The organism is Kitasatospora sp. NPDC023118, assembly GCF_055560875.1.
The window spans coordinates 223,631-279,587 of the sequence record NZ_JBVHHW010000009.1; the positions used below are offsets into that span (position 1 = coordinate 223,631).

At 72.6% G+C, this 55,957-nt stretch carries 51 protein-coding genes, 1 tRNA gene, 1 pseudogene and 1 riboswitch (2 of these 54 cut by a window edge); of the genes and pseudogenes, 30 read left to right on the forward strand and 23 right to left on the reverse strand.

Going from position 1 to position 55,957, the window contains the following annotated elements; genetic code table 11:
* Positions 1–242: the 3' portion of a GNAT family N-acetyltransferase gene (locus ACZ3UD_RS14520; RefSeq protein ID WP_465586222.1), read on the forward strand. It extends 556 nt beyond the left edge of the window; only the last 242 of its 798 coding nucleotides appear in the window; the start codon falls outside the window, past its left edge; the stop codon is at positions 240–242.
* A 128-nt stretch (positions 243–370) separates the two neighbouring features.
* Positions 371–595: a translation initiation factor IF-1 gene (infA, locus tag ACZ3UD_RS14525; protein WP_380615024.1), complete on the forward strand. Its 225-nt coding sequence runs from the start codon at positions 371–373 to the stop codon at positions 593–595.
* A gap of 66 nt (positions 596–661) precedes the next feature.
* On the opposite strand, the gene ACZ3UD_RS14530 is transcribed toward infA, so the two are convergent.
* The 3 genes from ACZ3UD_RS14530 to ACZ3UD_RS14540 all read right to left on the reverse strand — a co-directional run bounded on the left by ACZ3UD_RS14530 (position 662) and on the right by ACZ3UD_RS14540 (position 3,423).
* Positions 662–817 carry a hypothetical protein gene (locus ACZ3UD_RS14530; RefSeq protein ID WP_465586225.1) on the reverse strand — a complete coding sequence of 52 codons (156 nt, stop codon included), beginning with the start codon at positions 815–817 and terminating at the stop codon, positions 662–664.
* A gap of 22 nt (positions 818–839) precedes the next feature.
* Complete coding sequence (locus tag ACZ3UD_RS14535; RefSeq protein WP_465586226.1) at positions 840–2,048, reverse strand: GNAT family N-acetyltransferase; 1,209 nt, start codon at positions 2,046–2,048, stop codon at positions 840–842.
* Positions 2,049–2,412: 364 nt separating this feature from the next.
* Complete coding sequence (locus tag ACZ3UD_RS14540; protein ID WP_465586340.1) at positions 2,413–3,423, reverse strand: AraC-like ligand-binding domain-containing protein; 1,011 nt, start codon at positions 3,421–3,423, stop codon at positions 2,413–2,415.
* A 285-nt stretch (positions 3,424–3,708) separates the two neighbouring features.
* On the opposite strand from ACZ3UD_RS14540, the gene ACZ3UD_RS14545 reads away from it, so the two are divergent.
* The 3 genes from ACZ3UD_RS14545 to ACZ3UD_RS14555 all read left to right on the forward strand — a co-directional run bounded on the left by ACZ3UD_RS14545 (position 3,709) and on the right by ACZ3UD_RS14555 (position 5,188).
* Positions 3,709–3,780 (forward strand) — tRNA-Glu (locus tag ACZ3UD_RS14545).
* A gap of 202 nt (positions 3,781–3,982) precedes the next feature.
* Positions 3,983–4,726 (forward strand): G1 family glutamic endopeptidase, encoded by a 744-nt coding sequence (locus ACZ3UD_RS14550; protein WP_465586228.1) that lies wholly within the window; start codon positions 3,983–3,985, stop codon positions 4,724–4,726.
* Positions 4,727–4,969: 243 nt separating this feature from the next.
* Positions 4,970–5,188, forward strand: a complete 219-nt coding sequence (locus ACZ3UD_RS14555) for a hypothetical protein (RefSeq protein ID WP_465586230.1) — start codon at positions 4,970–4,972, stop codon at positions 5,186–5,188.
* Between the two features lie 224 nt (positions 5,189–5,412).
* Here ACZ3UD_RS14555 and ACZ3UD_RS14560 read toward each other — a convergent pair whose 3' ends face one another.
* Together ACZ3UD_RS14560 and ACZ3UD_RS14565 are read right to left on the reverse strand one after the other, a co-directional pair.
* Positions 5,413–6,156 carry a dienelactone hydrolase family protein gene (locus ACZ3UD_RS14560; RefSeq protein WP_465586231.1) on the reverse strand — a complete coding sequence of 248 codons (744 nt, stop codon included), beginning with the start codon at positions 6,154–6,156 and terminating at the stop codon, positions 5,413–5,415.
* 257 nt (positions 6,157–6,413) lie between these two features.
* On the reverse strand, positions 6,414–7,325 hold the full coding sequence (locus ACZ3UD_RS14565; protein ID WP_465586233.1) for a LysR family transcriptional regulator: 912 nt from the start codon (positions 7,323–7,325) through the stop codon (positions 6,414–6,416).
* A gap of 129 nt (positions 7,326–7,454) precedes the next feature.
* Between ACZ3UD_RS14565 and ACZ3UD_RS14570 the strand changes: the two genes are divergently transcribed.
* The 13 genes from ACZ3UD_RS14570 to ACZ3UD_RS14630 all read left to right on the forward strand — a co-directional run bounded on the left by ACZ3UD_RS14570 (position 7,455) and on the right by ACZ3UD_RS14630 (position 20,472).
* Positions 7,455–8,207: an SDR family NAD(P)-dependent oxidoreductase gene (locus ACZ3UD_RS14570; RefSeq protein WP_465586235.1), complete on the forward strand. Its 753-nt coding sequence runs from the start codon at positions 7,455–7,457 to the stop codon at positions 8,205–8,207.
* 331 nt (positions 8,208–8,538) lie between these two features.
* Positions 8,539–9,387 carry a helix-turn-helix transcriptional regulator gene (locus ACZ3UD_RS14575; protein WP_465586237.1) on the forward strand — a complete coding sequence of 283 codons (849 nt, stop codon included), beginning with the start codon at positions 8,539–8,541 and terminating at the stop codon, positions 9,385–9,387.
* 269 nt (positions 9,388–9,656) lie between these two features.
* Entirely contained in the window at positions 9,657–10,379 is a 723-nt protein-coding gene (locus tag ACZ3UD_RS14580) for an AAA family ATPase (protein WP_465586239.1), read from the forward strand.
* Complete coding sequence (locus tag ACZ3UD_RS14585) at positions 10,376–11,062, forward strand: HAD family hydrolase (protein WP_465586241.1); 687 nt, start codon at positions 10,376–10,378, stop codon at positions 11,060–11,062. The genes ACZ3UD_RS14580 and ACZ3UD_RS14585 overlap by 4 nt, the downstream gene beginning before the upstream one ends.
* Positions 11,063–11,163: 101 nt before the next feature.
* Positions 11,164–11,556, forward strand: a complete 393-nt coding sequence (locus ACZ3UD_RS14590; RefSeq protein ID WP_465586243.1) for a carboxymuconolactone decarboxylase family protein — start codon at positions 11,164–11,166, stop codon at positions 11,554–11,556.
* A 50-nt stretch (positions 11,557–11,606) separates the two neighbouring features.
* Positions 11,607–13,247: an FAD-dependent monooxygenase gene (locus tag ACZ3UD_RS14595; RefSeq protein ID WP_465586244.1), complete on the forward strand. Its 1,641-nt coding sequence runs from the start codon at positions 11,607–11,609 to the stop codon at positions 13,245–13,247.
* A 65-nt stretch (positions 13,248–13,312) separates the two neighbouring features.
* The gene (locus ACZ3UD_RS14600; protein WP_465586246.1) at positions 13,313–14,566 is read left to right on the forward strand and encodes an MFS transporter; all 1,254 of its coding nucleotides are present in this window, start codon (positions 13,313–13,315) and stop codon (positions 14,564–14,566) included.
* A 143-nt stretch (positions 14,567–14,709) separates the two neighbouring features.
* Positions 14,710–16,020 (forward strand): amidohydrolase family protein, encoded by a 1,311-nt coding sequence (locus ACZ3UD_RS14605; protein WP_465586248.1) that lies wholly within the window; start codon positions 14,710–14,712, stop codon positions 16,018–16,020.
* A gap of 87 nt (positions 16,021–16,107) precedes the next feature.
* A complete protein-coding gene (locus tag ACZ3UD_RS14610) occupies positions 16,108–16,872 on the forward strand; it encodes a thioesterase II family protein (RefSeq protein WP_465586249.1) in 765 nt (254 codons plus the stop codon).
* A complete protein-coding gene (locus ACZ3UD_RS14615) occupies positions 16,869–17,909 on the forward strand; it encodes an AvrD family protein (protein ID WP_465586251.1) in 1,041 nt (346 codons plus the stop codon). Before ACZ3UD_RS14610 ends, ACZ3UD_RS14615 begins: the two co-directional genes overlap by 4 nt.
* Entirely contained in the window at positions 17,906–18,922 is a 1,017-nt protein-coding gene (locus ACZ3UD_RS14620) for a beta-ketoacyl-ACP synthase III (protein WP_465586252.1), read from the forward strand. The genes ACZ3UD_RS14615 and ACZ3UD_RS14620 overlap by 4 nt, the downstream gene beginning before the upstream one ends.
* A 107-nt stretch (positions 18,923–19,029) precedes the next feature.
* The gene (locus ACZ3UD_RS14625) at positions 19,030–19,260 is read left to right on the forward strand and encodes an acyl carrier protein (protein ID WP_465586254.1); all 231 of its coding nucleotides are present in this window, start codon (positions 19,030–19,032) and stop codon (positions 19,258–19,260) included.
* Positions 19,261–19,407: 147 nt separating this feature from the next.
* Complete coding sequence (locus ACZ3UD_RS14630) at positions 19,408–20,472, forward strand: DUF6081 family protein (RefSeq protein WP_465586255.1); 1,065 nt, start codon at positions 19,408–19,410, stop codon at positions 20,470–20,472.
* A 347-nt stretch (positions 20,473–20,819) separates the two neighbouring features.
* On the opposite strand, the gene ACZ3UD_RS14635 is transcribed toward ACZ3UD_RS14630, so the two are convergent.
* The 4 genes from ACZ3UD_RS14635 to ACZ3UD_RS14650 form a co-directional block, all read right to left on the reverse strand.
* The gene (locus ACZ3UD_RS14635) at positions 20,820–22,133 is read right to left on the reverse strand and encodes an NRAMP family divalent metal transporter (RefSeq protein WP_465586256.1); all 1,314 of its coding nucleotides are present in this window, start codon (positions 22,131–22,133) and stop codon (positions 20,820–20,822) included.
* Positions 22,130–23,497 carry a magnesium transporter MgtE N-terminal domain-containing protein gene (locus ACZ3UD_RS14640; protein ID WP_465586258.1) on the reverse strand — a complete coding sequence of 456 codons (1,368 nt, stop codon included), beginning with the start codon at positions 23,495–23,497 and terminating at the stop codon, positions 22,130–22,132. Before ACZ3UD_RS14640 ends, ACZ3UD_RS14635 begins: the two co-directional genes overlap by 4 nt.
* A 307-nt stretch (positions 23,498–23,804) precedes the next feature.
* Positions 23,805–23,982, reverse strand: a riboswitch (M-box (ykoK) riboswitch).
* Positions 23,983–24,297: 315 nt separating this feature from the next.
* Complete coding sequence (locus tag ACZ3UD_RS14645) at positions 24,298–24,897, reverse strand: cysteine hydrolase family protein (protein ID WP_465586260.1); 600 nt, start codon at positions 24,895–24,897, stop codon at positions 24,298–24,300.
* Positions 24,898–24,957: 60 nt separating this feature from the next.
* Positions 24,958–26,205 (reverse strand): MFS transporter, encoded by a 1,248-nt coding sequence (locus tag ACZ3UD_RS14650; RefSeq protein WP_465586261.1) that lies wholly within the window; start codon positions 26,203–26,205, stop codon positions 24,958–24,960.
* A 136-nt stretch (positions 26,206–26,341) separates the two neighbouring features.
* Here ACZ3UD_RS14650 and ACZ3UD_RS14655 point away from each other — a divergent pair, with 136 nt between their 5' ends.
* Positions 26,342–27,277, forward strand: a complete 936-nt coding sequence (locus ACZ3UD_RS14655; protein ID WP_465586263.1) for a LysR family transcriptional regulator — start codon at positions 26,342–26,344, stop codon at positions 27,275–27,277.
* 229 nt (positions 27,278–27,506) lie between these two features.
* Here ACZ3UD_RS14655 and ACZ3UD_RS14660 read toward each other — a convergent pair whose 3' ends face one another.
* The 3 genes from ACZ3UD_RS14660 to ACZ3UD_RS14670 form a co-directional block, all read right to left on the reverse strand.
* Positions 27,507–28,001, reverse strand: a complete 495-nt coding sequence (locus tag ACZ3UD_RS14660; protein ID WP_465586265.1) for a universal stress protein — start codon at positions 27,999–28,001, stop codon at positions 27,507–27,509.
* Between the two features lie 178 nt (positions 28,002–28,179).
* Positions 28,180–28,485 (reverse strand): hypothetical protein, encoded by a 306-nt coding sequence (locus ACZ3UD_RS14665; RefSeq protein WP_465586267.1) that lies wholly within the window; start codon positions 28,483–28,485, stop codon positions 28,180–28,182.
* 29 nt (positions 28,486–28,514) lie between these two features.
* Positions 28,515–29,027, reverse strand: a complete 513-nt coding sequence (locus ACZ3UD_RS14670; RefSeq protein ID WP_465586269.1) for a nucleoside-triphosphatase — start codon at positions 29,025–29,027, stop codon at positions 28,515–28,517.
* Positions 29,028–29,201: 174 nt separating this feature from the next.
* Between ACZ3UD_RS14670 and ACZ3UD_RS14675 the strand changes: the two genes are divergently transcribed.
* Positions 29,202–31,937, forward strand: a complete 2,736-nt coding sequence (locus ACZ3UD_RS14675) for a bifunctional acetate--CoA ligase family protein/GNAT family N-acetyltransferase (protein ID WP_465586271.1) — start codon at positions 29,202–29,204, stop codon at positions 31,935–31,937.
* 35 nt (positions 31,938–31,972) lie between these two features.
* Here ACZ3UD_RS14675 and ACZ3UD_RS14680 read toward each other — a convergent pair.
* Positions 31,973–32,234 (reverse strand): annotated as a pseudogene (locus tag ACZ3UD_RS14680) (histidine kinase); the annotation flags it as partial.
* 201 nt (positions 32,235–32,435) lie between these two features.
* On the opposite strand from ACZ3UD_RS14680, the gene ACZ3UD_RS14685 reads away from it, so the two are divergent.
* Positions 32,436–33,089, forward strand: a complete 654-nt coding sequence (locus tag ACZ3UD_RS14685; protein WP_465586273.1) for a helix-turn-helix domain-containing protein — start codon at positions 32,436–32,438, stop codon at positions 33,087–33,089.
* 88 nt (positions 33,090–33,177) lie between these two features.
* On the opposite strand, the gene ACZ3UD_RS14690 is transcribed toward ACZ3UD_RS14685, so the two are convergent.
* Positions 33,178–34,218 (reverse strand): zinc-dependent alcohol dehydrogenase family protein, encoded by a 1,041-nt coding sequence (locus tag ACZ3UD_RS14690; RefSeq protein ID WP_465586275.1) that lies wholly within the window; start codon positions 34,216–34,218, stop codon positions 33,178–33,180.
* A 265-nt stretch (positions 34,219–34,483) separates the two neighbouring features.
* On the opposite strand from ACZ3UD_RS14690, the gene ACZ3UD_RS14695 reads away from it, so the two are divergent.
* The 8 genes from ACZ3UD_RS14695 to ACZ3UD_RS14730 all read left to right on the forward strand — a co-directional run bounded on the left by ACZ3UD_RS14695 (position 34,484) and on the right by ACZ3UD_RS14730 (position 42,980).
* The gene (locus ACZ3UD_RS14695) at positions 34,484–34,717 is read left to right on the forward strand and encodes a DUF1049 domain-containing protein (protein WP_465586277.1); all 234 of its coding nucleotides are present in this window, start codon (positions 34,484–34,486) and stop codon (positions 34,715–34,717) included.
* Positions 34,718–34,921: 204 nt separating this feature from the next.
* A complete protein-coding gene (locus ACZ3UD_RS14700) occupies positions 34,922–35,140 on the forward strand; it encodes a ferredoxin (RefSeq protein WP_465586279.1) in 219 nt (72 codons plus the stop codon).
* A gap of 1 nt (position 35,141) precedes the next feature.
* Entirely contained in the window at positions 35,142–36,542 is a 1,401-nt protein-coding gene (locus tag ACZ3UD_RS14705) for an NAD(P)/FAD-dependent oxidoreductase (protein WP_465586281.1), read from the forward strand.
* 29 nt (positions 36,543–36,571) lie between these two features.
* Complete coding sequence (locus ACZ3UD_RS14710) at positions 36,572–37,804, forward strand: cytochrome P450 (RefSeq protein WP_465586283.1); 1,233 nt, start codon at positions 36,572–36,574, stop codon at positions 37,802–37,804.
* A gap of 184 nt (positions 37,805–37,988) precedes the next feature.
* On the forward strand, positions 37,989–39,887 hold the full coding sequence (locus ACZ3UD_RS14715; protein ID WP_465586285.1) for a glycoside hydrolase family 15 protein: 1,899 nt from the start codon (positions 37,989–37,991) through the stop codon (positions 39,885–39,887).
* A 63-nt stretch (positions 39,888–39,950) separates the two neighbouring features.
* Entirely contained in the window at positions 39,951–40,622 is a 672-nt protein-coding gene (locus tag ACZ3UD_RS14720; protein ID WP_465586287.1) for a hypothetical protein, read from the forward strand.
* Between the two features lie 163 nt (positions 40,623–40,785).
* Positions 40,786–41,310, forward strand: coding sequence for a hypothetical protein (locus ACZ3UD_RS14725; protein ID WP_465586289.1), 525 nt, complete (start codon positions 40,786–40,788; stop codon positions 41,308–41,310).
* Positions 41,311–41,702: 392 nt separating this feature from the next.
* The gene (locus tag ACZ3UD_RS14730; protein WP_465586291.1) at positions 41,703–42,980 is read left to right on the forward strand and encodes an aspartate aminotransferase family protein; all 1,278 of its coding nucleotides are present in this window, start codon (positions 41,703–41,705) and stop codon (positions 42,978–42,980) included.
* Positions 42,981–43,122: 142 nt separating this feature from the next.
* Here the strand turns inward: ACZ3UD_RS14730 and ACZ3UD_RS14735 are convergent, their stop codons facing one another.
* From ACZ3UD_RS14735 to ACZ3UD_RS14760, 6 genes are all read right to left on the reverse strand, one after another.
* On the reverse strand, positions 43,123–44,601 hold the full coding sequence (locus ACZ3UD_RS14735) for a DUF6529 family protein (RefSeq protein WP_465586293.1): 1,479 nt from the start codon (positions 44,599–44,601) through the stop codon (positions 43,123–43,125).
* Complete coding sequence (locus ACZ3UD_RS14740) at positions 44,598–45,551, reverse strand: metallophosphoesterase family protein (protein ID WP_465586295.1); 954 nt, start codon at positions 45,549–45,551, stop codon at positions 44,598–44,600. Before ACZ3UD_RS14740 ends, ACZ3UD_RS14735 begins: the two co-directional genes overlap by 4 nt.
* Entirely contained in the window at positions 45,548–46,072 is a 525-nt protein-coding gene (locus tag ACZ3UD_RS14745; protein ID WP_465586296.1) for a cupredoxin domain-containing protein, read from the reverse strand. The genes ACZ3UD_RS14740 and ACZ3UD_RS14745 overlap by 4 nt, the downstream gene beginning before the upstream one ends.
* A gap of 306 nt (positions 46,073–46,378) precedes the next feature.
* Positions 46,379–48,211 (reverse strand): alpha-keto acid decarboxylase family protein, encoded by a 1,833-nt coding sequence (locus ACZ3UD_RS14750; RefSeq protein WP_465586298.1) that lies wholly within the window; start codon positions 48,209–48,211, stop codon positions 46,379–46,381.
* The gene (locus tag ACZ3UD_RS14755; RefSeq protein ID WP_465586300.1) at positions 48,208–50,316 is read right to left on the reverse strand and encodes a flavin monoamine oxidase family protein; all 2,109 of its coding nucleotides are present in this window, start codon (positions 50,314–50,316) and stop codon (positions 48,208–48,210) included. The genes ACZ3UD_RS14750 and ACZ3UD_RS14755 overlap by 4 nt, the downstream gene beginning before the upstream one ends.
* 27 nt (positions 50,317–50,343) lie before the next feature.
* Positions 50,344–51,834: a Dyp-type peroxidase gene (locus tag ACZ3UD_RS14760; protein ID WP_465586302.1), complete on the reverse strand. Its 1,491-nt coding sequence runs from the start codon at positions 51,832–51,834 to the stop codon at positions 50,344–50,346.
* Positions 51,835–52,097: 263 nt separating this feature from the next.
* On the opposite strand from ACZ3UD_RS14760, the gene ACZ3UD_RS14765 reads away from it, so the two are divergent.
* On the forward strand, positions 52,098–53,141 hold the full coding sequence (locus ACZ3UD_RS14765; RefSeq protein ID WP_465586304.1) for a homoserine dehydrogenase: 1,044 nt from the start codon (positions 52,098–52,100) through the stop codon (positions 53,139–53,141).
* A gap of 350 nt (positions 53,142–53,491) precedes the next feature.
* On the opposite strand, the gene ACZ3UD_RS14770 is transcribed toward ACZ3UD_RS14765, so the two are convergent.
* The 3 genes from ACZ3UD_RS14770 to ACZ3UD_RS14780 all read right to left on the reverse strand — a co-directional run.
* On the reverse strand, positions 53,492–54,691 hold the full coding sequence (locus tag ACZ3UD_RS14770) for an NAD(P)/FAD-dependent oxidoreductase (protein ID WP_465586306.1): 1,200 nt from the start codon (positions 54,689–54,691) through the stop codon (positions 53,492–53,494).
* The gene (locus tag ACZ3UD_RS14775; protein WP_465586308.1) at positions 54,688–54,885 is read right to left on the reverse strand and encodes a ferredoxin; all 198 of its coding nucleotides are present in this window, start codon (positions 54,883–54,885) and stop codon (positions 54,688–54,690) included. The genes ACZ3UD_RS14770 and ACZ3UD_RS14775 overlap by 4 nt, the downstream gene beginning before the upstream one ends.
* A gap of 151 nt (positions 54,886–55,036) precedes the next feature.
* A protein-coding gene (locus ACZ3UD_RS14780; RefSeq protein ID WP_465586310.1) for a cytochrome P450 crosses the window boundary here: on the reverse strand, positions 55,037–55,957 show its 3' portion. 279 nt of this gene lie beyond the right edge of the window; 921 of the gene's 1,200 nt are visible here — the last part of the coding sequence; its start codon lies beyond the right edge, outside the window; the stop codon is at positions 55,037–55,039.

A 55,957-nucleotide genomic window follows, 5' to 3' on the forward strand; every position in this document is an offset into this window, starting at 1 on the left:
GGCTGCTCCGGGTGGCGCCACTGACCCGGCAGCCGCGGATCGGGCTGGTCGCCGTCCGGGCCGCCGCGCAGCGGCGCGGCATCGCGCGGGCGCTGCTGGCCGACACGCTGGACGCGCTGCACCGCTCCGGCACGACCTCGGTCTGGGCCGAGGTCACGGAGTCCAACGCGGCCGCCACCGCCCTCTTCGAGGGCATCGGCGCCCGGCGCGTGAACAGCACCCTGGAGTTCGTGCGTCGTTGACGCCCCACAATGCCCCACGATGCCCTGCGACGTCCTGCGGCGCCTCGTCACGCCCCGCCACACCCCATCACGCTTTTCCGAACCGACCACAGCGTCACACGAACAAAGAGAACAAAGAGGTGAGAGCCATGACCAAGACAGCCAACGGCATAGAGGTTGAGGGCACCGTCGTCGAGTGCCTGCGCAACGCCAACTTCAAGGTGGAACTCCCGAACGGGCACATCGTGCTCGCCCACATCAGTGGGAAGGTCCGGAAGAACCACATCAAGATCCTCCCGCACGACCGGGTGCTCGTGGAGCTCAGCCCCTACGACCTCACCCGCGGCCGGATCCGCTTCCGCTACCGGTCATAGTGGATGCGCCGCCGGCCGTGGCGGGACCACCACCCGGATGGTGGTCCCGCCACGGCCGGCGCGTGCTCAGTGGGTCAAACCGTGCGGCTCGGCGGCGAGTTCGGCGCGGACGAGTTCCAGCAGCCGCCCGGTCCAGTTGCGTCCGGATCGGTCGTGCTGGCTCCAGTGGCGGGGGTCCGCGGCGGGGAGGTGCCCGCCTGCGTAGAGGCCGCCGGTGCGCACCCCGTCACCGGGCGCCGGCCGGTCAGAACCAGTGCAGGCAGTGCGGGGGACGCTCGGCACTGAACAGGGCGTCGGCGAGGGCGGCCGCGCCCGGGCGGTGGGCCCGGATGTGCCCGGCCCGGACGAGGGTGCTCGGGACGGTGCCGCCGAGGTAGACCGCGCCCAGGTCGCGCAGGTCCAGGGACAGGTCGGGCTCCCGGTCCGTCGGGACGCACTCGGCCTTGCCGTCCCGGACGGTCAGCAGGTAGCGGTCGTGCTCGCCGAGGAACGGGTCGTCGACGTCGAGGACGAGCTCGCCGTCGACGAACCAGCCGCGCGTGGTGAGCGCGCGCGGGACGTCCAGCAGCCGCACCCAGAGCCAGTCGGTGTCGTAGCCCACCTCGGCGGCACGGAAGTCCGCGAGCTGCCACCGCAGCGGGTGCCCGGGCGGGAAGTGCTTGAAGACCACCTTGGCGACCAGGTCGTGCTGGAGCAGGAACCGGGCCAGGGCCGTGGTGACGGCGTCGTCGGCGGCGATGGTCTCGTCGACGTTCAGGGTCTCGCCGTCGAGCGAGTAGCTGGCGTACCCGTCCGGGAGGCCGTCGGCGTCCCGGTGGACGGCGACGTAGCGCGGGGCCGGGGCGATCGGGGGCTGTCCCGCGCCCAGGGCCCACCAGCGGTGCGGTCGGGACAGCGCGCCGGGCTGGGTGCGGCGGTACCGGTCGTAGACCTCCTCCAGGATCTCGACGCACTCGGCGCGCCGGAGCACCTCGACCGAACCGGTGTCCGCGCTGCCGGCCCGCGGGGCGGCGAGGGCCGCCTGGTGGCGCGGCACCGTCAGCCGCCCGGTGTACGTCGCCGGGCCGTAACCGAACCTGCCGTATATCGGGGCCTCGGAGGCCAGCAGCACGGAGAGGAAGTCCCCCTGGGCCCGCAGCTCGGTGAGCTGGTGCCGCATCATCGCGGTGAGCACGCCCTGGCGTCGGTGCGAGGGCAGGACGCCGACAGCGGTCACCCCGGGGGCCGGGACGATGATCCCACCGGGCAGGGTGAGTTCGAAGGAGTACGAGCCGGCGGTGCCGACCGGCCGCCCGTCCGCCGTCACGGCGAGCAGGTTGCGGTCCATCTCGGTCGCCGACCACCAGACCCCGCCGCCGCCCTCGGACGGGGTTTCCGGGAAGCGCCCGAACGCGGCATGGAGGGTGTCGACGAAGACGTCGAGGTCCTGCTCGGTCGTGGAACGGATCTCCATTGCTGCCGCTGCCTCCCCTGGGATACCGGCACCGCGTGGTGCCCCGCCACAGTCCAGCGTCGACCCGTGGACGGGTCAAACGAATTAATACGCGCGAGTGGGCACCGCCCCCGACGAGTGGACGCAGCGCCAAGGAACTGTCGACGCAGCGCCAACACGGCCCGGCCGTGGCCTGACATCCTCCCGGAGGAACACAACGGCGCCCACGCCGCCGTCCACCTCCGCCCCGGGTTGGGCCGGTCCGACCCGGGGCGGATGACGGGAACGGGCCGGTGGCCCGGCACGCTACGGGGGTGCGTGCCGGGCCGCCGCGCCGCCCGTACGAGCCGGTCAGGTCCGCCGGACCGGGCGCCCGCCGCCGCTACTACTCGCCCGGGCTGCCGGACAGCGCCCGGCGGCGGTGCTCGCTGGGAGGGATCCCGTAGGCGGCCCGGAAGGAGCGGGTGAAGTCGGAGGCGCGGGGGATGCCCCAGCGGGCGGCCAGGGCGTGGACCGGCATGGCCCGCAGCGCCGGGTCCGCGAGGTCGCGGCGGGCCTTCTCCAGCCGCTGGCCACGGATCCAGGCGGCGACCGTATCGCCCTGCGACTGCTGGGTGAAGAGGCGGTGCAGGTAGCTGACGGAGATGTGGTGCGCGGTGGCGATCACGGACGGGGAGAGTTCGGGGTCGTGCAGGTTGCGCCGGATGAACGTCCGCACGCTCTCCACCAGGGCCCGTTGCCGGGCGTCGTCCGGGACCGCCGCCTCGGCGTCGAGCTCCCGGGCCAGCCAGGCGGCCATCAGGTCGACCACGATCGTCCCCAGCCGGGGTGCCTCGACCGGCCCGAGGGCCGTGGCCTGCCGGTCCAGGCCGACGAGGAACTGCGCGAGCAGCGCGCGGGTGCCCTCCTGCCCGGAGAACGCCCGGCCCATCAACTCGCGCAGGCGGCGAGGCGGCAGCGGCAGCAGGGACACGGGGAAGTCCACGCCCACGGCCTCGATCCGGGGTTCCGCACGGCCGGCGGCGCGGACGCCGAGGCCCCGTACGTCGTACGGCTGTGAGCTGTCGAGCACGTACAGCTCACCCGGATTGAAGGTGGTCGTCGGTGCGCGGTCGTCGCGCGTCAGAGACAGGCCGCCGTCGAGCACCAGCGTCAGGTGGTACACCCCCGGGTCCGACCGCCGCACCATCTTGGCGGTCCGTCGGAACCGCGCGGGCGGGAAGGACGACCTGAGGAGGGTCACCGGCCCCAGCTCCAGGCGCCGCATCTCCGCCTCGAAGTCGTCGGCGTGCGCACTGGTCATCTCGCTGTCCCGGGTCCGCCCGACCAGCTCCCGCCAGCAGTCGAACCGTTCGTTCGCGGGCAGGTCCTCGCCCGTGAACACACTCCCCGTCATTGCGGTCACGTCCACCGCTCCCTCCTGCACGCTTCCCTCCTGCGCACGCTCTCCTCCGGACGGCCGACGTGGCCTTCCCCTCACATCATGGCGAGGCCTTACCCCCACATCATCAGGCCCGGTGACTCGCCCGAGCGTAAGGGGACGGTGACGGTACGACGCCTGCCGGGGTGGCGGCCGTCGGCCCCGGCGGCCGCCGATTTTCCTCTTCCGATCATCTGCTGGTAACTTCTTCCTCGTCGGCAGGACAAGATCACGGAAGTGGTCGAAGACCGGCCGGAGCAGGCGTCGGTGGTGCAGCGGTAGCACGCCCACTTTCAGTGGGAGGGGTTCGTTCGATTCGGGCCCGGCGCTCCAACTCGCAGGGGCGGAAGTCGACTTCGACTTCCGCCCCTGCGGCGCTCCCGCGTTCGTCGGGCGGGCCGACGGGCGGTGCCGGATGCGGCGTCACCACGGGCGGAACTCGGCTTCGTTATCGTCCCGTGACGCCCCGCTTTCGCCCGGCGGGTCTACCTTTGTCGACGCTCGGCCAACTCCACGCCCCCACAAGGGAGTAGTCATGTCCGTAGCCCGTCGGCGCACCCTCGCCGTGTCCGCCGCCCTGCTGACCGTCCTGGGCGCCGCCGCACCGACCGTCGCCGCCACCGCCCCCACCCTCGTCCAGGCCCCGCTCGCCCACCACGGCGGCGGCCTCCTGCACAGCACCAGCGGCAACTGGGCCGGCTACGCCGCCACCGGCAGCCGGTTCACCAGCGTCAGCGCCAGCTGGGTCCAGCCCACCGTCACCTGCTCCGGCGGCAACACCTGGTCCAGCTTCTGGGTCGGCCTCGACGGCGACGGCAGCAACACCGTCGAACAGACCGGCACGGAGGCCGACTGCTCGAACGGCTCCCCGGTGTACTCCTCCTGGTACGAGATGTACCCGGCCTACCCGTCCAACTTCAGCAACACCGTACGGCCGGGCGACCACTTCACCGCGAGCGTCACCACCAACGGCAGCGGCTCCTTCACCCTCACCCTCTCCGACACCACGGCCGGCTGGAGCCGCACCGTCAACAAGTCCCTCAGGAGCGCCTCCCTCGCCTCCGCCGAGGTGATCGCCGAGGCGCCCTCCAGCTCCTCCGGGGTGCTCCCGCTCTCCGACTTCGGCTCGGTCTCGTTCACCGGCGCCACCGCCAACGGCCAGAGCCTGGGCGGCTTCTCCCCGGACGGCATCACCATGGCCTCCGGCGGCGTCACCAGGGCCACCACCTCCGGGCTGAGCGGGGGCAGCTCCTTCTCGGTGACCTGGAAGCACAGCTGACACGACGGACGGGGCCGCGCCGCCGAGCCTTTCGCTCGGCGGCGCGGCCCTGCCGCTTGAGCAACCGGGCCGCGCCGCCGAGTCGCACGATCCGGCCGCCGCCGAGCGTTGCCGGCCCGCGTCCCGCGCGCCGCAGGCGGGGAGTCCGAAGCCGGACATCGGTTACACCGCACTGAACCGGTTGCCCTTCCCCTGCGCGAATGTCCCGCCTGTCGCCCTCGGAGCCGTTCGGTGCGGTATTCCATGACGGTCTTTCCGGCCGTCACCGGATTTCACCACGCCTCCGCCGCCCGAATCCGGACGGCTCCCGGAAGGCGCTTCACGGTCGAGGACGTCCGGGCCTCGGTCGACACCCTCGTCATCAACTACCGCAACGAGCGCGGGTGGGCCGTCGCCGAGGTCCTCACCTTCCGCGACGGCCTGGTCTGCCGCGGCTTCGGCGCCTACGGGCCCGCGGTGTGAGGAGGAGACCGGCTGGATCCGCTGGCCCCTCCCCTGAGCTCGTCTCCTCAGGCCGGCTGGGTGGCCTCCCGGGCCTGGGCGGGGTGGGGCAGGGGCGCGGTGGTGCGGCGGGCGTGGAGGACGGTGGCTCCCAGGGGCCCTCGTGCGGGTTGTAGCCGCCGCCGTCGGGGGCGGCGCCGTGCCGGGCCAGGAGTGCGCGCAGGGCGCGCAGGGCGAGCCGGTCCTCAGCCGTGCGTCAGGGTGCGGCCGAGGAGGGGCAGCAGGCGCTCCCAGTGCAGCCGCAGTCCGGCGGGGCTGAAAGCGTCGGTGTCGGACATGGTGAAGCCGTGGACGGTGCCGGGGTAGATCTCGGAGGTGTAGTCGACGCCCGCGGCGTCCAGGGCGCGGTTCAGCTCGCCGAGGGTCTCGGGCGTCATGTCGGTTTCGGCGTGGCCGAGGTGGACCTGGGCGGTGAGCTTGGAGACGAGGCGGTGCATGTCGGGCCCGTCGGCGCCCACGGGGCCGTGGAATCCGGCGACGGCGGCCACCCGGCCGGGGTGGGCCGCGGCGGTGCGCAGCGCCAGGAGGCCGCCGATGCAGTAGCCGGTCACGGCGACCGGTCCGGCAGCGACCTCGGGCTGGGCGGTGAGGAAGCCGAGGTAGGCGTCGGCGTCGCTGAGGACGCGTTCGGCGGTGTGCGTCGTGATCAAGGGCATCAGCCGGCCGACGACCGCGGGCCGGGCCTCGTCGCCGATGTACTCGGGAAGCTCGACCACCGGTGTCGGGCCGTGCCGGTAGAAGAAGTTGGGGACGAGTACGTAGTACCCGTGCCCGGCCAGTTCGCGGGCCATCTCCCGCAGCACGGGCCGGATGCCGAAGGCGTCCGCGTACATCAGCACCCCGGGGTGCCGCCCGTCGCGGTCGGGGTAGGCGGCGAAGGCGTCGGCGTGGCCGTCCGCGGTGGGAATCGTCAGCGTCTTGGTGGGCAATGGAGGTCTCCTGTCGTCGTTGACGTGTCGAGCGTGTGGTCAACACGACGGAGGCGGAGCCCGCGCGACGGCGCCGGATCCTCGATCGAACTGCGGGCCCACGGTGGCCCGTACGGCGCTCAGCGGAGCGCCGGGTCACCAATTCGTGTGTGGCGCAAGGCCGTCCCGGTAGTCATCGCCGGACACCATAGTCCACCGGACCGGCCGATGCCAGCCTCGATTTTCCCGAACGCCGCCGGGATGAAGGGCGGTGGCGCTCAGCCGTGGGCGGTGGCCGGGCGGGCGCCGACGGGGTTGAGCGGGGCGGCCTGGAGGGTGACGGCGATGCCGGCGAACTCCTCGATCAGCCGGCTGCTGCGGTTGCGGTCCCATGCCAGCGCCACCTGGTTGGGCGGCAGGCCGTGGACGGGCAGGTGGGTGACGTCGGGGCGGGTGTAGAAGGTGGCGACGGAGAGCGGCAGGATGACGATGCCGTGGCCGGCGGCGACGTACTCCAGCTTCTCCTCGACGGTGCGGATGGCCTGGACGGAGGGCCGCGCCCGGCCGTCCCGCAGGGTGGTCGCGTCCTGTGCCGGCAGGACGGCCTCGGGGTTCTGCAGCAGTTGCTCGCCCGCGAGGTCGGCGAGGGTGACGGCGCTCAGGCCGGCCAGCCGGTGGTCGGCGGGGAGCACCACCACGCGGGGTTCGGTGAGCAGGGGGAGGACGGTCAGTCCGCGCTGGTCGACCGGCAGCCGGAGGTAGCCGACGTCCACCCGGCCGTCGTTGATCACCTGGACCTGGTCGTCCCAGCTGGTGCGGAGCACCTCGACGGCCAGCTCGGGGTGGTGCTCCGACATGACCCGCACCGCCGGGGTGACGATCAGGCCGGGCATGAAGCCGACGGTGAAGCCGAGCGGCCCCGAGCCGCCGGCCCGGGCGGCCCGCCGGCGGACCGCCTCGGCGTTCGCCAGCAGCGGTCCGGCGTCGGCCAGCAGCTGTTCGCCGGCCGGGGTCAGCCCGGTGGTGCGCCTGGTCCGGACGAACAGCTGGACGCGCAACTCCCGTTCCAGTGCCATGATCTGACGGGACAGTACGGACTGGGCGATGTGCAGCTCCTCGGCGGCCCGGCCGAAGTGCTGCCGTTGCGCGACGGCCACGAAGTAGCGCAGTTTCCTCAGGTCCAGGTCCATCGGGCATCACTCCTCAGTTGTGATGCCCGCAGGGTATGACAGCTTCGGGAATGAGTCTTGGACACCGGAAGCCCGACGACCGCATGGTGAGGTGCAGTCGTTGATCCGCACCGGTGGGAGGAAGAGCTGATGATGCACCTGGAGGAATCGGGTCTGGCCGGGCGGGTGGTGCTGCTGACCGGGGCGTCCGGCGGGATCGGCGGCGCGCTGGGCCGCCGGCTGATCTCGGCCGGGGCGCGGGTGGCCTTCGTGGCCAACAGCCGTTACGACGAGGCCGAGTTACTGGCCGAGGAGGCCTGGGACATCGGGCTGGACGCGGTGGCCCTGCGCGGCGACCTGGCCGATCCCCGGACCCCGGAACGGCTGGTCCGGGAGGCCACCGACGCGCTCGGCCCGATCGACGTGCTGATTCCCAACGCCGGCTGCGCGCCGCGCCGGATCCGCCTGGCCGTCGACACCAGGACCTGGGACCGCACCCTCGCGGTGAACCTCCGGGCGCCGTTCCTGCTGGCCCAGGAGGTGATCCCGGCGATGATGGCCCGCCGGTACGGCCGGCTGGTGTTCATCTCCTCGACGGCCGCCTTCATCGGCGGCATCGTCGGCCCGCACTACGCGGCCTCCAAGGCGGGGCTGCACGGTCTGGTGCACTCGCTGGCGCCGCAGGTCGCCGGACACGGGGTGACGGTCAACGCGGTGGCGCCGGCGCTGATCGAGAACACCCGGATGCTGCCCTCGCTCACCGAGGGCAGCCTCACGCCCGCCGTCCCGGTCGGCCGCTACGGGCGCCCGGAGGAGGTCGCGGACCTGGTGATGGCGGTGCTGCGCAACGGCTACCTCACCAACCAGGTGATCGGGCTGGACGGCGGCATCCACCCGCGGTGACGGGCGGCCTTCACGGAGCCCCTGGAACCCGCACGGAACCGACACGGAACGCGCGCGGAAACTCCGGAACCCGCCCGGGTCTCCCGCCGTGGCGGCCCGGCATTTCGGCTCGCCGCAGACGCGCTATTCCCGGGTCCGTCGTGGACGGTAAATGTCCGGAATGGGTTCGTTGAGAATTAGAACCTGATGTTCCGCATTCGCCGTGCGGGTCAGTCGATTAACCTATACCGGCAGGTCGGACCGGCTTTTGAGGCCCGGTTGACAGTCGAGTGACGGCTGGCCCGAAGAGTTTGGGGTTAGGCTGGGCGACATGCAGAAATTACCTGAGGGGATGAATCCACTGCAGGCCCGACGGGCGGAACTGCGAGACTTTCTGCGAAGCCGTCGCGCCGCCCTCAAGCCGGAGGACGTCGGTCTGCCCTCGGCCGGATTCCGGCGGACCCCCGGGCTCCGACGGGAGGAGGTGGCCGTCCTTGCCGGGATCGGCGTCTCCTGGTACACCTGGCTCGAACAGGGCCGGGACATCAAGGTCTCGCCCGAGGTCCTGGACGCGGTGAGCCGGGCCCTGCGGCTGGGCGAGCCGGAGCGGGCCCACCTGCACCGGTTGGCCGGCCTCAACTCCCCGCTGCCGCGCGACGCCCACACCGAGGGCATTCCGCCGAGGCTCCAGCGGATCGTCGACCGCTGGATGCCGTTCCCGGCGAAACTGGTCGACCGCTACGGCAACATCCCGGTGTTCAACAGGGCCGCCCGCGAGGTGTTCGGGCTGACCGACGAGAACAACAACCAGGCGGTCCGGTTCTTCCTGGACGCCGACTGGCGCGCGAGGTTCCCGGACGTCGAGGCGGTGGCCGGGGAGGTCATCGGCTTCCTCCGCGCCCAGGCGGCGCGCTACCCGGACGACCACCACTTCATGGACGTCGCCCAGCGGTTGCGCACCGAGAGCCCGCTGTTCCGCACCTTCTGGGACCGGCACGAGATCAGCCTGGCCACCCGGACGACCAAGACCGTCACCCACCCCCGGTGCGGCCCGCTCACCTTCGAGCACACCGCACTGGACCTCAGCGAGGCACCGCACCTGAGGCTGCACCTGTACGCACCGGACGAACAGACCGCCGCCTCGGCCTCCTTCAGGCTGCTGCTGGGACAACTGGCCGGGCCCGACCGCGCGGTGGCCTGAACCGACCGGGCGGTCCGCCAGGAGGCCGTCAGGCCGCCGCTGCGCCCGACGGGGGCGGGTGAGGCGCAACCGCGGCCACCCTCCCCCGCCGCGTTCGTCCGATATCCGGTTCCTGGTGTTCCCACCACCACCATGATCCGACACTGCCACCCGGCAGCGAACCGATCTAGCGTTCTTCAAGGCGAAGGCGAGCGGCCGCGGGGACAGCGGGCCGCTCCCGGGATTCGCCGTCCGACGAACCGGCAGACCGGTAACAACGGGGAGCAGAAGTGAAGTTGGCAGTCTCGGGTACGTATTCGTCCGGCAAGACGTTCACGGTGATGGCGCTGTCACACCTGACCGGCATGCCGCGGACGCTGGCCAAGACCATGCGGGAGATCCTCCCCGACGCCCTGCCGGGCAAGGCGCTCGCGGAGTGCACCCCGCCGGAGTTCCTCCAGCTGGTGATGCGCCGTCACGTCGAGCGCGCGGTGCACGAGAACCTCCTCGGCGACGGCTTCGTCTCCGACGGCTCCTCGCTGCAGGAGTGGATCTACGGCACCCTGCGGGTGCGCGCGGGCATCAACCCGAGCGCCTCCGCCCACCTCGCCGAGGGCCAAGTGGTGCCCCGGACGGCCGAGATGGACTTCTTCGAGCAGGTGATGGTCCAGTACGGCAGCGCCTTCAAGCAGCACGTCGCCAAGACCTACGACACCTTCGTGCACCTGCGCAACGAACTGCCGATCGTGGCCGACGGCCACCGGCCGATGAACGACCAGTTCCGACGGCTCTGCGACGAGATGCTGCTGGACAGCTTCGCGGAGATGGGCATGCCGTACCACGTGATCGGCGGCACCATCGCCGAGCGGCTGCAGCAGATCGTCAAGCTGTTCGACCTGCCGGCGCTGATCCCCGTCGACGAGGCGATCCGGCGGGCCAAGGCCGACTACGGCGGCCAGGACCTGCGACTGGAGACCGAGCGCGTCCCCGCGGGGACGCGAGGAGCGAAGTGAGTGCCGGCGGGCGCCGAGCGGCCTTCTTCGACGTCGACGAGACGCTGACCACCGTGGTCAGCATGCTCGGCTTCCTCCGGTTCGACCTCGCCGCCCGCGGCCTGCCCGACTCGGCGTACGACGAGGCGATGGCCAGGCTCGCCGAGGCCCGGGCCAACGGCCGGCGGGAGGAGGCCAACCTGCTCTACTACCGCAACTACGCGGGCAGGCCGGAGGCCGAACTCGCCGCGCTGGGCCGGGAGTGGTTCGCCCGGGAACTCGCCGGCGGCTCGCTCTTCCACCCGCGCGCGCTGGCGGCCTTCCAGGGGCACCGGCGGCAGGGGCACCTCACCGTGCTGGTGTCCGGCTCCTTCCCGCCCTGCCTCGACCCGATCGGCCGCCACCTCGGCGCGGACCTGGTCATCTGCGCCCGGCCCACGGTCGCCGACGGCGTCCACACCGGGGAGCTCCCGCACCCGATGATCGGCCGGTACAAGGCGCAGGCGCTCGCCGAGGCCGCCCGCACCCACGGCCTCGACCTCGACCGCTCCTGGGCGTACGGGGACCACATCTCCGACCTGCCGCTGCTGGAGTCGGTGGGGCACCCGGTCGTGGTCGCCAACGCCGACCGCGCGCTGGTGGAGCAGGCCCGCAGCCGGAGCTGGACCTGCTGGGCCGACGCCCCGGCCGCGCTCCCGGCCTGACCGGCCGAAGCCCGCCGACAGGCCTGACCGGCCGAAGCCGTCCAAGGCCTGACCTGCCGAAGCCGCCCACGGCGCCCCGACCACCCTCCCGGAGAACAGAGATGAACGACCACGAGTCCGCCGCCGCGCTGCGCAAGGAGGCCGCCGAGGTGTTCCACCGCCTCGCCGGCGACACCGCCGCCGCGCCCTGGGAGGCGCTGGACGCGACCGCCCCGGCGCTCGCCGACACCGTCGCCTTCGGCCTGGCCGAGGTGGTCGGCCGCCCCGGTCTCGACCTGCGCACCCGCCAGCTGGTGACGGTCGCCGTACTGGCCGCCCTCGGCGGCTGCGAGGGCCAACTCGGCTTCCACGTCGGCGGAGCGCTGCGCAACGGCGCCACCGCCGAGGAGGTCGCCGAGACGCTCAGCCAGGTCGCGCTGTACGCCGGCGTGCCCCGGGCGATCAACGCCATGGCGGTCGCGCGCAGCGCCGTCGAGAAGTTCCAGGACCGCTGACCACCCCGCTCCGCGGCTGCCACAAGACACGCCAGACGAAAGGACCACAGATGCCCGCCGACGAGCAGCCCCCGGCCCAGCCGGACGCCGGCCGCGCCGTTGCCCCGCAGGTGCTGATCGTGGGCGCCGGGCCCATCGGCATGGCGCTGGCCTGCGAACTCCTCCAGCAGAACGTGGGCGTTCGGCTGATCGACCGCCAGGAGCGGATCGACACCAGCGACCCGCACTCCAAGGCGGTCCTGGTCTGGCCGCGCAACCTGGAGATGCTCCGGCGGATCGGCGTCGCCGACGCCCTGGTCCGGGAGGGCCGGCGCACCAGCGGCCTCAGCTACTACTCCGAGGGCCGGCTGCTCGGCACCGCTGACCTCAGCACCCTCACCGACTCGCCGTACCCGTTCATCCTGGCGCTGCCGCAGCGCGACACCGAGCGCATCCTGCGCGCACGCCTCGCCGAACTCGGCGGGGTCGTCGAGCGCGGGGTCGAGCTGGTCTCGCTGGACGGCTCCGGGGCCGAGCCGCGGGCCCGGCTCAAGCACTCCGACGGCACCGGCGAGACCGTCGAGCCGCGCTGGCTGGTCGGCGCGGACGGGCCCGCCAGCACCGTGCGGTCCGAACTCGGGATCCGCTTCGACGGCGAGGAGATCGACGTCACCTACGCCATCGGCGACGTCCCGCTCTCCGGGGACGTGCCGCCGCTCGGCCAGTACTACTACTGCCGGGACGGCGTCGCCGCGATCGTGCCGCTGAGCAACGGCAGCTACCGCTTCGCCGCCACCACCCCGCACCGGCGCGAGGAGGACGGCAACCCCTCCCGCGAGCTGATCCAGCACATCCTCAGCTCCCGCTCCCGGCGCGACATCCAGGTCGGCACCCCGGACTGGACCCGGGCCTTCCGCCCGCGGCTCGGCATCGCCGAGACCTTCAGCAAGGGCCGGTGCTTCCTGGTGGGCGACGCCGCGCACGTGGTGAGCCCGGCCGGCGGCCAGGGCCTCAACGTCGGGCTGATGGACGTCGCCAACCTCGGCTGGAAGCTGGCCGGGGTGGCCAACGGCACCCTGCGGGAATCGATCCTGGAGAGCTACGCCCCCGAGCGGCAGGCCGGCGCGACCCGACTGTCCCGCACCTCGGCGGCCCAGGCCCGCTTCGCCCTCCAGCGCAGCGTCGGACGGATCGCCGTGCGCGACACGCTCTTCACCGTCGCCTGCAAGACCGGGCTGGTCAGCCGGATGGTGGTGCCGCTGCTCAGCCAGATCGACGTCAGCTACGGCCGGCTCGCCACCGAGCCGATCCTGCTGCGCCACCCGCGGCCGATCGAACCGGGCCAGCGCGTCCCGATGTTCGTCGCGCCGGAGCTGGACTCGGGCATGCCGGCCATCGACCCCGCCCACTACACCGTGCTGCTCTGGCCCGGGCGGCGCCCGAAGGCCGAATGGGCGCGGCGGGCAAGGCGGTTGCGCGAGAAGCTCGACCCCTCGATCACGGTGCTCGACCTCGCCCGGGTCGGCGGCGGGCCGGCCCGGACCCTCGACCGCACCTTCGGCCGGAACCCCGCCTTCGCGGTGGTCCGCCCGGACGGCCATCTCGCGCTGCTGGTCGGGGCCGACCGCCCCGACCAGGTGCTCGCCTTCCTGCGCGGCGCCCGGCCCGCCGAGCCCGTCACCGCCCCCACTGCCGCCACCACCGCCCACTGACCGCCTGCCCACTGACCGCCTGCCCACTGCGGCCCCCGCACCCGTGTCCTGACGGAAGGACAGCCATGACCCCCCGAACCCCGGCCCGTGACGCGGCGCCGGCGTCGCCCCCCGCCGCCCCGAGCAGCGCCGCCGACCCCGGCGCGGGCATCGACCCCCGTCTGGTGACCCTGTTCGCCTGGGCCTGCGGTCTCGCGGTCGCCAACCTGTACTACGTGCAGCCGCTGCTCAACGGGATCGCCGACGCCTTCCGGCTCGGCAGCGGGTCGGCTTCCCTGGTCACCACCGTCGGCCAGCTCGGGTACGCGGCCGGGCTCGCCCTGCTGGTGCCGCTCGGGGACGTCACGGAACGCCGCCGGATCGTCGTGGTGATGCTCACCGTGACGGCCGTCGCCTGCGCCGCCGCCGCGGCCGCGCCCGACTTCGCCGTGCTGGTCATGGCGATGGCGGTGCTGTCCATGTGCACCGTGGTCGGGCCGATGCTGGTGGCCTTCGCGGCCACCCTGGCCGCCGCGGAGGAACGCGGGAAGGTCTCCGGGCGGGTGATGAGCGGGCTGCTGCTCGGCATCCTGTTCGCCCGGACCGGCAGCGGGCTGCTCGGCAGCTGGGCCGGCTGGCGGGCGGTGTTCGTCGCCGCCGGGGTGCTCACCCTGGCGCTGGCCGCCGTGCTGCGGCTGCGGCTGCCGAAGGCCGAGCCGGCCGTCCGGCTCTCCTACCCGGCGCTGCTCGGCTCGGTGCTGACCATCCTCCGGGAGGAGCCGGTCCTGCGGCGGCGCTGCCTGCTGGGCTTCGTCACCTTCGCCGGCTTCAACGCCTTCTGGGCCTCCGTCGCGTTCCTGCTGGCCCGGTCGCCATACCACTTCGACGCGGCGCTGATCGGGCTGGTCGGTCTGGTCGGGGCGGTCGGGGCGTACGCGGCCCGGATCGCCGGCCGGTTCGCCGACCGGCGGCTGGACCGGCAGGCCTCCGGCGTCCTACTGGCCGTGGTCCTCGCCAGCTGGGGCCTGCTCGCCCTGAACGGCGGCCACTGGCTGATCCCCCTGTTGCTCGGGGTAGTCCTGCTCGACCTGGGCGTCCAGGGCGTCCAGGTCACCAACCTCAGCGTGATCTACCGGCTGCGGGCCGACGCGCGCAGCCGGATCACCACGGCGTACACCACCACGTACTTCGTCGGCGGCTTCGCCGGGTCCGCCGCCTCGGGCGCCGCCTACGCGGCGGCCGGCTGGGGCGCGGTGTGCGCGGTGGGCGCCGGCCTGGCCCTGCTGGCGCTGCTGGTGTGGGCGGTCGACGACCGCGCCGGGTCGGCCGGCGCGGCCTGACCGACCGCCGGAACGACCACCTCACGACCACCCCACGCACGACCACCCCACGCACGACCACCTCACGACCACTTCACGACCACCGAACCGAACAACGACGGCCCGACCCCCGGTCCGTCACCGTAGAAAATGGGAGAACTGCCTTGACCACTCAGCGGATCCTGGTCCGTGGCGGCTGGATCGTCACCATGGACGCCCAGAACCGCGAATTCCCGACGGGCGACGTGCTCATCGAGGACGGCCGGATCACCGCCGTCGGCACCGACCTCGCGCCGGCCTCCGACGCCGAGGTGATCGACGCCTCCGGTACCTTCGTCCTGCCCGGCCTGGTGGACGCCCACCGGCACACCTGGCAGAGCAGCCTCCGGCAGTCCAGCTCCGAGGCCTCGATCATGGAGTACGTCGGCCAGACCCTGATCGGCCTGGGCGACCAGGTCCGCCCGGAGGACGTCTACGCCGGCACCTACCTCGGCGCCCTCACCGCGCTCAACGCGGGCATCACCACGGTGCTCGACTGGGCACACGCGATGAACTCGCCCGAGCACGCCGACGCCGCCGTCCGGGCCCTCCAGGACGCGGGCGTGCGCGCGGTGTTCGGCCACGCCTGGCCGATCGGCTCCAAGCTCGACTTCGCCGCCACCCACCCGGTCGACATCCGTCGCGTCCGCGAGCAGCTGCTGCCCTCGGACGACGGCCTGGTCACCCTGGCGATGGCCGCCAAGGGCCCGGACTACTCCGGCATTGACAACGCGGTCAAGGACTTCGCCCTCGCCCGGGAGCTCGGCATCCCGATCACCACGCACCTGTCCACCGGGCGCCCCGGCCCCGAGCACCAGGGCATCCAGCTGCTCCACCAGGCCGGCCTGCTCGGCCCGGACCTGAACCTGGCGCACGTCAACGGCGCCGAGGCCGATGCGCTCAAGCTGCTCGCCGACTCCGGCACCACCGTGTCGATCTGCCCGCAGATCGAGCTGACCATGCCCGGTCTGGGCGGCAACGTGGCGGTCCGCCGGCTGCGTGCCGCGGGCGTCAACCCCGGCCTCGGCATCGACACCGAGCTGGAGTCCAGCGGCGACCTGTTCACCCAGATGCGCTTCGCGCTGGCGGCCGACCGCGCCGAGACGCCGGACGGCGAGCCGGTCCTGCCGGCCCAGGCCGTGCTGCGGATGGCGACCGTCGAGGGCGCCCGCGCCGTCCACCTCGGTGACCGGACCGGCTCCATCGAGCCCGGCAAGGCCGCCGACCTGGTGCTGGTGCGCACCGGCGACATCGACCTGGCGCCGGTCACCACCCCCGCCGAGTCGCTCGTGCTGGCCGCCCACCCCGGCAACGTGGACACCGTCCTGGTCGCCGGCCGGGTCGTCAAGCGCGGCGGCCGCCTGGTGGCCGACACCGCCCGCGCCCGCGAGCTGGCCGTCGCTTCCGTCGCCCACCTGCGGGGCGCGGGGCAGTGACGGACCCGCGTGCCCGCCCCGCCAGGGGCGGGCACGCCGACCGCCCACCGCGACCCGCGGTGGGGCCCGTAGGGGAGGAGCAGTCCTGTGAGTGCCGTCGTCGTCCACCTCGCCGACGTTCGGGCCCGTACGCGGGTCACCCGGCCCGTCAGACTGTTCGCCTTCCACCACGCGGGCGGCAGCACCGCCTCCTTCGCCGGCTGGCAGCGGCGGCTGGGATCGAGGGTCGAGGTCGTCCCGGTCCGGCTGCCGGACCGGGAGGGGCCCGGCGGCGGGCCGCACCGTGACCTCGCCCCGCTCGCCCGGGCGCTGCACCAGCAGCTCGGCGCGCAGCTGGACGAGCCGTACCTGTGCTACGGCCACAGCATGGGCGCGCTGGTCGCGTACCACCTCGTCCGGTTCCTGGCCGCGACCGGCCGCCGGCTGCCGAAGCGGCTGCTGGTCGGCGCCCACCCGGCGCCGCACCTGCCGCTTCCGCTGGAGTCGGCGCTGCTCCTGGACGACGCCGAACTCGCGCACCGGCTGGCCGCGTTCGACGGCCTGCCGGCGGCGGTCAGCGGCACTCCGGGCCGGCTCGCCGACTACCTCGCCCAGGTCCGGGCCGGCCTGGAACTGTGCACGAGCCGCCGGCACACCGGCGACAGCTATCAACTGCCCTGCCCCATCGACGTCTTCGCCGGCGCCGACGACCCGCTGGTGGCGGTCGAGGACGCGGCCGCCTGGTGCTCGCACTCCCTGCGGGGCGGGACCCTCCAGGTGATCCCGGGCGGGCACTTCTTCCAACGACAGTCCAAGGACGCATTCTTCACGCGGCTGGCAGCCGTGATCGACTTACACGGGGGAGTGAGATGACCGGCACGACACAGACGCCCGACGCACCGGTCCGGGCGACCGTGGATGACTACCTCGGCCCAGGTGAGCGCCGCTTCTTCGGCAGCGGCTACCGCCGGGCCGAGCAGCGGCTGACCGACATCGTGGTCGGCTCGCAGGCGGACGGCACCGGGACGGTGCGGGCCCGCGGCTCCGTCGACTACCCGGCCGACTGGTCCCGCAAGGGCACTACCGACCAGGCCCCGCACCTCAGCAGCATCGACGTCCTGCTGATGGCGGGCGAGGCCGCCGAGCTGTACCTGACCCAGACGTACGGCCTGGACGCCGCCCAGCGCGCCGGGCTCCGGCTGCGCCGGGTGCGGCTGAAGGCCGGGACCAAGCCGGTGGAGGCCGAGTTGGGCGGCTTCGCCGTCCAGGCCACCGCTGCCCGGCAGTCCGACCGCTCGACCGTGGTGGACTGCCAGGTGGGCGGGCTGCGGGCACGCCTGGAGATCGAGCACCCGGCGCTCCCGGCCGGGGCCGTGGGCACCGCCCGCCTCGACTCGCCCGACGCCCTGCTCGGCCCGGCACCGCTGCGGCCGTTCGCCGCCGCGCACCGGACCAGGACGCAGACCATCGAGGCCCTGCGGGTGGAGCTGCCCGCGCGGCGGGCGACCGCCCTGCTCGGCAGCCGCCCGGCGGCGCCGCAGGCCGGCCCGGTGGGCGGGCTGGAGAGCTACAGCCACGGCTCGGTCTCGCTGATCGACGCCTTCGTGGGCGCGATCCAGCTGGGCCAGATCCTGATCTACGGACTGGACGACGTCCCGCGCGCCGAGAGCAACACGCTCTGGATGCGGCAGACCGTCCTGGAGATCGGCGACCCGTACCGGCCGGTGGCCGGTCCGGCCCCGCTCTCCGCGGAGCTGGTCGACCCGCAGCTGCTCACCACCAGGACGGGGGAGACCTGGCGGGTGGTCGACATCGCGGCGGCCTTCGAACACATCCGGATCCACTGCTCGGCGACCCACCGGTTGCCGACCGGCTGGACCGGGCACGACGAACGGGAGGTGGCGGCATGACCAGGGCCGCGGTACTGGAGGGGCTCGGCGCCATGGTGCCGCCGAGGATCGTCTCCAACGACGAGATCGGCGAGCTGGTCGGCAGCGACGACACCTGGATCCGCACCAGGACCGGCATCCACCAGCGCCACTGGGCCGAGCCCGGGACGGTCACCGGTGACCTCGCGATCGCGGCCGGCGAGCGGGCGATGCAGTCCGCCGGTGGCGGCCAGGTCGACCTGGTGATCCTCGCGACCAGCACTCCCAACCAGCCGATGCCCGCCACCGCGCCCGAGATCGCCCACCGGCTGGGCCTCGGCACCCCGTGGGCCTACGACCTCTCGGCGGCCTGCACCGGCTGGGTCTACGGAATGGCCAACGCCGTCGGCGCGATCTCCTCCGGCCTGATCGACCGGGCGCTGGTGATCGGGGCCGACATCTGGTCCACCCGGCTGAACCACGACGACCGGGCCTCCGCGATCATCTTCGGCGACGGCGCCGGCGCGGCGGTACTGCGGGCCGGCGACCCGGACGAGCCGGGCGCCTTCCAGGGCTTCGACCTCGGCAGCGACGGCGGGCACCACGACCTGGCGCTGCTCGCGGTCGGCGGATCCCGGCAGCGCTCCTACCGCCAGCCGCCGAGCGAGCAGGACAACCTGCTCGCCATGCGCGGCAAGGAGCTTTTCTCGCACGCGGTGGAGCGGATGAGCTCCTCCTCGGCGAAGTTGCTCGACCGGATCGGCTGGACCGTCGACGACGTCGACTGGTTCGCCGGCCACCAGGCCAACTCCCGCATCCTGTACGCCATCTCCGACCTGCTGAAGGTGGAGCGCGAGCGGGTCCTGCTGCACATCGACCGGGTCGGCAACACCTCGGCGGCCTCCATCCCGCTGGCGCTTACCCACGCCGCCGCGGCCGGGACCTTCGGGGTCGGCGACCGCATCCTGTCCACCGCCTTCGGCGTCGGGCTCAACTGGGGCTCCACCGCGCTGACATGGCCCGACATCAAGGTCGACGGCGTCCTCGGGGACTGAGGGGTGCCGGCGCTTCCCCGGCGCCCGTCCACCCGCAACCGAACGACGTACGGCGTACGAGGCCGGCTCCGACAGGGCCGGCCGGCACCGAAAGGCGAGAACGACCCATGAGTAACGCTGTGGCCGACCGGATCGTCGGACTCCTGGTGGAGAAGTTCGCGGTGGAGGGCGAGATCACGCCCACCACCGGCTTCTCCGACATCGACATCGACTCCCTGGTCATGCTCGAACTCTCCGTCATCCTGGAGCGCGAGTACGGCAAGCGCATACCGGAGGACGAGCTGATGGAGGCGGGCAACGCCGACGCCATCGCCGCGCTGCTGGAGCCCGAACACTGAACCGCTGAACCTGGTCGACCCCGCTGGACCCGCTTGACCCCGCTGAACCCGCTGAACCCCGAGAACCCGCTGAACCCCGCGGGACACCGAACCACCACCGGGCCCCGAATCCCCGGAACCCCCAGACCCCGAAAGGTACTTGCTGCTATGCGCCCGATCAGGCGTCTCGTCCGTGCCGCCGCCGCCCTGGCCCTGGCCTCCGCGATCGTCCCGATCGCGACCGCCCCCGCCCAGGCCCAGGCCCAGGCCGCGGGCCTCACCACCAGCACCGTCTTCACCGACAACTTCCAGAAGGGCTTCGACGCCTCCAGCACCGGAAAGTGGCAGCTCTGGCCCGCGCCCGGCATGCCGAGCGGCGACGGCATCCCCAGCACGGACGCGAACGGCCTGCACGTGATACCCAGCGGCACCGACCCGGCCACCGGGAACCCGGCGTTCGCCTTCACCACCGCCCAGCAGGCGGCCGGCGGCGCGGGCGACCGCGACCACACCAAGTGGCTGTCCTTCGCCAACCACAACTCCACCGCGGGCTTCGCCGGTTACGACACCCCGGCCAACGGCCGCTGGACCTGCGACGCCAACCTCTCGGTGACCACCCGCAAGACCGAGGCCAACCCCTTCGGCGCGAACGTTACCGACCCCCAGTCCGACCTCCGCCTCGCCAACGGCGCGATGGTGGTGGCCGACCTGGAGACGGGCGTCCTGATGGACTTCCACGTCACCAACAACACCGTGTACGCCTGGTACGAGCGGCTGCGCTACCCCAACACCACCTACTCGGCCTTCGCCTACGCGGTGCCGGTGGCGACCATCTCCAAGGGCGCGTCCCTCAACTACCAGATCCAGCTCGACAACAGCCGCACCCGCGCCACCTGGAAGATCAACGGCATCCCGGTCTACAGCGTCACCAGCCTCGGCGCCCGCCCGACCGACCGCTCCCACCTGGTCACCGACCACGGCGGCACCGGCCAGACCGTCGCCCCGCGCCAACTCCTCTGCGGCCTCGGCACCTTCACCATCATGGACGGCGCCGGCCAGGACGGCCGCGGCCTGGTCCAGCTGGACACCACCTCGGGCTACTACTACGCCCCGCTGGCCGGCCAGCCCACCCCGCAGACCTTCGTCGACACCGCCAGTCCGGCGAGCAGCCGGCTCTGGGGCCAGGGCGCCGAGATCTCCTCCTCCTACCTGACCATCACCACCGCCCAGTGACCCCTGGGCCTGTCCCGCGGGCCCGGCCAGGACCCTCAGGACGGTCCTGGCCCGGCACGAGCACCCAGAGGCACCCCGCACAGCGGCCACGGCACGCAGCGTGCGCCGGGAGTGCGACGTCGATCGACTCCCGACGACTGACGAGCGGCCCGGCGGCAGACATGGACGGGAGTCAGCAGCGGCGAGAGGGGACACCATGGGTCAGGTCGCAGCGGACGTACTGCTCATCGCCCGCCACCTCTCCCGCGGGCGGTGATGACTGACGGCCCCGATGACCGACGGCCCCCGATGACCGCTGGTTTCTAGCGGTCATCGGGGGCCGTCGTAGCGGGCCCGCGGGGAGGGGATCAGCCGATGCCGAACCAGCCGAGGACGGTCTGGACGAGCAGGATCGTCGACATGACGGCCACCCCGACCACCACGACGGTGGCGGCGACGCGGTAGCGGGGGGTGTTGGCCGCGTCGCCGAGGACGGAGCGGCGGTTGGTGAGGACCAGGAGGTAGACCAGGACGATCGGGCTGATCAGACCCTGCAGGACCTGGGTGCCGATCAGTAGCTGGATGACGTCCACCGGGGTCATCGCGACGACCGCGCCGAGGACGATCTGCGCGGTGAACACCCCGAGGAACAGCGGGGCGTCACGGAAGCTGCGGGAGACGGAGCGCTCGACGCCGGCGGCCTCGCCGATGGCGTAGCTCGCCGAGAGCGGCACCACCGCGCCGGCCAGGGCGGAGGCGCCCAGCAGCCCGAAGGCGAAGAGCAGCTCGGCGCTGTGCCCGGCGACGGGCTTGAGCGCCTCGGCGGCCTGCGCGGCGGACTCCAGCGGGCCGGTGCCGCCGATCGCGGCGGCGGTGGCGATGATGATGGTCAGGCTGATCACACAGGCGAACACCGCGCCGAGGACGGCATCGGCCCGGATCAGCTTGTAGTCGGCGGGCTTGGCACCGCGGTCGACCACGCCGGCGGCGGCGTAGAACTGCATGTACGGGCTGACGGTGGTGCCGATCAGGGCCACGGCCAGCAGGATGAAGTCCTTGCTGGGCTCCAGGTGCGGGACGACCAGGTGCTCGCCGACCTGCCCCCAGTCAGGGTGGCCGAGGACCATGGCGACCGGGTAGGCGAAGAACGCCAGCGACATCACCAGGAAGATCCGCTCGGCCCACTTGTAGGAGCCGAACAGCACCAGCGACCAGAGCAGCACGGCGGACGGCGGGACGACCGCCCACTTGGGCACGCCGAGCAGCTCGAACGCGGCGCCGATCCCGGCGAACTCGCTGACCACCAGACCGGTGTTGGCCAGCAGCAGGCAGAACACCGCGAGGGCGGTGAGGCGCAGGCTGAACTGCTCGCGGATCAGCGCGCCCAGGCCCTTGCCGGTGTGGGCGCCGAGCCGGACGGCCATCTCCTGCACCATGACCAGGGCGACGGTGACCAGCACCATGAAGAACAGCGTCCCGTAGGTGAACTGGGAGCCGGCGCTGGCATAGGTGGCGATGCCCGCGGCGTCGTTGCCGGCGTTGGCGGCGACCAGCCCGGGGCCGGCCACCATCGCGATCGCGGCCAGCCGGCGCAGGCCCCTGCGGCGGCCGGGGCGCCCCGGGGCGGACGGCGCGGCGGCGGCGTCCGGACCGGTGTCGAGGGTGTCGAGGTCGCGGGTCACTTGAGGAGCCTCCGGAAGTGCAGGCGCCCGCGCTCGGGCAGCAGCGAGTCGAGGATGTCGTCGGCCAGGACCCGGCCGAGGGGGCGCTCGGAGTCGTCGACCACGAGCAGGGAGGTGGCCCGGGCCGCGACCAGCTGGTCGGCGGCCTCGGCGAGGCGGGTGTCGGGCCGGACGGTCACCGGCGGGCCGAACTGGTCCAGCCAGGCGACCAGGTCGCCGATCACCGAGGTGTCCTCGGCCACCGCCAGGTCGAACAGCGGGATGTCGGCGAGCAGCCGGCCCTGGTCGTCCAGCACGGTGACCGCGTCGATGTCGGTGCGGTGCTCGGCCTGGGCGGCGAGCTCCGCCCGTACCTCGGCGACGGTGTGCGCGGGGCCGGCGGTGACCAGCAGGGTGGTCATCGCGCCGCCGGCGGTGCCCTCCCGGTGGGTGAGCAGGGAGCGCAGCTCGGCCGCCTCGGGCTCGGGCATCCGGGCCAGCAGGGTCTCGCGCTCGCCGGGCGCGAGGTCGCGCAGGGCGTCGGCGGCCTCGTCCGGCTCCATCTCGTCGACGAGCCGGGCGGCGTGCTCGGGCGGCACCTCGCGCAGCAGGTTCTCCAGCTCGGCGGGCTCCATCTCCTCCAGCGCGTCCGCGGCGTGCTCCGGCTCCAACCAGCCCAGCAGCTGCTGGCGTTCATGCCGGCCGAGGTCCTCCAGGATGTCGGCGAGGTCGGCCGGGCGCAGCCGGTGCAGCGCGGAGCGGGAGGCGCGCAGCCGCACCTCGGCCGGCCCGTGGGTGGCCTGCTCGCCGAACGGGGCGACGGACTGCCAGTCCAGGACGCGCTCCGGGGTGGGGCGGATCTGCCAGCGGCGCGGGCCGAGCCGGCGCAGCAGGGTGGGCAGCGAGACGTCGACCCCGACCAGGACGGTACGGGCGGCCAGCGGGGCCAGGTAGAGGTCGGCGGCACGGGTGACCTGGACGCCGTCGACGTCGACGAGCTGGTGGTCCAGCACGTCCCGGGCGAGCAGCACCTCGCCGGGACGGCGGTTGAACTCGCGCAGGTCCAGACAGGCGGTGCGCAGCCGGACCTGCCCCGTCATGATCCGGTCGACGGCGTCGGCGGCGATGAAGGTGCGGCGGCGGCCTATGCGGATGATCAGCCCGGTGACCGGAGGGTACGGCTCCGTGCCGTAGAGGCGCGCGACCACGTCGACGACCCGGCCCACCTCTTCCCCGGCCTGGTTGGCGACCGGCCCTCCGACCAGCCCGGCGACGGAGACCACCGAGGACCGGACGGTCCGGGTGACGGCGGTACGGCGCTCGGCGGCGACGGTGCGGTCGCGCAGCCGGGCGGTGGCGGAGTTGAACAGGGTGGTGGCAGCCATGGTGGGGACCCCCTCGCCCCGGCAGGACGGGGCATCGGGCCGCCCGGCGGCGCGCCACCGCCGACGCTGACCGCTCGAACCGGTTCCAGGCATGCGCCAGGGCCGCCCGCTCCGGAGCGGACCGGAGGGCGGAGCGGACCGGATCGGTCAGGGAAGGAGCGGGCGCCTCGGACGACGGAAGGACGGCGAGGACGACATCGGAAAGGGCTGACTATGGCCAGGACTTCCGTCCATCACGCCTCCTCCCGATCTCGGCCGCGCATCGAGGTCGCGGCGGCACGGCAAGGGGAGACCGACGTCACCGCCCGGTGCACCCCCACTCGTCAGAGCTTTGGCACTCCACGGCGTGTCCCTGTCGATCCCGACGGGAAGCCACTTGGGGTCACCCCTTGAGCCGGGGAGACCTGTCCTGATCCGGAGCGTCTCTCGACGGGTGGGATCAGTGGCCTGTGTCCGTGAAGACGCCTCACCGAACGAGGTGTCTGTTCAAATCCGCCCCAGGATAGGGCGCCGTAGCCCTTCCAGCGCAATCCTTGACCGGAGCTTGACCCTGACCTGACCAGCGGGGGAGCCGCCCGGCGCACGGTCGGGTGCGCACTGTTGCCCCTCGGCCCGCGGGCCGCCGGGGAGCCGAACCGGTTTGCGGCCGGGCCCCGGTGACGGGGAATCCGACCGACGCGCGGGCCCGACGTCCTTCGGAGCGCGAGGCGGTCCCACCTGGTAGGGCCCGGGTCGACGGCCACCCAGGTGAAGGGCGATCTGCCGGTAGTCCTGCACGCGGGCCCGCCCGCGCCTCCGGGTCAGCCGGCCCGCAGCAGTGCGGGCAGCTCGGCGGTGTCGACGATGTGGGCCCGGGAGGGGAGGACCCGGTGAAGCAGGACGTCGTGGACCGCCGGGTCCGGGTCCGCGACGCCGTCGGACAGGACGTAGAGCCGGTAATCGCGGTCGGCCGCGTCGAGGACGGTCGACAGGACGGCGCCGCCGGTACTGATGCCGGAGACGACCAGCGTGGTGATGCCGCGCTCGCGCAGCTGTCGGTCGAGGTCGGTGGTGGACAGGGCGCCGTAGCGGGTCTTGCGCACGACGATGTCGCCGTCCCGGGGAGCCAGGCGCTCGTGCACGGCGGTGGCCGGGTCCTCGTGGTGCATGGCACGGTGCTGGGCCAGCGGGCCGAAGGACTTGTTGGCGGCCGGGATCGCGTCCCAGTCGGCCTCGGTGAAGCCGACGCGGACGTGGGCGATGGTGCCGCCCGCCGCGCGGACGCCGGCGACGGCCGCTTCCACCCGATCGAGCAGGGCCTCGCGGCCCCCGCCCTCGGGCAGAACGGCCAGGACCGCGGGCTGGCAGTCCAGGACGAGCAGGGCGGTGTGCGCGGGGTCCAGCGCGGGGGCGGTGCTCACGCGAGTGTTCTCCTTCATGCGGGGGTGCGACTTCATACGGGGGTGCGACTTCATGAGGGGCTACGCGACAGTTCCGGCTCGTGCCGCGAGGTCTGGTTGCGAGGTCTGGTCGCGCCGGGGGAGTAGGAACGGGGTGGCCAGGATGAGCAGCCCCGCGACCGCGAGCGCGGTGCGCGGGCCAGTGGCGTCGGCGAGCAACCCGCCGAGCGCGGTGAGGACGGCGATGGACACCTGTTGGCCGATCGACCAGGCCGACAGGGTGCGGGCGACGAGGTGCTTGGGCGTGCGTTCGAGTCGGTAGGTGGCGAGCACCGGGGTGTACAGGCTCATGTTGATGATGATCGCCAGCTCGACGGCCATCACGGTGACGAGTCCGACGACGCCGGGACGGACGAGGACCAGGCCGATCAGCCAGACGGCGCGCAGGGTGCCCACGGTCCGGAACACCCGGTCGCGGCCGTAGCGGGCCACCACACGGCGGGCCAGCCGGGAGCCGATGAGTCCGCCGAGACAGGGGGCGGCGAAGGCGAGGCCGTACTGCCAGGGTGAGAACCCGAGCTGGCGGAGCAGGAGCACGGCCAGCAGCGGCTCGGTGGCCATGATCAGACCGCTGACGAGCATGTTGTTGAGGTAGAGCGCCCGCAGACCGGGATCGCCCATGATGTGCCGCCAGCCGTCGAGCACCGCGCCCGCCCGGACCGGGCTCGTGCCGGCGGGTCGCGGCGCTTCCTCCCGGCCGCGGATCGCGGTGATGCCGAGCGCGGAGAGCAGGTAGCTGAGCGCGTCGGCTACCACGGTGGTGACCGGCCCGAACAGCCCGATCGCCGCCCCGCCCAGCGGTGGTCCGACCGCGATGGAGCTCCAGCTGGTGGACTCGAAGCGCGCGTTGGCCACCAGCAGGTCCTCCGGCCGGACGAGAGCCTTGAGGTAGGCGCCGCTGGCCGCGTTGAACGCGATCTTGGCGGCGGCGACGACGGCCGAGACCACGAGCAGCTGGACGAAACCGAGCCGGCCGAAGGCATAGGCGAGCGGGACCGTCGCCATGGCCGCGAACCGGGCCAGGTCCATGGTGATCATGACCGGGCGCTTGTGCCGGAACTCCACCCACGGCGCGAGCGGCACCGCGATCAGCGCGCCCACCGCGGGCCCCACCGCGGACAGCGCGGACACCTCCGCGGGGCCGGCGTGCAACGCCAGCACGGCGATCAGCGGCAACGCCCCGAACCCCAGCCCGGACCCGTACGCGCTCACCGCGTACGCCGCCCACAGCCAGCCGAACTGCCGGCCCAACGGCCTCCTGCCCACCATGCTCAGCGCGCCCCTCTGTCCCACCCGAACAAACCGACGTTGACCGGTGAGAGCTAACCGAGCGGCACAACCGCAGGTCAAACAACCGCACTGCCACCGAGCCACAACCAGGCGTTGTGCTCTAAGGTGGATCGGCGTGGACCTCGAAGCCGTACGCACCTTCGCCGCCGTCGTGGAAGCGGGCCAGTTCCAGAAGGCCGCCGCCGACCTCTCGATCACCCAGCAGGCCGTCTCCAAGCGCGTCGCCGCGCTGGAGCGCGAGCTCGGTGTTCGGCTGTTCGCCCGCACGCCGCGCGGAGCCGAGCTCACCATCGACGGGCAGGCGTTCCTGCCCCACGCGCGCGAGCTGCTGCGCGTCGCCGAGCGCGCGGTCGCGTCGGTGCGCACCGGCAGCCGGCCACTGCGCGTCGACGTGATCGCCTCACGCGTCGCGCCGTCGGGCCTGATGCGCGGCTTCCACCGCGCGCACCCCGAGATCGACCTCGACGTGGTGATGCTGTTCGACGTCGAGGCGGCCGTCACCGCCATCCGCTCGGGTGCGATCGACGCGTCCTTCCGGGCCGTGGCCGCGCCCGGCCGGCCCCTTCCCGAGGACGTCGAGTCCGTCCGGGTGCTCGACGAGCCGCTGCAGCTCCTCACCGGCCCCGCCCACGCGCTGGCGGACGCCCGCTCGGTGACCGTCGCCCAGCTCGTCGGCCACCGGATCTGGATGCCCGGCATCGCCCCCGGTACCGAGTGGGCCGCCTACTATGACGACCTGGTCGCCGAGTTCGGCCTCACCATCGAGGCGACCGGCCCCAACTTCGGCTCCGACGCGCTCCTCGACACCATCGCCGACACCCCGGCCCTGGCCACCTTCATGAGCGAGCACACCCGCGTGGTCTGGCCCGCCGGCTACGGCCTGCGCCGCATCCCGGTGACCGACCCGACGCCCGTCTACCCGCACTCGCTCCTGTGGCACCGCGACAACCCCCACCCGGCGCTGGCCACCCTCCGCGCGCACCTCGCCGCCACGGCGACCGGCCTCGACGCCGCCGGGACCTGGCGGCCGGACTGGGTGCTTGCGCGCTGAACGCCACTGTCCCCTGTCGAACCCCGGCGGCGCCGAGGCCCCACATGTCTTGTCCGGGACCCGACAGATCTTTCAGGCTGTCACCCGCACCACCAGCCGCCGTCGACGGCCGATCAGGGACAGGGCATGCGTGCGGGCGTGCCCTCCCGAGGGTGATGACCGTCCTGGTCGGCTGCGCGAGCGCGTACGGCTCCACTCGGGAGACCGCCCCGCCAGGTGAGGCACCGGTTCACCCGTTCGCGTGCTTGGGTTCGGGCGGCACGACGACGACGGGGAGGTGGGCGTGGTGGACGACCTCGGTGCTGGTCGAGCCGAGTGTGAGCCGGCCCCAGAGGCCGGCGCCGCGGGTACCCACCACCAGCAGGGTGGCGTCCTGGCTCGCCTCCAGCAGGACCTGGGCGGGCCGGCCGCGCTCGCAACGAACCTCCACCTCCACGTACGGCTCGCCCACCTGCTGGCGCAGTTCCTCGACCGAATCCGTCACCTCGCGGGCGACGGCATCGTGCAGGTGCGGCGACGGTTCGCCGACCGCGCTGCGCCAGCCCGTCATGGCTCGGTCCGACGGCTCGGTGCGTCCGCCGCCGTAGGCGCAGACGGCCCTCACACCGACCCCGTGCAGCTGGGCCTCGTGAAGAGCGAAGAGCACAGCCCGGCGGGCGGACTCCGAGCCGTCCGTACCGACCACGATCGGACCGGCGGGACCTGGCGCGGGAGTGGTGTTCACGGTGACCTCCAGGACGTGCGGCCTGACTGCGGTCCGACCGGCTCGGCCGTCCGGGAGAGGCGCGGCGCGGGCCGGTCCGCTGAACTTCATGATCCTCCGGCAACCGAATGGTGGCACCTCCGTCCTCGTCCCGGCCCTGCCAGGAGAACCCGGCCCTGCCAGGAGAAGGGGTCCCGGCTCAGCCACCGGTGCGCGCCGGGCCGCCCAGCGCGCGGGCGAGAAGGCGGCACGACCGGCTGCTCACCCTGCACCACGCCCGCGCCGTGCCACCGAGGGCCCGGTACCACGCGATGCCGAACGGGAGCGCGATGGCGAACCAGGACGGGGGCGCCAGCTCACCGGGCCGCCGGGCACCCTCGCGCGCCCAGCGGTGGCACCGCTCGACGCCCCGGCGGGTCCAGGCGGCGCAGCGGTCGGCGCGCCCGGACCAACGGACTGAGGCACGCAACAGCGCGGTGTTCCGGTCGTCGCGGCGGTGTGCCATCGCACGCGCCTCCTCTCGGACGGTTCCCGTCAGCGTGCCAGGCGTGTCGCCAGCCGTCCGGGGAGGGTGTCCCGGTTCGCCCGGGTGAGGTGGATGACCTCGACGTCGGCGCGGCGCTTGAGGGTGTCGGTGAACAGGCCGTGCTGCGCCTGCACGGTGGCCACCACGTCGACGTCGGCGGTGAACAGCGTCCGGACGGCCTCCTCGAACGGGCGGTGGGCCAGCTCCATCCGTCCGAGCTCGTCGACGAGCACGAGCGTCCCCGCCGACCATGCCAGGGACGGCAGAGCCAGGCGCTCCATGACCCCCAGGTCGACGCCGTACCGTCCGACCCGGGGTGGCCCGGGAAGGTCGACATGGGCGAGCACGGCCCGCTCGCCCGACAGCGTCTCCAGGGCGAAGCCGACCCGGGCCCCGCCCGTACGGATCTCCTCCGTGGTGAAGCCGGCGGTCTCCCGGGTTTGCAGCAGCACCGCCAGCCGGCGGATCGCGGTGGTCTTGCCGCTGCCAGGGCGTCCCTCCAGCAGGATCCTGGTCGGCATCGCGAACTCCGCATCGGGCGGTCGAGTGGTGAACGGTCCCCCTCACCAGCGTGTCCCTCCGCGCGTTCGGGTCGCAACGCCGATCGGCGGGTCGGCGGGGCCGGTCGGCCCTCCCGTCGTGGCCGGCGGGGGCGGAGGCTGGAGGGGTAGCAGGGCGACTGCCGAGGAGGCGCCATGTCCACCGTCCACCCGCCGCACACCACCGTCGAGGCCCTGCTGGCCGACGGCACCACCGTCGAACTCCGGCCGCTGGGCCCGGACGACCACCGGGCGGTGCTCGACCTCCACGCCGAGGGGATGTCGGAGGAGAGCCGACGCCTGCGGTTCTTCGGGGTGAGCCGTAACGCGCCCCGGCAGGCCGCCGACCGGCTGTGCGGGGCGCCGCGGACCGGTCTGCTGGCGCTCGGCGCCTGGGCGGGGGAGGAGCTGATCGGCGAGGCGGACTGCGAGCTGCTGGACGACCCGCCGGAGACCGCCGAGCTGGCCCTCGCCGTGGCCGACCGCTGGCACGGCCAGGGCGTGGCCACCCTGCTGCTGGAGCACCTGGTGCACGCCGCCCGAGCGGCCGGCATCCACTTCTTCGAGGCCGACACCCTGTTCGGCAACCGGGCCGTCCACCAGGTCTTCGCCCACCTCGGGCTGCCCGTCCAGCGCCGCTACGGGCAGGGCGAGGTGAGGATCCGGGTGCCGCTGGAGGAGGGCGACGAGCGCTACCGCTCGGCCGTGGACGAGCGCGGCCGCCGCGCCGACGTCGCGAGCCTGGCGGCGCTGCTGCGCCCGGCCTCGGTCGCGGTCGTCGGGGTGTCCCGGCGGGCGGGCTCGGTCGGACGGATCGTCTTCGGGAAGATCCGGCGAAGCGGCTTCGCGGGCGAGGTCTGGGCGGTCAACCCGCGCGCCCGGGAGATCGACGGCCGGCCCGCCTACCCGTGCGTCCGGGCGCTGCCCGCCGTACCCGACCTCGCCGTCCTGGCCGTGCCCGCCGGCGCCGTCCCCGCGGCGGCCGAGGAGTGCGGCGCCGCCGGGGTCCGGGCGCTGGTGGTGCTCACCTCCGGCCTCGGGGCGGAGGAGGCCCGCGGGCTGATGCGGGCCTGCCGTCGGCACAGCATGCGCCTGGTCGGCCCGAACAGCCTCGGCATGGCCCAGACCGATCCCGCCTTCCGGCTGGACGCCGAGTTCGGCGGGGCCTTCCCGAGGCCCGGCAGCGCCGGGGTGGCGGTGCAGAGCGGCGGCGTGGGGATCGCGCTGCTCCAGCGGCTGGCCTGGCTGGGCATCGGGGTGTCGAGCTTCGTCTCGCTCGGCGACAAGTACGACGTCAGCGGCAACGACCTGCTCCAGTGGTGGGAGGCGGACGGCCGCACCGACCTCGCGGTGCTCCACCTGGAGTCCTTCGGCAGCCCGCGCGCCTTCGCCCGTACCGCCCGCCGGGTCACCCGGACGATTCCGGTGCTGACCGTGGACGCCGGGCGTTCCACCGCCGGCCGCCGGGGCGCCGCCTCGCACACCGCGGCCGCTGCCACCCCCACCGTCACCCGGGAGGCGCTGTTCCGGCAGGCCGGGATCACCGCGACCCGCAGCATCGAGGAACTCGTCGAGGCCGCCGCCCTGTTGCACGCCCAGCCGCTGCCCGCCCCGCGCGGTGCGGTCGCCGTGGTGTCCAACGCGGGCGGCATCGGCATCCTGGCGGCGGACGCCTGCGCCGAGGCCGGACTGGTTCTGCCGGAACTCCCCGCGGATCTGGGGAAGTTGCTCCCACCCGGCGCCTCCGTCCAGAACCCGGTGGACACCACGGCGGCGGTTCGCCCTACCGAACTCGCCCTGTTCCTACGCGCGTTGGAGCGCGGGGAAGCCGTCGACGCGATCCTGGTCTGCCTGGTGCCGACGGCACTGTGCGACACCCCGGTTCCGGGACCGGTACGCGCCCTGCTGGAGGGCCCGGCCCGGCGCCGCGTCCCGATCGCGGCCGTACTGCTCGACCAGCAGGTGCCCGTCCGCTACCGCACCTGCGCCGACGGCGGCAGCCTCCCGGCCTACTCCGACACCCTCTCCGCCGCCCGCGCCCTCGCCCACGCCCGGGACCGTGCCCGCTGGCTCGCCGAGCCGCCGCCCGAGCCCGCCGCCCTGTCCGCCGGCGCCCCGGACTGCGACCGGCGCACCGCCCGCAGCCTGGTCGACGGCTACCTCACCGCCCACCCCGAGGGCGGCTGGCTCGACCCGCTGTCCACCGCCGACCTGCTGGAGGCGTACGGACTGCCGCTGACCACCTCGGTGTGGGCCCGTGACGAGCACCTGGCGTCCGTCAGCGCGGGCGGCCTGCGCCGGCTCGGGCACGAGGGGAAGGTGGCCCTGAAGGCGTACTGGCCCGGGCAGGTGCACAAGAGCGCTGCGGGCGCCGTCCGCACCGGCCTGGCCACCGACGCCGAAGTGCGCGCCGTCTACCGGGAGTTCACGCATCGGTTCGGCGCCGGGCTGGCCGGAGCCGTGGTCCAGCCGATGGCCGCCCCCGGCGTCGAGCTGCTCGCGGGCGTGGTCCAGGACCAGGTCTTCGGCCCGCTGATCGTCCTCGGCCTGGGCGGCACCGCCGCCGACGTGCTGGCCGACCGGGTGGCCCGGCTCGCCCCGCTGAGCGAGCGCGACCTGAGCACGATGATCACTGAACTGCGCAGCGCGCCACTGCTGTTGGGAAACGGCGGGGCGCCTCCCGTCGACCTCGCCGCGCTGCGGTCCGTCCTCACCCGGCTGTCCCGGCTCGCCGACGACTTCCCCGAACTCGTCGAGGCCGACCTCAACCCCGTCATCCTGCGCCCCGACGGCGCGGTCTGCGTGGACGCCCGGGTCCGCCTCGAACGCCGGCCGTCCTTCGACCCCTACCTGCGACGGCTGCGGCGCCCGGCGCTCGCCGAGGGGGAGTGAACACCGTGAAGCACGGCGTTCTCGACGGAACACCGCCGCTGGTCCTCGCCGATCATGCCCAGGGCGCCGTACTCGGCGTCCACCAGGGTGACCGCCGCCTCCACGACGTGCTGCGGGGCCCTGGGAGAGCTCCAGGTCGCGCCCGACCGCCAGCACCGCCTCCAGCGGGCTGTGCACCCGGTCGCGCGTGCCCCGGGCGGCGTCCAGCCGCGCCTGGAGTTCCTCCAGGAACTCGTCCAGCCGCAGCTTCGGTACGGGGGCGGACCTGTCCGATCCGCTGCCCGAGGAATCCTCCACGGCTTGCCCGAGCCCCTGACCAGCCTGGGCGCGTACGCTCCGGTGCGCCGGGCGCGCTGGATGTCGCCGGGCTGGTCACTCACCGCTTCGGCCTCGACGAGACGCAGGACGCCCACGACGTCTTCACCGACGCGGCCGACAGCGGAGCCCTCAAGTCGCGCTCGTCAATGACGTGATCCTGTCCGCAGAGGAGTCGCAACCATGAGCGAACGCCCCGACCCCGTTGCCATCGCCCGCCGGATCGTCCAGCGCCGCGACCAACTCGGCCTGAGCGAAGGGACGCTGGCCTACCGGGCGCACATGACACCGGCCTACCTGCGCCAACTCCTTCAGAGCGGGCCCGAGTTCGACCCGCCGGCCTTCGTCCGGATCGCCGCCGCGCTCGGGACGGCATGGCCGGAGCTGCTGTCCGGCCACCGCCCGGACGCACCACCGGGACAGGCCGACGCCGACCCGAGCACGCTGCTGCTCCACCTGACCGAGCCGCAGTGCTGGGAGCTGCTCGGCACCCACGGCGTCGGCCGGGTCGGCCTGCCTGTCGGGCCGGCGCCCGTGGTGCTCCCGGTGAACTACGCGGTCGACGCCCGGACCATCGTCTACCGCACCTCCCCCAGGGGCGCCGCCGCACCGGCCGAGGGCTCGCCCGCCTCCTTCCAGGTCGACCACATCGACGACCGCCGCAGCCGCGGCTGGAGCGTCCTCATCCTCGGCGAGGCCCACCACGTCGACGACCCGGAGGAGGAGCAGCGGCTCTCCGCCCTGCCGGGCGCCACACCCTGGGCGGGCGGCGCCCGCCCGCTGTGGGTGCGCATCAGCCCGAGCGAGGTCACCGGCCGCCGGATCGGCACGGGATGAACGGTCGGCGGGTTCGGGTCACCACGGCGCCGACGCGTACCCGCGGGACGGGTTCGAGGTCTCCGGCCGGCCCGGATACGCAGGTCGCCTACTGCGGCAGCAGCACCGCCACCCCCGTCACCCGGTCCGCGGCGAGGTCCGCGAGCGCGGTGTCCGCCTGCCGCAGCGGGTAGCGGTTGACACGGACCACCGGGCGGGTCCGGGCGGCCTCCGCCAGGAAGGCCCGGCCGTCGGCCCGGGTGTTGGCGGTGACGCTGCGCAGGGTGCGTTCCTGGAAGAGGTGGCGCTGGTAGTCGAGCGCGGGGATGTCGCTGAGGTGGATGCCGGCGACCGCGAGGGTGCCGCCGCGGTCCAGCGCGGCCAGGGCGACCGGTACCAGTTCGCCGGCCGGGGCGAAGAGGATGGCGGCGTCCAGCGGTTCCGGGGCGGGGTCGTACGAGTCGCCGGCGAACTGGGCGCCGAGTTCCAGTGCCAGGTGTCGGGCCGCCGCACCCCGGGTGAACACGGCTACCCGGGCGCCGCGGGCGAGCGCGATCTGGGCGGTGAGGTGGGCGGACGCGCCGAAGCCGTAGATCCCCAGCAGCCCGCCGGGTGGCAGATCGGCCCGTTGCAGGGCCCGGTAGCCGATGATCCCGGCGCACAGCAGCGGGGCGAGCTCCTCGGCGGGCGGGCCCTCGGGCAGCCGGTAGGCGAACCGGGCGTCGGCGGTCAGGTGGCCGGCGTAGCCGCCGTGCCGGTCCCAGCCGGTGTAGCGCGAATCCGGGCAGAGGTTCTCCCGCCCGGACCGGCAGTAGGCGCAGCTGCCGCAGGTCCGGGCCAGCCAGGCCACCCCGGCCCGGTCCCCGACCGCGAACCCCTCGGCCGCGGAGCCGGCCGCCCGTACCCGTCCGACCACCTCGTGCCCGGGCGTGCACCTCGGCAGCCTGGGCGCGAGGTCCCCCTCCGCCAGGTGCAGGTCGGTGCGGCACACCCCGCAGGCCTCCACCTCGACCAGGATCTCCCCGGGCCCCGGCTCGGGGACCGGGCGCCGTTCCCACTCCAACGGCCCCGGGCCCGCCGCACCCACCGGGCCCGGGTGCGCCACCACCCACGCGCCGGTCTCGCCGGCTGCCAGTCGCGTCGTGTCCATCGCCGACTCCCGCCGTCCGCCGGACGCAAGGCTGCTCCTCCCAGCCTGCGCCCGGGGCGGGCGCGGTGCGAGGCCGAGCGCAGCTCCACCGCCGTCACCGGCCCTGGTCACCCGCGCGAGCTGATGACGAACCCCGGCGGCAAGGCGGCCTGTCACTCCCTGCGGGTGACGGTCGCAGTCCTTCGAGTCCGCTCGAATGAAGCGGGCGGGCACGAGAGAATGAAGAGGGAGGGCACTCGGCCGCGGACGCGGAAGGGGAGCGGTGATGGCGAAGCGTGTCTCAGCGCCCGAACGCGCGACGGCGCGGGCGAAGGCGTGGTGGCTGGCACCACTCGTGCTGTCGGCCCTCGCCCTCGTCTTCATCTTCGAGAACAGGGCGGAGACTGCCATCAGGGTCGTCGTCCCGGTGGTCACCATGCCGTTGTGGGCGGCCCTGCTGGGCGTCTGGTTGGCGGGTGTGGTCGCCGGACTGTTCCTCGCCCGTCGACGCAGGCGGTGACCCGCCCGGCCGCTCACCCACCGCGGGTGGTGCGCCGGCGCTGTGAGCCCGTCGACCTCCTGCCCGCCGCCTGGAACGGTCCCGGAGAGTGGCGGCCGTCCCCCATCTGGTCAGCTCGCGATGCACCCGGGGGACTCATGCGCCACAACTGTTGGTAGCGATGCGCCAGCTCGTCACGGACGGTTTGAAGGGCAGGGTCTGCGGATGAGGATTGTCGTCGATCTCAACCGGTGTCAGGGCTACGCGCAGTGCGCGTTCCTGGCACCGGACGTGTTCGAGATGCATGGCGAGGAGGCGCTCCTGTACGACCCCGCCTTCACCGATGCGCAGCGCGAGCAGGTGCGACGGGCCGCGGCCGCCTGTCCCGTCCAGGCGATCCTGGTCGAGGCGGACCAGGCGCGGATCACACGGGTGGGGGCCTGAGATGCCGGTCTCCCTGCGTGAAGCGGTACAGGAGTTCCGGCGCGACGGGCGGATCGTCATCGTCGGCGCCTCGCTGGCCGGTCTGCGGGCCGCCGAGGCACTGCGCATGGGCGGGTTCAACGGGTCGCTCACGCTGGTCGGGGACGAGCCCGACCTCCCGTACGACCGGCCACCACTGTCCAAGCAGGTCCTGCTCGGCCGGGCGCGCGCGGACGGCACCACCCTGCCGCAGCGCAACAGCGTCAACGCGCAGTGGCGGCTCGGCACAGCCGCCACCGGGCTGGATCTGACGGCGAAGCGGGTACGCCTGGCGGACGGCGAGGAGATCGAGTACGACATCCTGCTGATCACGACCGGCGTCCGCGCCCGGCCCTGGTTCAACGCGGCGGAAGCGGCCCTCGACGGGGTCTTCACGGTGCGTACCAGCGAGGACGCGGCCCGGCTGGAGCGGCGGCTGGCGGCGCGGCCGCGCCGGGTGCTGGTGGTCGGTGCCGGGTTCACCGGCTCCGAGATCGCCTCGGCCTGCCGCGAGCGGGGCCTGGAGGTCACGGTCGCCGAGCGTGCCGCGGCGCCGCTGGTGGGCGCCCTCGGCGGGGTGGTCGGTGCGGTCGCCGCGGACCTGCAGCGCGAGCACGGCGTGGACCTGCGCACGGGCATCATGGTGACGGCGCTGGAGGGCGACTCCGGCGGGCGGCTCCAGCGCGCCCATCTGTCCGACGGGACCTCGCTGGACGTCGAGGTCGCGGTGATCGCACTCGGTGCCACCCGGAACACCGAGTGGCTGGCCGGATCGGGCCTGGCCGCCGGGCCTCGGGGGATCGCCTGTGACGCGGGCTGCCGGGCCTTCGACGTCCGGGGCATCGTCACCGATGACGTGTTCGTCGCCGGAGACGTCGCGCGCTCGCCCCACCCGCTCTTCGACTACCAGTTCCTCTCGCTGGAGCACTGGGGCAACGCGGTCGAGCAGGCCGGGACCGCCGCGCACAACATGATCAGTATCGGCCCGGACCGTCGGGCCCACCTGTGGGTGCCGACCTTCTGGTCCTCCCAGTTCGGTGTCAACATCAAGTCCGTGGGCGTGCCCAACATGGGCGACGAGATCGTCATCACCCAGGGCTCGCTCGCCGAGCGCCGGTTCGTCGCGGTCTACGGCTACCGGGGCCGGATCATCGCCGCGGTCGGCTTCGACCAGGCCAAGTGGCTGGACTTCTACCGGGAGCAGATCGAGGTCCGCGCACCCTTCCCGCCGGACTACGCCACCGTCGACCGTCAGCCCGGCGGGATGCGGCCGGTCCCGGCCGAGTTCCCGGACCCCTCCCTGCCCAGCCACGGCGCGACCGTGACCCTCACCGGCCACGATCCCAGCGAACGTCGCGTCCAGTTCACCCCCGCACGCGCCTGACCGCCGCCCACCCCTCAGGAGACCGTTCCATGACGCCGGGCACCTTGCTCCAGCAGATCACCGACTACGCCAACCGCGCCGACCCCTACCCGCTCTACGCCGAACTCCGCAGGACACCCGTGGCCCGCCAGGACGACGGGTCGTACCTGGTCGGCGGCTACTACCAGGTCCGCAGCCTGTTGCACGACCCACGGATCAGCTCGGACGCCCGCAACCTGGTCGGGCAGGACGGCAAGGGCCTTCAGGTGGAGGAGGAGGCCTGCGTACCGCCCTCCATGCTCCGGCTCGACCCGCCCGAGCACGATCGGCTGCGACGCATGGCCATGCGCCCGTTCGGCCCGCCGCACACCCCGAGGCGGGTGCACGAGATGCGGGGAGAGCTGGCCAGGATCGTCTCCGGCATGATCGACGAGTTCCAGGGCAAGGACCAGGTCGACCTCGTCGACCACTTCGCCTACCCCTTCCCGGTCACCGTGATCTGCCGACTGCTGGGTGTCCCCCGTGAGGACGAGTCCCGCTTCCGCGTCTGGGCCGACGCCGTCATCGCCGGCGCCGACCCCACCCCGGGCGAGGATCTCCCGGAGCGGCAGCGCACCATGCAGCAGGCCAGGATCGAGCTCGGCCGGTACCTGGCCGGACTCGCCGAGGCCCGTCGCCGCAGCCCCGGTGACGACCTGCTCTCCGGGCTCGTCACCGACCACGGCCCGGACGGGCAGATGTCCACGATCGAGCTCATGAGCACCAGCGTCCTGCTCCTGATCGCCGGCCACGAGACCACGGTCAACCTCATCACCAACGGGATGCTCACCCTGCTCCGGTACCCGGAGCACCTCGAACGGCTGGTGAAGGAACCGGAGATCGCCGTCCCGATGGTCGAGGAGCTGCTGCGCTACGAGCCCCCCGTCCACCTGGCGCCCCCGCGGGTCACGCTGGCCGACATCGACATCGCCGGGACCGTCATCCCCAAGAACTCGACTCTCTGGCTCGGCCTGGCGTCGGGCAACCGGGATCCCCGGCGGTTCGACGACCCCGACCGCTTCGACCCCGACCGCCGGGACATCCAGCACCTCGCTTTCGGCAGCGGCATCCACAGCTGCTTCGGAGCCCCGCTCGCCCGCCTGGAGGCCCAGCTCGCGCTGACCGAGCTGGCCCGCAGGCTGACCAACCCGCGGCTCGTCGCGGACCCGCCGCCCTACCGGCCGAACCCGCTGCTGCGCGGGCCTCGCCATCTTGAGGTCGCCTTCGACGGCGTTCAGGGCTGACCGGTTCACCCGACAGGGGTGATCCCGGAGCCGGGCAGCCTGCTGACCATCGGACGTAGCGGACGGGGCGGCTCGTCCGATGGGGCAGCTGCGAGGCGGTCATGAACGAGGCCCCGGCGTTCGAACAGAGGCCCGACGACGTCGCGGCGGTCCTCGACTTCGTGTCCTGAGGGAGCTGAGCGACATGGGCGAGACAAGGTACCCGCCGATCTCCGACTACGCCTTCTTGAGCGACTGCCACTCGGTGGCGCTGGTGAGCCGGGACGCGTCCGTGGAGTGGGCGTGCTTCCACCGGTTCGACGGGCGTTCGGTGTTCGCCCGGATCCTGGACCGGGACCGGGGCGGGTACTTCCGCATCGCCCCGGTCGCGAATTTCACCGCCACCCGGCGCTACCTGCCGGACACCAACGTGCTGGAGACCCGCTTCGAGACCGCCACCGGTGCCGTCACGGTGACGGACTGCCTGCCGGTGCGGGAGGACCTCACCCGCCCCGGCCACCCGGAGCGCCGTCCCCCGGGCAACCTGCTGCTGCGCCGGGTGCGCGGCGAAGCCGGCACCGTCGAGCTCGGCCTGGAGTTCGCGCCGAGGCTCGAGTACGGGATGACCACCCCGTACATGGAGGCGTCCGGCGACGACCTGGTCGTGGTCACCGGCGGCCCGGACTCGCTCCTGCTGCAGAGCGGGCTGGCGCCACTGCACCTCACGCCGACCGGGGAGTGCACGGCCCGGGCGACGGTGACCGAGGGCCAGGTGCGCCATGTCGCACTCACCTACGCGCAGGCCGGAGGGCTGACCGTCCGGAGGTTCTCGGAAACCGAGCTCACCGGACGGCTGGCGGAGACGATCGCCTTCTGGACCCACTGGGCCGCCCGCTGCACCTACCAGGGGCCGTACCGGGAGGCCGTGGTGCGCAGCGCGCTGGTCCTCAAGGGCCTCATCTACGACGAGACCGGTGCGCTGATCGCCGCGCCCACCACCTCACTCCCTGAGGGGATCGGCGGTGAACGCAACTGGGACTACCGCTACGCCTGGCTGCGCGACTCGGTCGCGATGCTGGCGACCCTCGGCGGCATCGGGTACTCGGAGGAGGCCCTGCACTTCGGTGAATGGCTGCTGCGTTCCACCTCCGGCCGGGCCGAGGACCTGCAGATCATGTACGGCATCCACGGGGAGCGGCTGCTGCACGAGGTCACGCTCGACCACCTGGAGGGCTACCGGGGTTCGCGCCCGGTGCGGATCGGGAACGGAGCCTGGAACCAGGTGCAGCTCGACACCTACGGCGAACTGCTCACGGCGGCGCACCTCATCGTGCGGCTGCGCGGCGAAGCGGCGGTCATGCACGAGGGCGCCCCCTTCCTCCGATTCCTCCGCAACGTGGTGGAGCTGAACATCCGGCGCTGGCAGGAACCGGACGAGGGCATCTGGGAGATCCGCGGCGGGCGGCGGCACTTCGTCTTCTCCAAACTCATGGCGTGGGCCGGTGTCGACTGCGGCATCCGCATGCTCGACCTGTTCCCCGGCCTGGCGACGGACGGGGACATGCGAGAACGCTGGGTGCTCGCTCGCGCGGAGATGCGTACCGCCCTGGAGACGCGCGGGGTGGATCCGAAGACCGGCGCGTTCGTCCAGGCATTCGACCACCCGGAGCTCGATGCGGCGGCGCTCCAGGTGGGCCTGCGCGGATTCCTGCCCCCCGACGACCCCCGCGTCCTCGCCACCATCGACCGGATCGAAGCCGAACTCACGCGCAACGGCCATGTCCATCGTTACCTCGCCGAGGACGGCCTGTCGGGCGAGGAGGGTTCGTTCGTGTTCTGCACGCTCTGGCTGGCCAGCGCCCTCGCCCGGGCCGGACGCACCGAGGCGGCCGAGCAGTACCTCAACCGCGTGCTCGGCTGCGCGAACGACCTCGGGCTGATGGCCGAGGAGATCGACCCCGCCACCGGTGAGCAACTCGGCAACTTCCCGCAGGGCTTCAGCCACCTCGGCGTGATCGGCGCAGCGCTGAACCTGGCATACGCGAAATCGGGGGGCGAGGCCGGAGAGCTTCTCGCCGCGTTCACCGGGCAGCCATCGGGGTGATCGTCGGTTGTGCCGTCGTGGCGGACCGCCCCCGTCGTCCTACCGCGCCGCAGCATGAGGATCATGCAACCTGACGGACCGCCGGGAGCCGCCCTGCGGACACCGCCCGCCGCCGGAGCGGCGGGCATCCTCTCCGCCCTGCTGCTGGCCGCGGCCATCCTCCTGGTCCGCAGCGCGCTTCCGACCGATGCCGCCGACGCGGCGGCCTGGCTCGGCGACTCCTCCCACCGGGACGCCCTGCAGGCGGCCCTGGACATGCTGCCGTTCGCCGGAATCTTCTTCCTGTGGTTCATGGGGGCGACACGGGACTACATCGGACCGGCCGAGGACAGGTTCTTCGCCACGCTCTTCCTGGGCGGCGGGTTCCTGTTCGTCGGCGTGCTGTTCGTGATCGCCGCGACCGCGTTCGGCATCCTGACCGAGGCGGACGGCAGCCATCCGGTCGTGCTCCAGCTGTGGGAGCACGACCGCAGCGCCGTTCTCGAACTGCTCTCCAGCTACGCCACGCGGATGGCCGCCGTCTTCACCATGTCGACCACGACGATCGGGCACCACCTCGGCATCTTCCCGCGCTGGCTCGTCTGGCTCGGGTACCTCGTCGCCCTGGGGCTGCTCTTCGTCGTCAGCAGTGCCGCCTGGTTCGTGCTCGCTTTCCCGCTCTGGATCCTGGCCCTCAGCTGCCACATCCTGGCGGTCAACCTCCGTCCGCGACGAGCGGAAACCCACACGTCGTGACACACGGCAAGCCGGTGGCTGAGCGGCAGCCCGCGGATGTCACCGGTTCCCGGAACCCGGGGGGCCTGCCGGGGCCCGCCGGCAGGAGCTGGGCTCACAGGATCCCCAGGAACGGCGCCGTGCCCGGGCCCACCAGCCCCGCATCGCCCGTCGGGGGTGATACGTGACACGCCGTACCCCCGAAGGGGAACCGGACGCCCGGCGGCCGCCGGAATCGGCTCGGACCAACTATGCCGGCGCCGTCTACGGCTCGCTGCTGGCAGCTTCGGTGGTGGCCGGGGCCGGGACGCCCGGCAACCCGTTCCCGCGGATCGAACTCGTGGTGCTGCTGCTCGCCACCGGCGTGGTCTTCTGGGTCGCGCACGTCTATGCCCGTCTGGTGGGGGAGTCGATGGCCCACCAGGCCCTGACCCGGACGGAGATCTCGCGGGTCTGCGCCGCCGAGTGGCCGATCCTGGAGGCGGCAGTCCCTCCGGCCGCGGCCGTGGCGATCAGTCCGCTTCTGGGGCTGGGCTTCGCGGGCACGGCATGGCTGGCTCTCGGTGTCGCCGTGGCCGAGCAGGTCGGCTGGGCCAGTGCCGCGCTCGTCCGGGCCGGCACCCCGTTTCATCGCGTGGTGGCCGCGGGTGTCGTCAACCTGCTGCTCGGGCTGATCATCGTGGTGGTCAAGGCCGCACTCCAGCATTGACAGCCGCCCTGGCGTCGCGCTGTCGGCGGACGGGCGGCCTCCGCCCGGCCCCCACCGCCGGGGCCGTACAGCAGGTTCCGGCGTTCCCACCGACTGACTGTCATCGAGTCGGCAACGGGATTTCCAGGCCATGGTCCGGGAGCAGATCGTGAGCATCTCCTGGCCCGGCTCGCGTGGCTCTTTTCAAGGGCGATCGCCGCACTGAGGGTGTGGCAGGCCGGCGCCACGAGGAGGAGCGGCTGCGGGGCGCGGCCGTGGAGTCGCAGCCCGTGTCGTCCCCGATTGACCGTCCTACGGGCCGGGGGCAGGGTAGCTTGCCTGAAAGCCGTCCGTGCGTCCCGGCTGCCCGATCGACGCGAAGTCGATGGTGTCGCAAGGAAAGTGAGCCTCGCATGTCGAACCTGCTCGGCCGCCATCGCGCGGTCATGCCAAGGTGGGTGTCGCTCTACTACGACGAACCGATCGAGATCGTGAGCGGCAAGGGGCGCCGCGTCACCGACTCCGACGGGCGCAGCTATCTCGACTTCTTCGGCGGCATCCTCACCAACATGCTCGGGTACGACGTGCCCGAGGTACGGGAGGCCGTCGAGCGGCAGCTGCGCACCGGGGTTGCGCACACCTCGACGCTGTATCTCATCCGCACCCAGGTGGAGTTGGCCGAGAAGATCGCGGAGCTGTCGGGCATCGCGAACGCCAAGGTGTTCTTCACCAACTCCGGCACCGAGGCCAACGAGACGGCGCTGCTGCTCGCTACCAATGCCCGCCGGTCGGACCAGGTGCTCGCCCTGCGCAACAGCTACCACGGACGCTCGTACGCAGCCACGGCCGTCACGGGCAACCGGAGCTGGAAGAACTCCTCGCTCTCGCCCGTGAACGTGCACTACCTGCACGGCGCCGACCGCGCACGCTTCCCGCACCTGTCGGACGAGGAGTTCCTGGCCTTCTGCGCGGACGATCTGCAGCACGTCCTCGACACGGCCACCGCCACCGACGTCGCCTGCCTGATCGTGGAGCCCGTCCAGGGCGTCGGAGGCTTCACCGCCGCACCCGACGGACTCCTCGCGAGATACCGGGAGATTCTGGACCGGTACGGGATCCTGCTGGTCTCGGACGAGGTGCAGACGGGCTGGGGCCGTACCGGAGAGCACTTCTGGGGTATCCAGGCCCATGGCGTGACACCCCATATCATGACCTTCGCGAAGGGCCTGGGAAACGGCTTCGCGATCGGCGGTGTCGTCGCGGACGGTACGCTGATGGACGCGCTTCCGGCCAACGGCATCTCCACTTTCGGCGGCAACCCGATCGCGACGGCGGCCGCCAAGGCCACCCTCGACTACCTGCTCGCCCACGAACTCCAGGCCAACGCACGCCGGCTCGGCCACCTGCTGATCGACAGCCTGCGGATCGCGGCGGTTCGGCTTCCAGTCGTGCGAGACGTCCGGGGCAAGGGGCTGATGTTCGCCGTCGACCTGATCGACCCCGGCACGGGAGCGCCGAGCCCGTCGCTGGCCGCCAGGGTGTTGGAGCACGCGAAGGAGCGGGGCCTGCTCATCGGCAAGGGCGGCCTCTATGGCCACACCCTACGGATGGCTCCCCCGCTCACCCTGACCGAGGACGAGGCCAGGGAAGGGCTCGGCATCCTCGTCGACTCGCTTGCTGCCGCCTGCTGACACCACGTCGTGCGGCCGGCGGACGCGGCGGAGGACCCGGATGCCCTCCGAGCGGGCGGTTCGCCGACTCCCGCTGACGGCAGTGCTCTTCCGCCCGCATGCGAAGGTGCGACCCACGCCATGGCCGGGCGGGCGAACCTCCTCACAGGCCGGGTGCCTGGAAGCCGTTCAGGTACCAGAAGGGGGCGGCGTACCAGATCAGGGCGATCGCGGTGACGAGGGCACCGCCGGCCAGCGGGAGTGCCCAGCCGGGCCAGCGGCGGTGCCGGACCACGATGACCTTGGCGACGAAGGCCCCGTAGAGGAAGCATCCAATGACCGAGTGAAGCGCCACACGGGCGTCGGTGAATTGGACGCCGTAGGCGGTGATGCAGTGCCGAGCGATGGGCAGGGAGAGGAGGAAGGCGATCAGGCCGATGAGGCGGTGCGTGGTGTGGACCAGGTGCGGTGCGGCTCGCAGTGCGGGCAGACGGCCGTAGATCCACAGGGCGAGGAGCAGCTGAATCAGCGCCAGGCCCAGGAGCGCCGATCCCAGTTGGGCTTTCAGCTGTTGTGCGTCATCGCCGCGATTCCCGAAGAGGCTGGTCTCGTAGTCGGGGGTGTGTACCCGGCCGTACCAGAAGAGGCCGGCCATCACCGCTACGGGCAGGAGAAGCCACAGGACGTCATGGAGCCGTCGGTGGCCGGTGGGGGGAGCGAGGCCCTCCACGTGCTCCGCCGCCGCTCTCGACTTCACCGCCGCTAGCGACGGCTGCCAGGCCACGACGATCAGCAGGGTGAGCGTCTCGGCGATGAGGCTGAGCAGGGCTTGCGGGGTGGGTTGCAGGCCGTTTTGGGAGAAGCCGAACAATCCGGTGGTGCGGGATGCGGCGAACCCGATGAGCGTGCAGACGGCGATCGCGGCGGCGGCGATCCGCAGGAGCAGGGGTGCCGCCAGCAGGAGGAGTGCGGCCACCGCGAAGGCGGTGCTGGCCTGCAGCAGGAACAGCGAGCCGATGATGTGGACGAGGTGGTAGCCGTCGATGTAGAGCTGGGCGTGGATGTATCCGCTCGCCGCGAGGGCGGCGGCGAGCGCCAGGCGCAGTACGAGGGGCAGGGCGGCCACGCGTCCTTGAGGGGTCCGGCGGGCAGCACCTGCGGACTGGGGCCGGAGCCCTGGCCGGGTTGGGGAAACGGATGGCTGTGGGTCCAGGTCACCTTCGTGCCCGCCTTGACCGTCAGCTGGTCGGGAGCGGGGGTGCCGCCGGGCCTCGGATGCCTGCCAGGTGGCGAGGATCAGCAGGGCGAGTGCCTCGGCGATGAGGCTGAGCGGGGCCTGCGGGGTGGGTTGCAGGCCGTTTTGGGAGAAGCCGAACAATCCGGTGGTGCGGGATGCGGCGAACCCGATGAGCGTGCAGACGGCGATCGCGGCGGCGGCGATCCGCAGGAGCAGGGGTGCCGCCAGCAGGAGGAGTGCGGCCACCGCGAAGGCGGTGCTGGCCTGCAGCAGGAACAGCGAGCCGATGATGTGGACGAGGTGGTAGCCGTCGATGTAGAGCTGGGCGTGGATGTATCCGCTCGCCGCGAGGGCGGCGGCGAGCGCCAGGCGCAGTGCGAGGGCGGGCAGGCTCCGGGTGTTCATGCGAGCTTCTCGTCCTTGACGGCCAGTGTGTGGCTGCCCTGCCAGTAATTGACGGTGCGGATGCCGAGTGCGTCCTTGAGGCGTCCGGCGGGCAGCACCTGTGGAAGTGGGGCGGGGCCCTGGCCGGGTTTGGGGAACGGGTAGCAGGTGGGGCGGGCCGAGTGGAAGGTGATGTTGCCCTCGGTCTTGCTGAACAGCTGGTGGACGTGCCCGTTGAGGCACGTGACTGAGGAGAAGCGGCGAAACATCGACAGCAGCTGTACCGCGTCGTCGGTGCCCCAGCCCCACGTCGGATACATCGCGAACAACGGGATGTGACTGAAGATGACGATGGGGGTGTCCGACGACAGGCCGGCGATGTCCTTGCGCACGAAGTCGATCTGGTCGTTGCCCAAGTGGCCGAGTTGCTCCAGGTGCAGCGTGTTGACCAGCGCGATGAAGTGCACACCGTGGGTGTCGAAGCTGTACCAGCCGTCGCCGACGGTGTTCTGGCCGAAGGTCTGTCGGTAGGCGCGTGGTCCGTTGTCTCCGATCGAGTCGTGCTCGCCCGGCACGGTGAAGACCCGGTCCGTGTCCAGTTGCGACAGCATCTGCTTGACCTGGTCGAACTGGGCGGGGGTGGAGAGGTGCGTCAGGTCGCCGCTGTGCATGACGAAGTCGGGTCGGAACCCGAGGGAGTTGACCTGGTTGATCGCTGCGGCGAACGTCCCGGTGACGTCCATGTTGGCCGGGCCCTGGAAGCCGATGTGGCTGTCGGAGATCTGCACGAAACGCAGGTCCGCGCTGCTCGCCGGGGCCGCGTTCGCCGATCCGGGGACATGGCTGATCACCTCTCCCGCGACGACTGTCAGGACGACGGCACCGCCGAACCAGGCGGAGTGCCGCATGAGCTGCCGGCGGGTCATGCCGTGCTCGCCGCCGCCGTCGGACTCGTGTGTGTCCTCGGTCATGGCGTCACCTCCACGGTGGCGGTCATGTACGGGTGGATGGAGCAGTAGTAGGGGTAGGTGCCGGGTTGGGTGAACGTGTAGCTGTAGGTGTCGTTGGCGGCCAGGGCTGCCGACTGCAGTGGCCCGCCCGATCCCGCCTTGCTGGTGACGGTGTGAGCGTCGGGGTCGGTGTTGGTCCAGGTCACCTTCGTACCCGCCTTGACCGTCAGAGTGGGCGGGGAGAACGCGAAGTTCTTGATCGTCACCGCGTTGGCAGCCGCTGGAGCGGACGGCTGACCGCCGGCAGGTGAGGTCGAGGACGCGCTCGGTGGTGCGCTGACAGCGACCGTACCGCTCGTTCCGGAGGCACCGGGAAATCCCGCCAGGGTCTGGCCGGGGCCGGGACTCAGCGCGCTGGCGGGTTCGGGGTGTGACGATCCGCCGCACGCGCTGAGCAGTCCGAGTGCTCCGGCGGCGACAGCGGCCAGACACACCGTACGTGACCGCCGGACCGGCGGCGAGGAGCCCGCATTCATGACCATCGTTCCTTCTGCGCGTCCCCAGCCGCACGGGCGGGTGCGATCCAGGACCAGTCCGGGATCGGTCGTCTCGGACAGACGGACGACCGCGTTGCACCCGCCGGGGGATGGTGGAAGGGGTGCGACCCGGTGGGTCACTCTAGGTGAGCGGACAGCGCATTCCGTGGAGCGAAACGAATCCCACAGCGGTGTCTCGCTGTTTCACCCTGGCGGCGGGCAGCGGAACACCTCAAGCAGGTCAGGGGCGTCCGGGCCGGCGCAGCGCGCACCGGCCCCCGTCGGAGACGGGGGCCGGTGGACTCGGGGTGGCTACTTGCACTTCTCGTCGATCTTGTACTGGAGCGCCCTCGGGTAGTCGTGCCGGCTGAGCCGGACGCGGGCCAGGATCGGCGCGTGGTTGATGTCGTTGCCGGCATCGGCGATGTCCAGCAGGAGCGAGTCGAGCTCGGTGTGGGTGGTGAGCTCGTACCCGTGCATCCGGTCCTTCTCCGTGCCGAAGACCTCGGCCAGCTTCTCGTACCGCCACGGGTGCAGCACGTTGTAGAAGTCGGCCCCGTCGGACGGCTTCTCCTTGTAGTAGCAGGGGCTGACCAGCATCTGCTCGATGCCGTAGAAGCCCTCGTTGTCCAGGACGAAGACCACCGGCCGCAGGTGGTGGCGCACCTGGGTGGACAGCTCCTGGCAGATCTCCTGGAACGAGCCGTCCCCGACGAACACCAGCGGCCGCTTCATCGGCTGCTGACGGCCCAGTGCCACGCCGGTGGCCGCGCCGACCGAGTAGCCGATGGACAGCCAGCTGTTCTGGGCCAGGAAGCCGGCCCGCTCGGTGATCCGCAGGTTCATCGAGCCGAGCAGCGCGAACGCCGCGTCCGAGACCACCGTGAACGGCGAGGGGGCCTGCGGGTCCCCGCCGGTGGCCTGGTGCTCCAGGAAGAAGTTGATGTGCTGGAAGAAGCTGTCGTACGTCAGCTCCGCCGGGTACTGGGCGGTGCTCAGCGAGTCCAGGAAGTCGGCCGTGCTGGCCGGGACGTCCAGGCCCGCCGCGTGCGCCAGCGCGAAGTGGTCGGCGGGGAAGGTCTGTCCCGCCAGTGCGTTGCTCAACGCCGGTATGAACCGCCCCAGTTGGACCTCGGGGAAGTAGTTGGCGCCGACGCTGACGCCGTCGCGGGCCGCCACGATCCAGTCATCGCCGATCGACTGGTCGCCGCCGAGGTTCTTGGACGTGGACCAGGTCCCCAGGCCGATCCGGCACCCGGCATTCTTGAAGGTCTTCCGGATCTCCGGCAGGCTCGCCTTGCCGTTGTAGACGCCGGCGAACAGCGGATGTCGCTCGGAGACCACGGACTTCGCGCCGACCGTGGTGCAGAACTGCATCCGGGTGCTCTCGACGAACTCCAGCAGCTCGTCCTCCAGCCGCTGGCGGACCAGTTCCTCGCCGGCCCAGACGATCGGTGTGCGGAACTTTCCGATCAGCTCCACCGCCGCCGTGACCGCCTTGGCCAGCATCTCCTCGTTCCGCTTGGTGAACGTCCGCTCGTGAGCCCGGAGTTCACCCTGCGGAGGATTGCACGGCGCGTGCCAGAGGTCCTCCATCACCTCCAGGTAGACCGGCTTGCGCTCGGTCAGGCACGCGGTGATCGCGCTGTCGATCTGCCAGGGTGCGAGCCCCGGGTTGGAGAGCACCTGCGCGTCCACCGTGACCTGCCGGTAGACGTTCAGGTTGCTCTCCCGGCGCGGGCTCATGTGCGAGGTGAGCAGGCCGACCGCCTGCTGGTTGAGCCACTGCTCGTAGGAGGGCGCCGCGTTGATCGCGATCAGCGGCACGTCCTCGACGTACGCGCCGCCGATCGTGTTGAGCAGGCTGAACGCGCCCACCCCGTAGGTCACCGCGACGGCGCCGATGGCCTGCTCGCCCTTGGCCGGGTCGACGTCGGCGGTCCGCACCCGGGCGTAGGCGTCCGCGGCGTAGCCGCCGCCCATCTCGGTCGGGGTTCCGATCCAGCGCACGCTGGTGGTGGCCTGCATGATCGTCAGGAACGGGCCGAGGAAGTCGCCCGGTACCCCGAACAGGTACCGGATGCCCAACTGCTCCAGCCTGGTGGCCAGATAACGGGCCACCGTCCATTCGTGGTTGCCGCTCATCTGCTCAGCGCCTCCTCTCGGCGTTCCCGGCGGGCCTGTACCTCAGGCTGGATCTCCGGTTCCGCCCGGGGCGGCGGAGGCGGCGCCTCGTGCACGGCGATGGCCGCCCGGACGGCGGTCTCCACCGCGCCCTCGATCCAGGCGTGCTTGAGCGAGACGTGTTCGCCGGCGAAGTGCACCGGGCCCTCCGGCTTGACCACGTCGAGGTGGAAGCTGGTCATCTGGTGCGGGGTGTACACCGCCGCCTCGCCGAAGGCGTACGGGTCGCGCAGCCAGCTCTGGGTCTTCCCGTAGCCGGTGTAGAACACCTCGATCCGCCGGCCGTGCACCGACTGGAGGTTGCGCAGCGCGTAGACGTACCGCTCGTCGTCCTCCATGGAGTCCCAGCGCACCGCGTCGTCCGACCAGCTGTAGGCGGCCAGCACCACGCCGCCGCCGTCGCTGTCGGGCACCGGGTGCGACGGGTAGTACATGAAGCGGTTCGGGTTGTCGGTGGTCGAGCCGCCGCCGAAGCAGTTGGTGGCGGGGCGCACGTTCGCCCGGAGCAGCGGGGTGTGCTCGTAGACCTCCTTCTGAGCCTGGCTGATCCGCCGGTCGTCCACGCTCGCGTGCGCGCCGAGCAGCACCTCCGGCACGTCGCGCGGCGGCCGGTGGCCGTTGTTCGCGGCGGCGACGGCCGCCTCGGCGTCCTCCTCGCCGGCCCGCTGGTAGTACTCGTACAGGCCGGGTGCGATGGAGTCGAGCTCGACCTTCCAGTCCGCCTCGGTGAACTCCCACCAGCGGCGGGAGAACTCCAGCAGCACCTTGGTGGCCTGGTCGTAGTGGGTCTCGATGATCGCCCGGCGCTTCTTGTACGAGAACGGGGGCGTCACCTGGACGAACCGCAGGGCGGAGAACGGGACCGTGACGATCGCGAAGTCGCCCCTCCAGACGTCGGGTTCGGCCTCCGGGTCGTCCTCGGGGACGGTCAGGACGGCGACCTGCGGCCCGTTCGGGCCGACGTGCCGGCCGCCCCCGCCGTCCCGACGAGGGTCCCAGTACTCGATTTGGATCATCCGCTCGCCCATCCGCAGCTCGTTTCGGAGCTCCTCGGCGAGCGCGTGGGGCAGGTTCCAGCTGCCGCCCTCGATCTCCCAGTAGGTGGCCTTCGGGTTGATGTCGCTGCGGCCCAGGAAGGTGTGGAAGAACGACAGGTGCAGCCGTGAGGTCATGTTCTCGATCGTGCCGATCGCCTCGATGGCCTCGTCGCTGAAGCCCGCGTACTCACGCAGGAAGCGGCCCATCGAGTAGCCGTCGAAGTCGCGGATCACCCGGGCCCAGCCGTCCAGCCACTCGGCGAACGGCTTGTTCTCCCGCTTGCCGTCCTTGATCACCGAGTAGTAGTCGCGGACCGGCTCCAGTGCCTGGTTGACCATGTCGGCGGCGGTGATCCGCACCTCGTCGCCGGTGAGGTGGAAGCCCTCGTTGATGCAGCTGGGGTCGGCGGCGTACTCGCTGCGGCGGGCCTGGATCCGGTTCGTGCGGATCCAGGAGTTGAAGCGCTTGACCGGTTCGCGGAAGTCCGGGCTGTCCGCGCCGTACTTCCAGACCTTGCCGGGCTCGAAGGACTCGTAGACCACCGGCGGGACGGGCGCGTTCTGGTTGCCGGTGTCCGGATCGACGTCGACGTTGAAGAACAGCTGCCGGTTCAGGCCGAGGCTGTCGACCAGCGCCAGGGTGAGCGGGTGGAAGCTGGGCAGCCGCATCGCCCCGGCCTCCGCGTACTGATCCGGGTCGTAGAACGGTCCGTCCACCTCGTCGTCGGTGGAGCGGAACGTCTTGATCCGGCCGCCCACCCGGTTGGCGTTGGCCTCCAGGATGGTGACGTTGTGCCCGGCGTCCTTGAGCAGCTTCCCGGCGACCAGGCCGGCGATGCCCGCGCCGACGATCAGCACGTCCTTGGACTCGTCCGTCTCCGGGATGCCGTCCTTGATCAGGACGTCGAGGTAGCGCAGCTTCAGGTCCTTGTCGTCCGGACCGACCAGCAGCAGCTCGCGCGCCAGCTGCCGGCAGGTCCGCCAGCGGGCGCGGTCGTTGGCTGTGCCCTCGATGACGGGGTTCTCCATTGGTGTCTCCTCGGGGGCGCTCGGTGGTCAGGAGCCGACCGGCTTGTTGGGGAGGTCCTTGCCCTCGGCGAGCAGCCGCAGCGTGCTGATCGAGGGGGTGAAGGCGTAGAGCGCACCCGTGGTGCGGACGAAGCGCTTCATGTCGACGGTGCCGTGCGTGCCGTCCGCGAGCGCGATCGAGGCCTTGCCGGCGAGGCCGATGACCTTGTCGAGTCCGTTGTGCGGCTCCGGGGTGGGAGCCTCCAGGCCGGGGGTGAACTCGGGGTTGTCGGACCAGTGCTGCTGGACCAGCTCGAACTGCTGCTCCAGTGAGGTGCCGTAGCAGACGAAGATCAGCCCGCGGTCCTTGCCGTCGTCCTTGGTGCCCTTGAACTCCGGGCCGTACGGGATGCCCCGGCGCATCAGGCGGTGGCTCTTCGGCTTGTTGTCGACGATGCCGGCGAAGGCGCGCGGGTGGGTGCGGCGGATGTGGGCGACCCAGGGGGTGTGCTGCCCGATGGGGTCGTCCCGGTAGTCGAAGTCGTTGCGGTCGGAGCCGAGACCGGTCACGGTGCTGACCGGCGGGGCGAGCGGTGTGCCGTTCTTCTCGCGGCCGACCAGGCAGGCGCCGAGCCGGTTGGGGTCCATGGTCCCGGTGAACTGCTTGACGCCGTCCACCACGGCCTGGTTCCAGCCCGCGACGTCCTGGCGCAGTCGGCGCACCACCTGGAGCGAGCCGTTCTTCATCCACTCGGGCGCCTGCCGGTCGCCCGTCTCACTCTTGTGGCCGAAGACGAACTCGCCGGGCTCGATCAGCTCGGTCCCGGCGTGGTTGTCGCGGAAGCCCTTGCGCTCCTGGCTCTCACGGTGGAAGTCCTTCACGCCGGGCTGGGAGATGCCGTCCTTGTAGCCGAAGTGCTCGTGCCCCTTCAGCGGGCCCGTCAGGGTGCGGCCCTCGTCCACGTGGACGCGCGTGATGTGGTGCGTGTTCTCGACCGCGTCGAGGTTCTTCAGCTTCTCCTTCAGCAGCTCCTCGGTGTCCGCGGCGACGATGAGGACGGCGTGCACGACCTTGTCACCGGTCCCGGCGCCGAACAGCCAGTGCTTGGGGTCGCTCTCGGCGGTGTCCCCGAGGTCCTTGGCCCGCGCGGCCGCGCCCGCGCAGAACGACTTGAAGGTGCTGAGGTCCTTCTTGACCTGATCGGGCTTGTTGGCGACGGTCACGAGGCCCTCGAAGGTGAGCGAGACCCCGCAGCGGACGGTCGTCATGGCGGGGTCGCGGCCGAAGGCCCGGCGGGACAGCGAGAACTGCTCGTTGAAGTCCTCGGTCTCGCTGGTCGTCGCGACGGTGTTGAGGATCGCGGAGAGCCAGCCGCGGCCCTTGTCGGCGTCCGGGAAGTGCAGGTAGCGGAAGTCCGTGAAGTCCTTGTTGAACGCGGCCAGGACGTTGCCCTGGATGTCGGTGTTCGTGCGCAGCTTCGGCTGGGGCAGCTGCTCGATGGACGGTACGGCGGTGGGGCGTGTGGGGGTCGTGGTCATGCTCGGGCTCCTCGCGCGGGGAATGGGCAGCAGTGATCACAAAATGTGATTAAACTACTACTTAGCGTAGCTTCGTCGTCGAGAGTCCTGTCAACCGGAGGTCGGCCCCTCGGCGGTGTCGCACAGCGTCACCGGATGCGGCGACTTCGGATCCGCCCGCTGCGGGGCACGCGGCGGAGCTGACGGACCGGCGGACGCGGGCCGGTCCCGCCGAGGGCGCCCGCGGCCGGAGCGCCGGACGGCCCCGGCGGTATTCTGCCGGGATGCCTTCATCGCACGGTAGGACCAGCGTGCCGCCCGAACCGGTGGATGATCCGACGGTCGTGCTGTCGGGCTTCGGTCCCGTGGGCCAGGCCTACGCCGAGCGGCTGCTGACGCGGGGTGACGAGCTCGCGCGCGCCCACGGGATGCGGCCGAGGCTCGCGGCCGTGCGCGTCGGATCCGCGCAGGCCCTGGTCCGCGACGGCGAGCCGGTACCGCCGCGACCGGGGTGGGGTCCGCTGGCGCCGCTGGAGCACACCCTCGACCGAACCGGCGCGCGGGTGCTGGTCCAGGCACTTCCCTCGTCGCCGCAGGCACGGCGGCAGGCCGCCGAGGAAGCCGCCTCGGCGCTGCGCCGGGGCGTCCACGTCGTCACCGCGACCAAGAGCCACCTGCTGAGCCACTGGTGCGAACTCGCGGACGCCGCACGGGCGGGCGGCAGCCTGATCAGGATCTCCGGGGCCACCGGGGCGGCCCTCCCGGCGGCCGATCTGGCCCGGACGGGAGTGCGCGGTCTCGGCTGCCGGTCGCTGCGGGCCTGCCCCAACGGGACCGCGACCTTCGTCCTCGACCGCCTGGCGGCGGGCGACTCCCTGGCGGGGGCGGTCCGCGAGGCCCAGCGCCGCGGCATCGCGGAGGCCGACCCGTCGGCCGACCTCTCCGGCGCCGACGCGGCGACGAAGGTCCGACTGCTCGCGGCCCTGCTCTGGGGCTGGGACCCGGCGGCCGTGCGCGTCAGCACGGAACCGGTGGACGAGCGGGCCGGCCGGGAGGCCCTGGCCGCGGCCGCCGGCGGGTGCCGCCTGCGCGCCGTGGCGACGGCGAGCGCGGACCACCCGCTGGTGGTCGAGGTGCGGCTGGAGCGGACGGCCCCCGGTGACCCGCTGTACGCGCTGACCGGTCCGGAGAAGGCGGTCGTCTACGGCTGCCCCGATGCCGGGGACATCACCGTGAGTGGCGGCCGTTCCAGCCCGCTCGGCGCGGCGCTCGCGATGCTGCGGGACACCCTCGACGTTCTGGCGCCTCGCGGCTTCGGCTTCGGCTGAGCCGGGGGCGCCGGGGCGGTGTGGTCCGGGCGGTCCGGCGGCTTCCCGGGAACGTGCGGTATCCGGGACCGTGTCCGGCAGGGCGCCGCCGGCGGGCATGAGCGGTGCCTCGAAGACGCCGTCCTCGGTGAAGGTCTCGGCCAGGGCGCCGGCGTCGCGGGTCAGCGGACCGGCGTGGACGTAGCTCCGGAAGATCTCCTTCGGGGTTCTGGACACGACGGTCTCCCTGGGTTCGGACAGCGGAAGTCCATCCCGTCACGGCGGCGGCTTCCAGGGGCGGGGAGGCCTGAGGCGCCCGCCACCCCCGCCCGGTCGGTGGCGGGGGCGGCGGGCGCCTCACCGGCCCCGGCTCAGACCGCCCCGGGCGGCCACGGGCTGTGCGCCGCGACCTGGGCGCGCAGGTGGCGCAGGGCCCGGGCGGAGGCGATGCCGACCGCGCCGGTGACCAGGCCGTCCCGTACGCAGGCGGCGGCGAAGCGGTGTTCGGCGAGGCTGCCGTCGACCACCTCGAACCGTTCGGCGCCGCCGGGCCGGCCGAACACCTGGACGCGCAGCCCGTACTGATCGGTCCACAGGTACGGGACCGGCTCGTACGCCTGCCGGGCGCCGTCCGGGCCGGCCAGCAGGTTCCGGGCGGCGTGCATCGCCTGCTCGGTGGCGTTGGTGCGCTGTTCGAGGCGGCGGTGGCGGCCGGTGCGCGGGTCGGGCCAGGAGGCGGCGTCGCCGGCCGCCCAGACGCCGGGGCCGGCGGCGCAGTAGGCGTCGCAGACCACGCCGTCGTCCAGCGGGACGCCGCTGTCGGCCAGCCACTCGGTGGCCGGCTCGGAGCCGATGGCCATCAGTACGGCGTCGGCGGCCACTTCGGAGCCGTCGGCCAGGCGCACCCCGGCGGCCCGGCCGTGCCGTTCGAGCAGTGCCGTGGCCACGCCCTGGTGGATCCGCACTCCGTGCTCGCGGTGCAGGTCCGTCAGCAGCGCGGCCGTCTCGGTACCGAGGACGGCGGCCAGCGGAGTGGCGGTGGAGGCCAGCCAGGTCACCTCGGCGCCGAGCCCGACGGCGGTGGCCGCCGCCTCGGCGCCGAGCAGCCCGCCGCCGACCACCAACAGCCGTACGCCCGAGCGTAGTTCTTCGCGCAGCGCGAGGGCGTCGTCGAGGGTGCGCAGCACGTGGGCCCCCGGCAGCGGTCCGCCCGCGCCGGGGAGCCGGCGCGGGCGGACCCCGGTGGCCACGATGAGGGCCTGGCAGCGCACCCGGTGGCCGTCGGACAGCAGCACGCTCCGCTCCCGGCGGTCCAGGCGTTCGGCCCGCACCCCCAGGCGCAGGTCGAGCCGGAGCTCCTCCAGCGCCTGGGGACCGCGCAGGGCCAGCCGGTCGGGCTGCCATTCCCCGCCCAGCAGGTGTTTGGACAACGGTGGCCGGTCGTAAGGGGGTTCGTCCTCGGCCCCGATCAGGGTGAGGCGGCCGTCGTAGCCGGCCCGGCGCAGCGCTTCCGCGGCGTGCAGTCCGGCCGCGCCGGCGCCGACGACGGTCACCTCCCGCAGAGCGGTCACACCTGCTCCAGGCGGATCGCCGCGGCCGGGCAGACGGCGGCGGCGTCCTCGACGGCCTGGTGGAGTTCGGCGGGCGGCTCGGCGTCGAGCAGGAGGACGATGCCGTCCTCGTCGCGCTGGTCGAAGACGTCGGGGGCGGCGAGTACGCAGTGCCCGGCGCCGCAGCACTTCTCCTCGTCGATGTGGATGAGCATGGTGTTCCCTTCGGGACATGGCCGGTCGGGGCCCTTGCGGGGGCTGACTCCGGTGGATGGTAGGTGCGTTGGAGCGCTCGGTACTCGGCGCCCGGTCGCGGCCCGGTGGGGCCGGGCCGCCGGGCGGTTGGTCAGGCCGGGTGGGGCCCGGTCACCAGGCGATCGGCAGCTCGTGGACGCCGTAGACGAGCATCTCGCCGCGGAACCTGATCTCCTCGAACGGTGCGGCCAGCCGCAGTTCGGGCAGTCGCCGCAGAACGGTGTTCAGGGCGATCTGCAGTTCCAGTCGGGCGAGGGGCTGTCCCAGGCACTGGTGGACGCCGAAGCCGAAGGCCAGGTGGCGGCGCGCGTCGCGGGCCAGGTCGAGCTCGTCGCCGTTCGGGAACTCCCGCTCGTCCCGGTTCGCGGTGCTGATCATGCAGACGACGCCCTCGCCGGCGCGGATCCGCGCGCCGCCCAGCTCGACGTCCTCGGTGGCGATCCGGGTCAGGCCGGAGTGCACGATGGTCAGGTAGCGCAGCAGCTCCTCGACCGCCCCGGGGACGGACTCGGGGTGCTCGCGCAGGTGGGCGAGCTGGTCGGGGTTGCGCAGCAGGGCGAGGACGGAGAGCGCGATCATGTTCGCGGTGGTCTCGTGTCCGGCGATCAGCAGCAGCCGGCCCATCGCGCCGATCTCCTCGGTGCTCAGATCGCCGCGGGCCACCAGGCGGCTGAGGATGCCGTCGTCGGGCTGGGTGCGCTTGGTGTCGGTGAGTTCGATCAGGTAGTCCGCCAGCCGGGTCTGGGCGGCGATGACGTCCTCGGCGGAGGAGTCGCGGTGCAGCAGGACGCGGCTGCACTCCTGGAAGAAGACGTGGTCCTGGTAGGGGACGCCGAGCAGCAGGCAGATGACCAGGGACGGCAGGGGCAGGGCGAACTCGCGGACCAGGTCGGCGCTGGAGCGTCCTTCGGTCATGCGGTCCAGCAGGTCGTCGGCGATGCGCTGGATCTCGGGGCGCAGCGCCTCGACCTTCTTGATCATGAATTCGCCGGTGAGCATCCGGCGCAGACGGGAGTGCTCCGGGTCGTCCAT

Bases quoted from the DNA above. Each gene is read 5' to 3' on its own strand.
- infA (WP_380615024.1), top strand. From the start codon at position 371: ATGACCAAGACAGCCAACGGCATAGAGGTTGAGGGCACCGTCGTCGAG.
- ACZ3UD_RS14535 (WP_465586226.1), bottom strand. From the start codon at position 2,048: ATGGAGATCCGTTCCACGACCGAGCAGGACCTCGACGTCTTCGTCGAC.
- ACZ3UD_RS14540 (WP_465586340.1), bottom strand. From the start codon at position 3,423: ATGACGGGGAGTGTGTTCACGGGCGAGGACCTGCCCGCGAACGAACGG.
- ACZ3UD_RS14550 (WP_465586228.1), top strand. From the start codon at position 3,983: ATGTCCGTAGCCCGTCGGCGCACCCTCGCCGTGTCCGCCGCCCTGCTG.
- ACZ3UD_RS14555 (WP_465586230.1), top strand. From the start codon at position 4,970: ATGACGGTCTTTCCGGCCGTCACCGGATTTCACCACGCCTCCGCCGCC.
- ACZ3UD_RS14565 (WP_465586233.1), bottom strand. From the start codon at position 7,325: ATGGACCTGGACCTGAGGAAACTGCGCTACTTCGTGGCCGTCGCGCAA.
- ACZ3UD_RS14570 (WP_465586235.1), top strand. From the start codon at position 7,455: ATGATGCACCTGGAGGAATCGGGTCTGGCCGGGCGGGTGGTGCTGCTG.
- ACZ3UD_RS14575 (WP_465586237.1), top strand. From the start codon at position 8,539: ATGAATCCACTGCAGGCCCGACGGGCGGAACTGCGAGACTTTCTGCGA.
- ACZ3UD_RS14590 (WP_465586243.1), top strand. From the start codon at position 11,164: ATGAACGACCACGAGTCCGCCGCCGCGCTGCGCAAGGAGGCCGCCGAG.
- ACZ3UD_RS14595 (WP_465586244.1), top strand. From the start codon at position 11,607: ATGCCCGCCGACGAGCAGCCCCCGGCCCAGCCGGACGCCGGCCGCGCC.
- ACZ3UD_RS14600 (WP_465586246.1), top strand. From the start codon at position 13,313: ATGACCCCCCGAACCCCGGCCCGTGACGCGGCGCCGGCGTCGCCCCCC.
- ACZ3UD_RS14615 (WP_465586251.1), top strand. From the start codon at position 16,869: ATGACCGGCACGACACAGACGCCCGACGCACCGGTCCGGGCGACCGTG.
- ACZ3UD_RS14620 (WP_465586252.1), top strand. From the start codon at position 17,906: ATGACCAGGGCCGCGGTACTGGAGGGGCTCGGCGCCATGGTGCCGCCG.
- ACZ3UD_RS14625 (WP_465586254.1), top strand. From the start codon at position 19,030: ATGAGTAACGCTGTGGCCGACCGGATCGTCGGACTCCTGGTGGAGAAG.
- ACZ3UD_RS14630 (WP_465586255.1), top strand. From the start codon at position 19,408: ATGCGCCCGATCAGGCGTCTCGTCCGTGCCGCCGCCGCCCTGGCCCTG.
- ACZ3UD_RS14640 (WP_465586258.1), bottom strand. From the start codon at position 23,497: ATGGCTGCCACCACCCTGTTCAACTCCGCCACCGCCCGGCTGCGCGAC.
- ACZ3UD_RS14650 (WP_465586261.1), bottom strand. From the start codon at position 26,205: ATGGTGGGCAGGAGGCCGTTGGGCCGGCAGTTCGGCTGGCTGTGGGCG.
- ACZ3UD_RS14665 (WP_465586267.1), bottom strand. From the start codon at position 28,485: ATGGCACACCGCCGCGACGACCGGAACACCGCGCTGTTGCGTGCCTCA.
- ACZ3UD_RS14670 (WP_465586269.1), bottom strand. From the start codon at position 29,027: ATGCCGACCAGGATCCTGCTGGAGGGACGCCCTGGCAGCGGCAAGACC.
- ACZ3UD_RS14675 (WP_465586271.1), top strand. From the start codon at position 29,202: ATGTCCACCGTCCACCCGCCGCACACCACCGTCGAGGCCCTGCTGGCC.
- ACZ3UD_RS14685 (WP_465586273.1), top strand. From the start codon at position 32,436: ATGAGCGAACGCCCCGACCCCGTTGCCATCGCCCGCCGGATCGTCCAG.
- ACZ3UD_RS14690 (WP_465586275.1), bottom strand. From the start codon at position 34,218: ATGGACACGACGCGACTGGCAGCCGGCGAGACCGGCGCGTGGGTGGTG.
- ACZ3UD_RS14695 (WP_465586277.1), top strand. From the start codon at position 34,484: ATGGCGAAGCGTGTCTCAGCGCCCGAACGCGCGACGGCGCGGGCGAAG.
- ACZ3UD_RS14700 (WP_465586279.1), top strand. From the start codon at position 34,922: ATGAGGATTGTCGTCGATCTCAACCGGTGTCAGGGCTACGCGCAGTGC.
- ACZ3UD_RS14705 (WP_465586281.1), top strand. From the start codon at position 35,142: ATGCCGGTCTCCCTGCGTGAAGCGGTACAGGAGTTCCGGCGCGACGGG.
- ACZ3UD_RS14710 (WP_465586283.1), top strand. From the start codon at position 36,572: ATGACGCCGGGCACCTTGCTCCAGCAGATCACCGACTACGCCAACCGC.
- ACZ3UD_RS14715 (WP_465586285.1), top strand. From the start codon at position 37,989: ATGGGCGAGACAAGGTACCCGCCGATCTCCGACTACGCCTTCTTGAGC.
- ACZ3UD_RS14720 (WP_465586287.1), top strand. From the start codon at position 39,951: ATGCAACCTGACGGACCGCCGGGAGCCGCCCTGCGGACACCGCCCGCC.
- ACZ3UD_RS14730 (WP_465586291.1), top strand. From the start codon at position 41,703: ATGTCGAACCTGCTCGGCCGCCATCGCGCGGTCATGCCAAGGTGGGTG.
- ACZ3UD_RS14735 (WP_465586293.1), bottom strand. From the start codon at position 44,601: ATGAACACCCGGAGCCTGCCCGCCCTCGCACTGCGCCTGGCGCTCGCC.
- ACZ3UD_RS14740 (WP_465586295.1), bottom strand. From the start codon at position 45,551: ATGACCGAGGACACACACGAGTCCGACGGCGGCGGCGAGCACGGCATG.
- ACZ3UD_RS14745 (WP_465586296.1), bottom strand. From the start codon at position 46,072: ATGGTCATGAATGCGGGCTCCTCGCCGCCGGTCCGGCGGTCACGTACG.
- ACZ3UD_RS14750 (WP_465586298.1), bottom strand. From the start codon at position 48,211: ATGAGCGGCAACCACGAATGGACGGTGGCCCGTTATCTGGCCACCAGG.
- ACZ3UD_RS14755 (WP_465586300.1), bottom strand. From the start codon at position 50,316: ATGGAGAACCCCGTCATCGAGGGCACAGCCAACGACCGCGCCCGCTGG.
- ACZ3UD_RS14760 (WP_465586302.1), bottom strand. From the start codon at position 51,834: ATGACCACGACCCCCACACGCCCCACCGCCGTACCGTCCATCGAGCAG.
- ACZ3UD_RS14765 (WP_465586304.1), top strand. From the start codon at position 52,098: ATGCCTTCATCGCACGGTAGGACCAGCGTGCCGCCCGAACCGGTGGAT.
- ACZ3UD_RS14775 (WP_465586308.1), bottom strand. From the start codon at position 54,885: ATGCTCATCCACATCGACGAGGAGAAGTGCTGCGGCGCCGGGCACTGC.